Below are 57,671 nucleotides of genomic sequence, written 5' to 3'. Positions count from 1 at the left end.
TGAGGCGAGATAATATTAAACGACCAGCGGCCATCGTCAGTCAGTAGCACTAAGCCTGTGGTATCAGCATCTAGGCGGCCAACGATGTGCAGGTCAAATGCGCGATCTATATCGAGCAGATGAAATAGCGAAGGGTAGGCTCCATCCACATTTGAGCACAAGGTATTAGCAGGTTTGTGCAACATGATATAGCGAGATGGGCGTGGCGTAAGCGGTTTTCCATTAAGGCTGACAGTATTATTTTCATGCACTTGCATTGCGCAGTCTGTCACGATAGCGCCATTGACTGTGATTGAGCCGCCAAGAATGGTGACTCTTGCGGCTTTGCGATCAAGATCTGTGCTTTTACAGAGGAATTTATCGAGGCGCATAGTGAAATCTCAGGAAAAACAGTCAGCACAGGTGTTTAAGTAAGCTGCATTATCGCGACTTAGGGAGGATAAGCAACTGCTCTGTCTGAATGTTAAAACTAAGCGTACTGATTTTTAACATTATGACCTTTGTGGATCATCTTGCTGTTCGTTTTGTGTTGATTTGACCGCAGATGTTTTCTATTTGAGCCACTCGATGAGCATATCGTTCATTAAGTGGCTGCTTATTGAGTTGCAGTGCAATGTATTTTATGGGACTTGTTAAGGCGAGGAAAAACTTGGCTTAGTGTTAATAAGTAATTGAGCAAAAATGTAAATACTGCTCAGAATACAGCATATTCCTAAATAAATGAGTAAGCCGAACTCCGTTTGGCCAAAACTGCTGGCCACTAATGGGCCTATCACTGACCCCACCGAATAGCTCAGTAGCATCACTTGAGTCGCTGAAACAATTTGGCTAGCAGGCAAGTCGTCACAAGCTAAGCTGATTGCAATCGGGTAAAGGGCAAAAGCGCTGGCGCCAAGCAAGAGAAATCCAATAATCAGTGTCATATTTGAATGCTGAGTGAGTAGCAATAATGCTGCGACACCCAGTAGGCAAAAGCTTACTATCAAGCCACTTTTGTTAACTCGAGGAGATAAATAACTGACTAAAGGTTGTACCAGCATGCCACCTACAATGATGAGGGCCATAAATTGTCCTGTTTGCTGATCAAGCCCCATATCCAGTGCCACATAGATGGGAAGTAAACCATAGATAGGGCCAAGCAATAATCCAGAGACTAAACATCCCATAATGGCAGGCTGACTTAGGTTTTTTAGCGCAGACAATGACATTGATTGTTGTTCGCTTACCTGAGGTTGACCGCGTTTTACCAGTAGTGCGGGTAAACTTGCCGCGGCTAATAATCCCATGATCACTAGGTAAGGTAGATTGCCCTTTGTACCTAAATAATCAATGGCTAATTGTCCTAAGGCAGTGCCTCCATAAAGCGCTGTCATATAAAGTCCAAGCCGCTTAGCGCGTTGCTTTTGGGTATCGGCCATTAATAGCCATGATTCAACCACCACAAAAACTCCTGCAACCGCAAATCCCGCTATTAGTCGAGAGGCTAACCAGACTCCACTTTTTGGGATTAATATCATAGCGACAACGCTGCAAAGAAGGATATTCAAAAAAAGGATAAAGGCTTTACTGTGGCCGATACGGGCAACAACAGGAGCAATACAAGGCGCCCCCAGTAATAAACCTAAATAAAAAATACTGGCCAGTAATGGAGCAAGTGAGGTGCTGAGTTCGAAAAAAGTGAGCGACAGTGGGATTAAGCTCATCAAGTAGCCTGATGCCAAAGCAAACAAACTTAACCCTGCTACTGGGACGAAAAGGCTGGGCTTTTGAGCCGACTGAGTTAAGGCAATTTTTTCCACGGGCGGTTCCGAAAACAGACAAATAATATACAGCGGGCGGGGTTGCGGTCGCGACTTTAGGCTGGATCGCTGACAGGGTAAAGTGAGTTAGATTGACTGTGGTGGTGAATAATATTTGTGTTTACGATTCATGTAGATATTGGGTTTTCTATGTTGCCTTGTTGCAATACGTTTGTGTTGGTCGCTTGCTGTTCACTGCGTCGCAGTTTTAGTGCACATTCAACGATATCTAGATTCGATTTAGCGCTACACACATTCAATTTAGTGCCAAATTTGGGGAATAATACCTAATCCTACCAATGATCAGAAGGTATGATTAATTAGTTGATTATCACCTTGGTAGAAAGTGTGGCGTGATCTATATCTCAGTTTTAAACATTAATTAAATTACAACGTGGGCAAGGTTTTGTTCGATCTTTGTCCGTTTGAAATTTTAAAACAAAGGTGTCGATCAGAATTTGGTGATTATTGTCGCTAATCGGCCGTTTGTGCGTGCTAGCTCAGCAATAAATGTTGTTGCCAAGTGATAAAATTACAAAATAAACCGCTTTGCCAAGTGTGATCTATGCCCTAAATTTGCGTCAAAATAAAATGGTATTAAGGTTGTAACCATGTCTTTAACAGATTCAAGTACTGCTCCACCCAATAAAGCTCCCGTCAGCGAGGGGCTCGATAAGAAAAAAATGCTGATCCTAGTGGCTGATATCGTGCTGTTATTTGCACTTTATTACGGTTTACCTTTCGAACAAGGGGTGAATACTGGGCTGGCCATTTTGTTCTTTGCAGCGATTCTTTGGCTGACCGAAGCGATTCATATCAGTATCACTGCGATTCTCGTTCCTATACTCGCCGTATTCTTTGGGGTGTTTGAAACCAAGGAGGCGATGAGTAACTTTGCCAATCCCATCATTTACTTATTCTTTGGTGGTTTCGTATTGGCTGCGGCCTTGCACCATCAAAAGATTGATACCCTCATAGCGCAAAAGCTGCTGCTAGCCTCTAAGGGCAAACTCAGTATCGCCTGTTTGATGCTGTTTGGAGTAACTGCACTGCTATCGATGTGGATCAGCAATACTGCGACCACGGCGATGATGTTGCCATTGGCACTCGGGATTTTGCAGCAGCTCGACCGCGAAAAATACCACAGCACCTATGTATTCCTTCTGCTCGGTATTGCCTATTCGGCCAACATCGGCGGTATCGGTACTTTAGTGGGTAGCCCACCGAATGCGATTGCTGCGGCTCAAGTGGGCTTAAGTTTTAGTGATTGGCTGAAGTTTGGTATTCCAACCGTTATCCTCATGCTACCTATGATGTTGATTGCCTTGTATTGGTATTTTAAGCCTGATCTTTCTGCCAAATTCGATGTGAATGTTGAAGCTCAGAAGCTGACATTTCAGGGGAAATTTACTCTGCTTATCTTCCTGACTACCGTATGTTGCTGGATTTTCAGTGTGCCGTTAGCCAAGGCATTAGGTGGCATCACTCAGTTTGATACCATAGTCGCCTTAGGTGCCGTCGTTTTACTCTCGGGCTTAGGTTTGGTCGGCTGGAAGAAAATTGAATCGACCACAGATTGGGGTGTACTCATATTGTTTGGTGGTGGTTTAACACTGAGCGCAGTACTAAAAACGACTGGCACCAGCGTATTTTTAGCTCACTGGATGACAGATATTTTCGGTAGCACTCACATGTCGTTGTTCGTCTTTGCTGTGATTGCTTTTGTGGTGATGTTGACTGAATTTGCCAGTAACACCGCCAGCGCTGCACTGTTAGTGCCTGTATTTGCTGCGATTGCTGAGGCATTAGGCATATCGCCTGTAATGTTATCTGTACTGATTGGTATTGCAGCTTCTTGCGCTTTTATGCTGCCGGTGGCGACACCGCCCAATGCTATCGTTTATGGGTCTGGCCATATCAAGCAATCGGAAATGGTGCGAGTCGGTATGATCATCAACTTTATCAGTATGATTGTCTTGGGTATTATCGCCCATACCTTCTGGGATATTTAACACTGATATAGTTCATGGCAACTTTGTGTTTCAACGTTGCCGCTAGAATAGTATTCGCCTTATTGAAGAGCATAGGGCGGATACTGATTTTGTTTTTAGCTGAGTCGTACCGAGTTTTTGGGCTTAGTGTTTCGAAGTTTACTCTATGCTTATGTTTTGCACTTAATTTGAGCTTAAGTTGCGACTAAAAGTATTTGCGCTATAAATTGCTTGATGTTGATAACGTAGATAAAAGATTTCTTTTACATTGATGATATCAATCTGTTCAATGTCATTTTTATATAATACGGGAGTGGTATCGCCTTCAGTGACAGTAACGGCTTGTAAAATAATATGCTTATCTGTTATGGCAAAAAACACTTTTGCTTGCTGTAAATTCTCTGAAAGATAAACATAAGCTGTCTGCGGCTCGGCAGAATTATGATCACTGCGAGTAAAGGCTATCCCTTGTTCGAATGGACGAATGCATTGCTGAGTTTCATCGTTCCAAGTCCCTCCCTTGTCGAGACAAGTATCAATTGTGAGATGTTGTTGTAAACCCCATCCTGTCACCACTAGCAAGAGTACTGCGCCCAGTAAGAACATTGCTTTTTTCAATTTTCGTTACCTTTACAAAATTAGCTCGGCTGAGCGTTTGTATCTTAGCTCAATCCTCTTATTTATAGGCATTTAACCATTGGTTAAACGCTGAGGAGGGTAAAGCTCCGGCTTGCTGGGTGAGTATGTGGCCTTGTTTAAAAATCATTAAGGTTGGAATAGATCGAATATTAAATTGAGCCGCGAGGGCTTGCTGTTCTTCAGTATTGATTTTACCGAAGCGAAATTGAGGCTCCCAAGTTTTAGCTGCTGCAGAAAATATTGGCGCAAAACTTTTACAGGGCCCACACCAGCTGGCCCAAAAGTCAACGACAAGGGGAAGCTCTGATTTATTAGCATGGTTGGCAAAGTTTGCGCTATTGAGTTCAATTGGCGCAGCCGTAAAGACACTGAGCTTACATTTACCGCAAGTGGGTTGTTGGTTTAAACGCTCATCGGGAACGCGGTTTAACGTATCGCAATGGGGGCAGGCAATAATCATGGCAAAGCTCCAAAATAAAACGTTTATATGACTTATATATTGGGCTAACCGACAGTAATTTAAAGAGCGAGTGATGATGTTATCGCCCATGATGACCTTATTATTAAGGATAAAGAAGTGAACCGAGCTGCAGAAATGTTTAGATTGCGCCGACAAGCCCGCTCGTCGGTGATAAAATCCCGCGCAAAGTTGAATATCACGCCCTAAGTGCGAACAAGAAAAGAGAATGAAGATATGACTGAATTAGAAGTAATCGAGCTGCAAGTGGGCGAAGGAAAAGAAGCGGTAAAAGGCGCACTGATCACCACCCAATATCGTGGATTTTTGCAGGATGGTACCCAATTCGATTCATCCTATGATCGTGGTCAGGCGTTTCAATGTGTAATTGGTACTGGCCGTGTGATTAAAGGCTGGGATCAAGGTATTATGGGGATGAAAGTCGGTGGCAAACGTAAGTTGTTAGTCCCAGCTCACTTAGCCTATGGCGAGCGTCAAGTGGGTGCTCATATCAAACCAAATTCTGATCTCACCTTTGAGATCGAATTGCTCGAAGTGCTGACTCGCGACTAAGCGTGACAGGACTGCGAGAGTCTGTGTAAGCTCGATTGAGCCAATATGATTCTGGCTCATCTTGCACTCTTCACTATGTTGCTTCGGCATAGGGTGATTTACACTGGACTCAATTTTCCCACTTAATGGAAAGAGATTTGTCGTGGCTTCGGATACTGCAGCAGAGTTAATTGCGCAACTTCAGGCTGAGATCGCTCAGCTAAAAAGTGAAAACGCTCATTTAGCGGCGTTGAATTATCGTGCCGAAGAAAAACTCTTTGCGGCCCTCGATGGTAATGGTTTATGTCTATGGGAACAGCATATTCCAAGCGGAAATTTAACCATATTTAACATGCGCTGGGGTGAAATGCTCGGGTTTAGTCCTGAAGAGTTTGCTGCCCATGTTGATATCTGGAAAAGTAAATTACACCCAGAAGATAAAGAATGGGTGATAAAAGCCTTTGAAGATCATGTGAATGGTCAAGCCGATTACTATCAAGCAGTTCACAGAATGCTACACAAAGATGGCAGCATAACCTGGGTGTCCGATCGTGGGCGTATTGTCGAGCGCTTAGCTGATGGAACACCACTGCGAATGATGGGCAGCCATATCGATATTACTCAAGAAAAGCGCTACGAAATAGATTTAGCCCGCTTAGCCCACAGTGATCCACTCACCAACTTAATGAATCGCCAAGCTATTGCCAAAGTATTCGATGAATCTTCGCAACCAGATATTCGCGGTGCGTTATTTTTTATCGACCTTGATGGTTTTAAAGCGTTAAATGACCGTCACGGCCATAAGTTTGGTGACAGCCTGTTGATGCACGTTGCGCATACTTTAGTATTTCACGCCGGTGAATTCGCGCAGATCGCACGGTTAGGGGGTGACGAGTTTGTGATATTACTGCCGTCATTTGATCGTGAATCATTAGGGGCACTCGCACAATCATTGCTCGATGTTTATCGAGATAAATTCCTGCTAGAAGGTTGTGAAGTGGAGGTAGGCCTGAGTATCGGTATTGATATATTTGGCTATGGTGATAGTTTTGCCGAGAGTTGTGATCGCGCTGATGCCGCCATGTATCGCGTGAAACACCAAGGAAAGCATGGATATTGTTTTTATCAGTTGTCGGAATAATGATCCAAGCTTGCAGATCTTAGTAATACTTCATTTAGATTTGATTACAGTGCCTTATTCGAACAAAAAACCACCTTTAATGGTGGTTTTTTGTTTTTTAGCTTTTTAAGCTTAGTGTCATCAGCTTATGGAGTTACAAAATTAAATGGTTGATGGCAACTGACACAATAGTTTTCAGATTTTTTGTGTACATGGTGGCACTTACTGCAATCAGTTTCGGTGTCGAAGTGGCGATTTTTATGGGGATTGGTTGGTTTTACATCCGCCGTTTTTTCCGCTAATTTCTTAGTGTTGTGGCATTGTACACACTTGAGCATAGGGACGGCTTGTCGTTCTTCTGCACCATGGCAGCTTGCACATTTAAGCCCTTTCGCCATATGAGTTTGATCGAGTAAAGTACTCTCTTTAGCGAACGCGCTGCCAGCGAAAATACCCAAAATAATAGCCAATATAATTGTTAAGTTTTTCATTGTTTGATCCCATTATTCATTTCACAGGATGCCAAAATGTGAGGCATCCATTATTGATGACTATGTGTTCTATAGTTTTGCTACATATTTGCCCGCTAAATAGCCGAAGGTGTAGCAGCGACCTAAAGACAAGCCAAATACCGTTAATGGGTAGTCAACGCCACCATAGAAACCTGCGCCTAGGTTACCAACAATGAATAAACCAGGAATTTCCTTACCATCAGCATCAAGTACTTGGTGGTTGTCGTTAACGAGAATTCCTGAACATAAAGTAGAAATACGCATACGACGGTGAATACCGTAAAACGGTGGTTTGAGCACTGGTACCATTTTGCTTCTAGGTTTACCGAAGTCCTCATCTTTACCTTTTTTACACAGCTCGTTATAACGGTTAACGCTGGCAACAAAGGTTTTTGGATCGCACTCTAACTTCACTGCCAATTCTTCTAATGTGTTAGCTGAATGGGTGTTGATCAAAGAGGGAAATACTCCTGTTTTCTCACCAGGAACTTCAGGCATGTAAACTTTAAGCTCTTCAGGAGAATAGAGGTGGCCAGGCCAATCCTTCGCTTGCGTCATATAGTCAGAATCAAATACTTGTGAGTAATGCCCCGCATTCTGCTCATCTTTCAAGTAGTTATTCATTAGAGACATCTCAACCTTCTCATTCACAAAGCGCTCACCTTTACGGTTTACCGCTAAGAATGGCATGTCACACATGGATGCCGGGCCGGCATCGAAGTCGTGCAACATTTTGGTATGTCCAACAGGTTCAATAACGCCGCCAGCCCAATAGGCCATAGCAAAACCGTCACCGGTACGATCCATTTGTTTACGTTCAAAGTTTTTCAGTTCGGGGATGAAGAAGTCACACATGGCTTTGTTATTTTGATAGTCGCCAGAGGACAGAATTACACCTTTCTTCGCCATGTATTTGTGGTATTTACCATCACGAGTTTGAGCAATGACGCCGATGACTTTTCCTGACTCATCCTGGATTAATTGTTGTGCAGGAGTATTAAAGAAAAACTTAACGCCTGCTTTTTCTGCTGTTTTAGCTAATGCGCGCATAGCATCACCCGTGGTGTAGGGTTTAGGGCCGCAGAAAGAAGTGATAAAATTTAAACGGTCATCAGTATCAGCAATTCCGCGAATACCGTGCTGCACTTTAGTTCCTTGGTCAACAATCTGGCCGCCACCTTGTTTAACTCTATCGATAACCCAAGTGACAGCTTCACCTGAATTGTAAGCCCATTGCTTAAGAAGACCGGGATGTGAACGGTGCGCGTTATCCGCCATTAAACGGCTAACTAAAGCTTCAATTGCTGATTTATCACTGTTTTTCAGGTCAATTCCTGAACCAGTGTTTCCTTGAGAGACAGGGATGGCTTGCTTTTGTAAACACGCAACGGTTGCACCACTTTCTCTGGCTGATAGAGCCGCAGGCACACCAGAAGCTCCAGCACCGACGACGACAACATCAAAGGTTTGGGTTGTTGCAATATCTTTATCAGCAATAGGTTTTGGCTTAGGTAGAAAATTGAGCGTTGCGCCGCCAATTTCGCCATATTCAGTGCCAACTTGAAGTGGTGCCGCACTCGCTGAAGCAATACCAAGACTTGCAAAGGCTAAGCCACCACTTCCCACTGCAGCTCGAGTTAGGAAACTTCTTCGAGATATACCATTCTGAAGCACGCTAGCAGTGTATTGATCGATTTCTTTCGGTTTCTGTGAATGCTCTTTACTCATTTTGATACTCCTTGGGTCCTCATTGCTAAGGTCGATATGACATCGTTAGCAACGACAATGGATCTAGCCATAACCGCATGTGATTTGTTTGCTTTAAAAACTAGAAGTGCAGTTGTGTGAAAGTGATTAAATTCTCATTCATTAACAACATACGTTTAAATGTATGACATATGACAATAAACCAAAAGAGGTATTAATTACATCTTTGCAGTGCTTCACAAAATGCTGGAGTTTTGAGCTGTTAATATGATTATTCTTTTTGAAACAAGCTAATGTAGGACTTTCTTTATTAAATAATGCAGTGAATTTTTTGAGGAAGATAATTTTCTTAAATACAGTGATCAAAATAAAATATGTGTTGTTAAGCTATTTCACTACATATATTTAGTGTTCTAGGTTTACGGGAGTTAATTGTGGTAATGAGGCGTTAGAGTCATCGTTATTTACGCATCCGCTAAATAAGACACATGAAATAGCCATGGCTGGAATAATTAAGAAATTATTTTTTCCATTTTTGATCTCAATAATTAAGTCAACGCATTCACCGCAACGTTTAAATGGAGATGAGAATTTTGCGGTGTAAAAACCGGGTGTATCCAACAAGGCTGATACACCCATATAAGTTTTGGTGCAGGGGAGTTAAAACTGATGAACTATTTACCTAAGGTAAATTTATAAGTGACATATAAACGCAGATCGTCAAGATCTTCAGCTTGATCAAAATCGACCATGGCATAACGCGCCTTAAGGCCTAGGCCCGATAACATGCCTGAAAATTTATAGGCGATTGAAAAGTTTGTTTCATTAAAATCTGACGCAGTCCCCTCTGGCACATCGTACTGCCCATAAAAGGCATAGGCTTCTAATCCACTCGCCCCTAATTTTTCAAAGTCATAGGCCAGCTTTAACGCGTTGACCTCTTCATTCGCCCGTGCAGATTGATATACCTGTTGAATGACCACTTTTTCATCGCCCCATGGGGTCAGCACTGTGTCATCCCCGGTTTTGGCGTACATATAAGTGAGATCTGCCCCCGCCAATTTGGCGCCTAGATGGAAGCCATATTGATAGGTATCGAGTGGGCCGCCGGTTTCATCACCTATTGCCTGTTGAGTTAAATAGGAAGGTGTTAAGTACAAATTCGTTGGACCAACATCAGCGGATAATTTCACTTTGGCATAGGTTTGATTGAAAACATCTTCCATGCTGTAGTGCCAAAGATGGGCTTCAGTTTGGACTGTTTTAAAGGGCAATTGATATTTAGCACCTAGGGCATAAACTGGGTTATCGGCAACATCTGCCACAATACCCGCTCTTGCTAATTCGCTTTGTACCGCCTCTTTTACGGATACGAAGCTATTATCAGACCACCCCATGGAATCTGTAATATAGAGTGCTGATAACGTTAGATTGTCAACACTCTTATTTTCTGCTGAAAAGCCGCGAAAAGTTCGTGGGATCGCACGAATGTCATGGGGATTCATCATTGGTGTGCGCAGTTCTTGTGCACCTAATTTGAATTGAGTATCCCACCAATTACCTTGGACAAAATACTCCTGTAAACGGTTGACGCTGTCATGGTCGCCAGCGGCATCGCGAGCAACTAGGCCGTAGACATCATCTGAATCATTGGTCCAAATGGGATTTGCAGATGCGAAGCTGGTCCCAAAACTGAGGCCATTCACTTTTGCGGTATTGTAATAAAACAGTCCGCCAAATGACGTATCGTGTTTAGTGTTCGTCGTATTATCAAAGTCACGGGTAAAATCGAATAAGCGTAATTCCCCTTTTAACGTACCTTGGCTAAACATTTGATCAATGCTGGTATCTGCTGTAGCAGGAATCGCTAGCGTAGATAGCACAAGCAAAGATAAATAAGATTTTTTCATCATCATCTTCCCTATTATTAGTAAGCCCTGATCAGAATTGTCTGAGCTATTTAAAGAAATTATGTTTAACATTCTTAGGTTAAATGTATGACGTATGACTAATGTCGACAACGAAGTTAGGATGAATATGAGAAACTAGTTACGAAATTCGCACAGATGTTACTTGGATCAACAAATGTGAATGTTTTTTAATCACTAATGTAGGAAAGATGAGAGTACTTTTTCTGCGTTAATGCGGTTTTATGCTAGTATGGCGACACTAAGCATATTTGGGATAATCAAGTGCATATCTTCAAGCCAATTAAGCAGATAAGAGCATCGAGTGAAGTCGGGCAGCAACTGAAAAATGCTATTTTAGATGGCGAATATAAGGCTGGCGATAAATTACCCTCTGAGCGCGAATTAATAGAATTATTTCAAGTTAGTCGCACTGTGGTGAGAGAGGCGATCAAAAGCCTCGAAGCGGGTGGATTAGTGGAGATTCGCCAAGGTGCAACAGGTGGCGCATTTGTTAAGCACTTAACCTTTGAACGTTTAAGTGATGCTTGCCAAGATTTATTTCTAATGGGGAAACTTTCCCTTCCTGAACTGTGTCAAGCACGCATGCTGATTGAACCGCAAGTGGCTAGAATGGCTGCTAAAAATTGCACTCCAGAGCAAGCTAAAGCTTTACAAGAGGCGAATAGTCATGAAAGTGACTCATTGGCTTATCCCGAAACTGTCATATTGCGATCTCAAGTACATTATTTGCTCGCTGAAATGTCTGGAAATCGCTTTTTAGAAGCGATCGTAAAATCCTTGTTGGTTTTATTAAGTAATCAAACGACTAAGTTTCAGCCACCGACTGATGAAATTCATCCTTTAGGCTTGCATGATGTCATTGTCGAAGCGGTTATCGCAAAAGATGGGGCGAAAGCTGAGGCCGAAATGTTTGCACACCTTGAGGATTTTAATCAGCGCCTAATAGAAATTGAGCGTAAATATATGGATAAACGCGCTTAAGGCAAAGAGCCGCAACCCCAAAGTTCAACCGCGGCTGTTTGTTTGTTGGGGACGCCAATCCAATGACTCATGGCTTGGCATTGCACTTTTCCTGAGATTTGAGTGAAGCAAAGTTCAAAATCCCCTGCTTCGGGCGTACGACCTAAGCGCAACACAGGCAAAATGGGCAGCTTGGGCTGATAATGCCAGCTGCCATTTTTAAGATAGGCATCATCTGGGATTTCCATTCCTGCACCCGTACCTTTCACTCTTGCTTCGATCAACACTAATCCTTGTGGGGTGATGTTATAGTCTTCCTCCCAGCGAATTTTTTCTATGCTATGGTTCCATGCCAAGGTGAAGTTGTCTGTGGGCACTTGGGCCCACAGTGTGCCCGCTATGCCTAAACACAGGCCTAGCATCTGTTTACCTTCAAAGACTGATTAACTACCAATAATCTCAAGAGCTTATCCTTGCTCTGCGAGACGTTTGAGTTTGCGTGCTCGCCAGCTGTGTTGCACGATAAATAGCAGCGCGAGCCCAAAGCCAATTTCATCACTCAACGGCGTAGCAAGAATTAAGCTCGCACCCGCAAGGAAGCCGATAACGCGTTCCCACCAGTAGAGTTTTTGTAATAGATATCCGGTAAAGATGACGCCCCAAATACCAATACCCACAGTCGCTTTTAGCAGGACAAACCCAGTGGCTAACCAGCTATCACCTTGAAGCATCAAAGCGGGATCGTAAACCGCCATAAAGGGGATCACAAAACCTGCAATGGCGATACGGATTGCCCAAAGGCTGATCTTAAGACCAGATTCCTTAGCGATTGGTGCTGCGGCAAAACAGGCCAAGGCAACGGGAGGCGTGAGATCGGCCATGATGCCGAAATAAAATACAAACATATGCGACACAATCAGTGGCACACCGAGGTCGAGTAATGCGGGAGCGGCAATCGAGCTAGTAATTATGTAGTTAGGGATCGTGGGGATCCCCATGCCGAGTACTAGGCAAGTGACCATAGTTAACACGAGTGATAAGAACAAGTTATCTTGGCCAACGGCAAGAATATAGCTCGCGAAGGTCGAGGCAATTCCTGTCAGTGACACTATGCCGATAATCACACCGACTAAAGCACAGGCGATACCCACAGGCACGGCATGACGGGCGCCTTCTACCAGTGCATGCAAGCAGATGGTGAGAGTATCTCTGCCACCTTTAATAAACCAACAAATGGCGACTAATAAGGCGATAACCCCAAATACGACGCCGATCCCGAGTTGGAAGAAGCCAGCGCATAGGATGCCAAGGGCAATCCAAAAGGCAATGCGCATTACCATTGAGGAAAGCCGCAGTACTATGGCTGAGCCTAAAATTACTATCGATGTGAGGGCGAGTCCTACCATGCCTGAGAACAGCGGCGTTCTACCCGAAAACAGCAAGTAGACTAAAATAAACAAAGGGATAAGGAGATACCAACGCTCTTTAATTGCCGCCCATGGATTAGGGCACTGATCTTTAGGCAGACCACAGAGATTGGCGCGTTTGGCTTCTAAATGCACCATCCAAAATACGGAGCAGAAATAAAGTAGCGCAGGGATCAATGCCGCTTTGGCTATCTCGATAAAGGGGACGTTAATGGTTTCGGCCATGATAAAGGCCACTGCGCCCATGATCGGCGGCATGATTTGGCTGCCCATACTCGATGTTGCCTCTACCCCGCCGGCGAAGGCTGGGCGATAACCGAATCGTTTCATGAGTGGAATGGTAAATTGGCCCGTTGTGACCACGTTGGCAACACCTGATCCTGTAATCGTCCCCATCAATGCCGATGACACTACCGCAACTTTTGCAGGACCGCCGAGCTTGTGGCCAAATAATCCCATGGCAAAGTCGGTAAATAAACGGATCATTCCGGCTTGTTCTAAAAAGGAGCCGAAGAGAATAAACAGGAATATATACGTCGCCGACACATAGGTTGGTGTGCCGTATAGCCCTTCGGTACCGAAGGCTAATTGATTGATGATCTGATCGAATCCATAGCCGCGGTGCATTAAGTCACCGGGTAAATATTGGCCAAATAAGCCATACATCAAAAAGATGCTACAGATGATAGGTAGTGCCCAGCCCATGACTCGGCGCGCTGCTTCAAACACTAATACGATCAAAGTGATACCTATCACTATATCCGCATCGGTCAGATCGCCTGAACGTTGAATTAAGTCGGCTTCGAAATACCACTGATAAGCCGCTGTGGCCATACCAGCTAGACCGAGTAGCCAAGCGAGTGGCTGCCAAGGCTGAGATTTTCCTTTAGCGGGATAACTTAAAAAAACCACTAACAGTAAAAAGCCCACATGGGTGGCACGCAGTACTTGAGTCGAGACGGGATGAAAAGCGGCAGTGATGATTTGAAAAATAGAAAAAATTAAGGCTGTATAAAATAGAGCCTTGGGCCAATCGCCAGTATTTGCGCTGAGACCTTGTTGGGGATCACTCATATTATGCCTCACAGCATTAGACTACAGAGATGATATAAACGAGATGCCGTTATTCGACGGCATCTCAATTGCTTAGTTTGGAATAGGATGCACAGATATCAGTAAAACTTAGAGTGCACCAACTTCTTTGTAATAACGTTCTGCACCTGGGTGCAGTGGTATTGGCAGATTTTTCGTCGCTTTATCTACGCTGATGGTCTTCGCGGCGGAGTGCGCGTTACCGAGTCGGTCTAAGTGCTCGAACATGAGTTTTGTCATCTGATAGGCTAAATCATCCGATACACCGCTTTGAGTCACCAGTAAATTTTGAATGGCGACGGTAGAAACGTCGGTAGTTTGGCCTTCATAGGTCGATGCTGGGATCACGCCATGTTGATAGGCGGGATTGTTAATCTTAGCGATCACATCTTCTGGAATTTCAACAAAGTTGATTGCCATAGTCGCAGCTAAGTCACGGATAGCAGCCATGCCGAGACCGGAAGATTGTAACGTGGCGTCTAATTGACGATTTTTGATTAGCTCAACGGATTCGGCATAGGGTAAAAACTCGACTTTCCCCATGTCTTCGTAACTTAGTCCCGCAGCCTTGAAAATCGATCTGGCATTGAGTTCTGTCCCTGATTTAGGGGCACCCACTGAGATGCGTTTTCCCTTTAAATCGGCCAAGGTTTTAATGCCAGACTCTTTATTGGCGACGATTTGAATGTAGTTAGGATAAGCCGAGGCAAGTACTCGGATTTTATCCAGCGGCGTTTTAAAGCCTGCATCAATATCACCTTGATATGCTGCTGCGACTGAATCACCTAAAGCGAACGCTAATTCACCACGACCCGCTTGCAATAAATTGAGATTTTCTACTGAGGCTTTAGTTGCTTGAACTGAGGTTTTTGAACCTTCGATTCCTGTGCCGTAGAGTTGCGACAGTGCAACGCCAATAGGGTAATACACACCACTGGTGCCGCCTGTGAGAATGTTGATAAAGGCGGGGGCAGCAGCCATAGCAGCAGCACTGAGTGTGAGGGTCACTGCTGCGCCGACGGCGACAAAACGTTTTTTGATTTTCATTATGAAATATCCTTATTTTTTATAGTGTTATGTAGGGTCTTTCGAGCGGTAAATACCGTAATCAGCTCAATATAACTACATAAAACCTGGAAAAGGTCAATTAGGCTATAGTCGATAGCGGCTACTTTTGTATCACAAAACTGAGATCTGAGACTGTTTTGAGCAAGGTTGTATTGTGAGGTAAAACTTGGTTGGTTCAATGAAGCGGGCAATAAAAAGGGCTAACCTAAGTTAACCCTATTTGTGTTATTAGAGGACAAACCTCCTAATAACAAGACACTATTTAGTGTTATCTAAGAAACCTTTAGTTGCGTTTTTCGCATGTTTTGCTGCTCTTTTCTCTTTAGGAGACATCAGCGGTTGTTTCTTCGATTCTTTACGGTTTTTTTGCTCTTTACTCATATAAAACTCCATGTACTCTTTGGTTATTCATCAGGCTAATCATGTAAGCCGTACTTAATTGAACCTATTCCATGACGTCCTGATTGAAGCGAAATTTTTATCTCGAATTACAACATTTTAAATTACAAACATCTAAAATCATTGATAATTATCTATGAATTTATTTGCCTCAATGAGCGATTACAGCAAAATAATCTTATCACCGAATTCCGTACCATGATCCATCTATCACTTAGAATAATTAATGCTAATGCTAGCGTTAACCTGTATAAGAAATATGCGAACAAGGACACAGTAACTCTATTTTCGTCATTGTTTGTGGTTTTAGTGGGCCCTAATTGGAGGCTTAACTAAGTACCATATGCCTAACGTCGGCTCGATTTACCTAACATGCCACCTAATATACCGCGCAAAATTTGTTTACCTAATTGGCTTCCAACCGTGCGTGCCGCTTGTTTTGACAAGGTTTCAGCTAACCCTTGGCGGCGCTTATTGCCAAAAATGAGTTCACTGAACCAACTTTGTTCTTCGGCTTTTTGGCTCGTTTGAGCATCACTTGCTGTGGTTGTGGTGTCGCTGGTGGCGTTACCAACTCGTCTTTGGTTAAGGCGTTCGTAGGCCGATTCGCGGTTGATTAACTGATCGTATTTACCTCCAATCGGGCTCTGGACACGGACTTGTTGTAACTCCTCACTTGTGGCGGGTCCCATGCGGCAACGTGGCGGTGCGATGAGCGCGCGCTCGACCATAGTTGGCACGCCTTTGTCGGCTAACATAGACACTAAGGCTTCACCTACAGCGAGCTGGGATATGACGTCGCTAACAACCAGTTTGGGGTTAGGCACAAAGGTTTCGGCGGCGGTTTTAACGGCCTTTTGATCCCTTGGCGTGTAAGCTCGCAGGGCATGTTGAATACGATTACCTAATTGTCCGAGAATTTCGCTTGGGACATCATCAGGAAATTGCGAGCAAAAATAAACGCCTACGCCTTTTGAGCGAATTAGGCGCATGATCTGTTCGACGCGTTTTAATAGACTCGGTGGGCAACCCTCAAAGAGTAAATGCGCCTCATCGATAAAAAACACTAACTTAGGTTTTTCGGGATCGCCGACTTCGGGCAGATTCTCAAATAATTCTGAGAGTAGCCAGAGTAAAAAACTTGAATATAAACGGGGTGTTAAAATCAGTTTGTTTGCTGCTAATAAATTGATAATGCCGCGTCCTTGCAAATTAGTGCGCATTAAATCTTCAAGCTGTAACGCGGGTTCACCAAAAAAGTCTTTGCCGCCATCGCGCTCTAATCCTAGTACCGAGCGTTGAATCGCTGCGAGGGATTGGGCGCTGATTAAACCATATTTGGCGGAGATTTCTTTGCGTTCCTCGGCAACTAAGGCCAGCATGGCCCGCAGATCATCTAAGTCGAGCAGTAATAACCCTTGGTCGTCCGCCAGTTGAAAGACTATGTCTAAAATACCGTTCTGGGTGTCATTCAATTCTAAAATTCGGCCGAGTAAGGTCGGGCCCATTTCGCTGATGGTGGTACGCAGCGGGTGGCCTTGAACGCCCGCTAAATCCCATAACACTACAGGATTGGCTTCGTTGTGATAATCCTCAATGCCAATTTGAGTTGCCCTTTGTAACAGCTTTTCACTTGGGGTACCCGCCATCGCTAGACCCGAGATATCGCCTTTAACGTCTGTGATAAAAACCGGCACGCCTTGGCGTGAAAAACCTTCGGCAATACTCATCAGCGACACGGTTTTGCCTGTCCCTGTGGCACCGGCAATTAACCCATGGCGATTGGCATACTTAAGATTTAAGTGAACCTGTTGTTCACCTTTTCCTATTAATAGCGTATTCAAAGGCATTCCTTATGTTAACGGTAGGGCTTATATTGGAATCGTTGCAGCATCCTTATTTAAGCCACTGTGTATCTAATCCACTTTAGTGTCGTCGTTCATGCGTATAAAAATTCATCATTGAGTGTTGGCCTTAGCGTAATTTATGTCAACATGGGGTCTGAATAAGCTTGATATCACTTAGCAAAAATGTGTGATTGGCAATATGGGCGTTACCTATGAATGAGGTGTGTTATTTGGGTCATTCACTGAGGTGTGCTTGATGGTGAAATTCCCTTTGATTATGCAGCTCTTGTTCTTTACTGTGCTGACATCTGCTTGCGCAGAATTAGCGTGTTCTGCCTGAACTGATGTCGATCCCTATGAGCCTATGCGAGATAAACAGCGCTGTGTTGCTGAGGTGGATAAAAACCTTTATTTGTATGAAAAACTAAAAGCAGTCGAAGAAAAGCAACGGCTGAAAATGGCCAAAGAACAAGCCACTCAAAAATCGTTAATGTAGAAAGGATATCTATGAAAGGTGCGGGCGGAACACAGGGCGGGACGGGACAATTTTTTATGGGTCTTGCCATGATGTGTGGCGGATTTTATTTATTGTTCAATGCAATACAGGTGAGCTCTAGTTTTGGACTGGGCTATGGCTTATATCGAGTGAATGCCTTTGGGCAAGGCATGTCGATTACCACAGGCATGGTGATGCTGCCGTTTATTATCGGCATTGTGATGGTGTTTTTTGACGCTAAGAGTAAGTTAGCTTGGCTGTTGAGTCTAGGTTCGCTTACGGCCTTGGTTGTGGGGGTTATCAGCTCGATTCAATTCCACTTTAAATCTATGTCGGCCTTTGAACTTATCGTGATCCTCGTTTTGGCCTTTGGTGGTTTAGGGTTGTTTTTACGCTCACTGAAAGACGCGCCAACAAGCGATACACAAGCGAAATAACCACTAGACTCTTAATCACTAGGCTTTTAACCACTAGTCGCTAGAGTGCAAATACGAAATCAGAGCTGTGCATCTAAGCGGCTCAAATAGCGATTTAACGAACGGTTTAACGAGAGTTTTTAACTACTGAGTGAAGGAATGCGATGCGCTGGCGTGACACTGACAGAAGCTCCAATATCGAAGACAGACGCGGCCAGCAAATGGCATCTGCGGGTGTGCCGAGTGCCTTGTTACTCAGGTTCTTGCCCTTTTTGCTGAGAACTAAACTTGGTCGTGTGGTGTTGCTCATCGGCGGCATTTATATTGCTTTTCAGTATTTTACTGGTGGTCTGTCACTCGACCCAAATACTCAAGCTCATCTTAGCCAATCCCAATCTAGCTCAACAACAGCGGTACAGGATGAAAATGCCCAGTTTGTGGCGGCCATTTTAGGCACCACAGAAACCGTTTGGGGCCAGTTGCTCAAAGGGCAATATCGAGAGCCTAAGTTAGTGCTTTATCGCAATATGACCTCCACTGGCTGCGGTATGGGACAGGCGCAGTCTGGGCCTTTCTATTGCCCTGCCGATAGCAAAGTATATATCGATCTTAGCTTTCTTGATGAGCTTAAAACCTTAGGCGCGCCCGGTGATTTTGCCTTTGCCTATGTGATTGCCCACGAGGTGGGTCACCATGTGCAAAACCTGCTGGGCACGAGCACTAAGGTGCGCCAAGCCCAGCAATCTGGCAGTAAAGTGCAGGCGAATCAATTGAGTGTCGCACTTGAATTGCAGGCTGATTGCTACGCAGGGATTTGGGGGCATTATGTCAATCAACAACTTAACTTACTTGAAGCGGGCGATTTAGCGGAAGGCATTGCCGCCGCCAGTGCAGTGGGTGACGATCGTCTGCAAAAGATGGCGGGTCGCGCCGTACAGCCCGATGCTTTTACCCACGGCAGTTCGGCGCAGCGGGTGAAATGGTTTAAGACAGGGTTTGATTCGGGTAATCTCGCCAGCTGTAATACCTTTGCGGCTAAGTGATTTAGTCTGATATCTCAAATACGTACCGAACAGAAATGCAAGGATAACTGAGTGGCCTTTAACGATACCTTTAGATTGAGCAGCCACGCGGTTATCACTAATGCGCAGGGACAAGTGCTGTTGCTTAAGGCCAATTATGGTAATTTTGCTTGGGGTTTGCCCGGTGGCGCACTTGAGCCCGGTGAAACGATTCACGAGGCCTTAGTGCGCGAATGCCAAGAGGAATTAGGCTTAAGTGTGCAGGTTAACTATTTGAGCGGCGTGTATTATCACAGCGCCTATCAATCCCAAGCCTTTATTTTTCGTTGTGAACTGCTATTGCCTGATGGGCCTGATGTGGCAAAAAATGTGGCAGAAGACGAGTCTCTGCCAATCCACTTAAGCCACGAACATTCAGAGTTTGCCTTCCACGATATCGACACCCTTAGCGCAGTTCAGCAGCAAAGAATTAAAGATTGCCTCAATTTCAATGGGGTTGTCATGAGCGCAAAGTTTTAATGCTTTACTGGCAAACCGCCGGCCGTTAATCGGCTTGGGTTTGCGCGAGTAAGGTTTCTAAGCAGTGTTCCTTGATACCGTAATAGGCTTTAATGTCAGCTATTTGCGCGAGGATTGCGGCGCTGTCTTTCTGATTGTGTTGTGGCTTTTTAACGGCCAAAATCATCTTATTTTTATTGGTATGTTCTAGGCTGATAAACTCAAACACCTTAGTCGCATAACCATTGGCTTCCAAAAATAGCGCACGTAATGAATCCGTTACCATTTCAGCCTGTTGGCCCATGTGCACCCCATATTGCAGCATAGGTTTGAACAACTCTGGGCTGTGCATCTGCGGGCGAATTTGTTTATGGCAGCAAGGCGAACACATGATGATGTCGGCATTGGCGCGAATACCATAATGAATCGCATAGTCAGTGGCAATATCGCAGGCGTGCAGCGCGATCATCACATCGGTTTGTTTAGGTGCGTGGGTTCTCACATCGCCGCAGACAAACGACAATCCTTGATGATCCAGCGTTGCCGCCGTTTCATTACATAAATCGGCCAAGGCTTGGCGTAATTCCACCCCAGTCACTTGCGCATCGTTGTGAAGGCTGTGGCGCAGGTAATCATGGATTGCAAAGGTGAGATAACCTTTACCTGAACCAAAATCGACCACATTGATCGGTTGGTCATTCTTGTGGGGTGAGGCTTCGAGTGCTTGGCTGAAAACCTCAATAAATTTATTGATTTGCTTCCATTTACGCGACATCGCAGGGATAAGATTATGTTGGCTGTCCGTCACCCCTAGCTTGGTCAGGAAAGGCCGTTCGATATCCACAAAACGCTTTTTCTCACGGTCATGTTCTAACGGCGCAGCTACGGTTTGTTTAACATTATGTGTACTGATTTGGACTTTGCCTTTTTTGCTGATCTCAAGCTGAACCTCTGCCTGCGCCGTGGCTAAGTGGGCGCTCTTAAAATCGCTACCGAGTAGCTGTTTTATGCTGGCTAAGCCTTCGTCATAACTCAGATTTTTAGTGATGTGATTCGTGTGATGCTGATACACAAACGACAGCATAGGCTCATTTTGCAAACTAATCGGCCGAATCGTAATGCGCTGCAGGCTTTTATCTGCCCCTCGGTACTTACTCAACAATAGTTTGATCAGACCATTCTTCGCCAAGCTGTCAGCCAAAAGCTGGTAAAAATCATCAAAAGAATTAAGCGCTGAATGGGACATGATTGTTTCCGAAAAAGTAACCAAGAAAAACAGGGTGAGTATTCTAACCGCGATCCGCCGCTACCTAAAGTTATTCTCATCGAGAAGGGGTTTGGGGCAGAGCTCCGCTGCTGATCTATCTGTTGAAATTCGTAATCTCGTGTAGGTTTTTGGCAAGCGGGATGTTGTCCCAACTCTTGTTTGAATTATTTAATCAAAGTCAACGTCGTGGGGCTTCACCCCCTGATGTTTTAATCAAAAGTCGACCAAGGAGGACTGCTCGTCCTATCCTTCTTGGATGCTCCATGACGCACCCAACGGAGTTGAAAGCCCCTTGTGCTCATTGCCAAATTTGCTATCGCTCCGAAGTCCTAGCTTTACATGCCGAGACTCACGCATTTTTTATTAAATCAAAAGGGTTTATTTGCTCTAAGCGGATATTTATTGTTGCTCATTGTAACAATGGCTCTCTAAAAAATGGCCTCCAGCCTAAATCGCGTTAACTCAAATCCAGAGAGCATTATGTTATTTTAGCTTGCGTGGCTCGATTTATTATTTTTCATGACTTTGCTGCTTTTATTAATTTTCCTATTTTCTCCATGCCGTCAAATGTTGATGGTAGGCTGCCATCATCAGTGACTATTCCAGAGAATATAATGCTCTCGAACTTTTCTAATGAGCCTGCATCCTTTTTCTTAATATCGCTCGAATACTCCGAGTAGTTTTGAATAAATCGGCAAAGTGTTTTCCTAAGATCTATCTGTAAAAGCTGTGATTTTACTGACTTGTAATTAAACAAAAGAACTCGAAAGTAGTAAATGGAAATTGCTACCAAGGATACCGTCGGAAAAATTGAAGCCAAAATCCCATCCTTAACAGCGGCAATGTTATCTAGGTGCAAATAAACAAAGATTAATTCTGCAATTATTGGGGATACTATTAAAACTGATAAGACCCGAAGCCAAAGTAGCAATCCATCCCGCTCTTGTTTCTTTTCAACCGAAAGTTCATCAAATCCTTGATGTAGACCAACAAAGTTGAAAGCATTTTCATATTTTGATAAGGATTTATTAAGTGAGTCAACTCTGGCTTCTCTGGCTGCTAAGTCTAAATTCCACTCGTCTTTTTGTTTTTCTGCTTTAGTAGAAATTGCATTGAAATTTTTCAAGCTATCTATAGCGTCACTATTAGCTATAGCTTTGAAAATGTTGATTGGCATATCTCTAATGGCATATTCGATTTGTTCTTTAGCGGTGTTCTCAAATGAATCGACGTTATTAAAGACAAATCGTCTTGCTGTTTCAAATTCAATTGCCAAATCGTTCTTTATAGAAAGATACAGCTCGAACAAAAATCGAAAACACATTGAACAAATATTATCCAGCCTTTCCTTGGATAGTTCTTTTTCTTCATCAGCTAATCGATTAATAAATTGATCGCCAATCCATTGAATATTAATTTGGCAAAAATCATCCCATTGTTCGGGTTTATTTTCCATCGAACTAATGACTAGGCGAATTAGGCTGTTTCGTTGTTGTTCAAAATCGTCGGCAGGAACCAAACCATCAATTTTATGTTTAAATTTAGCGAGAATCGTTTTACTCTGATTCGTATGAAAGAGTTCTGCCATGTGGCTCCTTATTTATGCTGTATGTAGCGTCTTAGTATTTATGCGAGGGCATAAATCGCTTATGGACTTGGTCGCTGCCACATCCATGTCAATTGGTATAAATGATGCTATAGGAATCTGCTATTTTGCGGTAGCGGTTTTTTATACAGTTTGATGGGTAATTACTTGATATCGTTTTAGCTTTATCATCCTTTGCTGGCTAGCAGAGATACGCAAAGGTTAATAGGATTAAGCACTGTCATGGAAGTGACCGTTGACGGCATGGATGCCGTCGTCGAGCCCTCATGGATGAGTTAATGGCGTGTCACTGGAATGACAGTGCGTAATCGTTGAAACAGAATGATGAACACCCTCTCTATGAGCAATTAATACAGCCTTGTATTTGTTCAATTCCTACCCTAAAAACAAAGATCTGTTACCGAAACGCTGGATTCCCGCCCACAAGCATTACGGGAATGACAGTGCTTAATCAATGTCGTCATTACAACACCAGTGCAAAGCAAGATGCGGCAACATATCATTCGTCTAGTGGCTCTTGTATTGTGGATCAAGCGCGCAGGCGGGTTTTCTTCTGTTATAATGCCTCCTCGATTTTTTGGAGGCGAGAATGGACGTATCTTCTTTACTAGACGGCCTGAATGATAAGCAGCGCGAGGCTGTCGCGGCACCGCAATCTAGCATGTTAGTGTTGGCGGGCGCGGGCAGTGGTAAAACTCGGGTGTTGACCCACCGCATTGCGTGGCTGATGCAGGTTGAACAGCAGAGTCCTTACTCGATTCTTGCGGTGACGTTTACCAATAAAGCTGCGGCTGAGATGCGCGAGCGAGTTGAAAAAGTCGCTGGCACCAATATGGGCCGCATGTGGATTGGGACTTTCCACGGCTTGGCGCATCGCTTGTTACGCACTCACTTCCAAGATGCGGGTTTACCGCAAAGCTTCCAAATCCTCGATTCAGACGATCAAGTACGTTTGATCAAACGTATTCTTAACAGCCTGAATTTGGATGAGAAACAATATCCTCCACGCCAAGCTCAGGGTTATATCAATGGTAAAAAAGACCAAGGATTACGTCCTAAACATATCGATGCGGGCGGTTTTCCGCTTGAGCAAAATCTGTTAAAAATCTATCAGGTTTACCAAGAGTCCTGTGACCGCGCGGGTTTAGTCGATTTTGCCGAAATCCTATTACGTGCCCATGAGTTATGGCTCAATAAACCGCACTTGTTGGCCCATTATCAAGACAGATTTAAGCATATTTTGGTGGACGAGTTCCAAGATACCAACGCGATCCAATATGCGTGGATCCGTGTGCTTGCTGGTCAAACTGCCAATGTGATGATAGTCGGTGATGACGACCAATCGATTTACGGTTGGCGTGGTGCTCAGGTTGAAAACCTACATAGATTCTTAAAAGATTTTCCGACGGCGACCACGATTCGCCTCGAACAAAACTATCGCTCTAAGGGCAATATTCTTAAAGCGTCCAACGCCTTAATCGCCAATAACCCAGAACGTATGGGCAAAGAGTTGTGGACGGATGAAGCCGATGGCGATCCGATTTCGCTCTATTGCGCCTTTAATGAAATGGACGAGGCGCGCTTTATCGTCGGTCGAATTAATGATTGGCACGAAAAGGGCGGCAACCTCAGTGATTGTGCGATTTTATATCGTTCTAACGCTCAATCGCGGGTATTGGAAGAAGCCTTATTACACAAAGGTTTAGCCTATCGTATCTACGGCGGTTTACGCTTCTTCGAACGCCAAGAAATTAAAGATGCCATGGGTTACCTGCGGCTGATCAATAACAAAGACGACGATGCGGCGTTTGAGCGCGTGGTGAATACGCCGCCCCGTGGCATTGGCGATCGCACTTTAGATATTTTGCGCTCCACGGCGCGCCAGCATGAGTTAACCCTGTGGCAGGCGAGTGTGCGTTTACTCGATGAGAAAGTGCTTGCGGGTCGCGCAGCAAATTCTGTGCGTGGTTTCATGGACTTAATCATGACGATGCGTGAAGACACCCAAGATATGGTGCTGTATCGCATGGCCGATACTGTGATCCAAGCGTCGGGTCTTAAGGCCATGTATGAAGCTGAAAAGGGCGAAAAAGCCCACGCTAGAATCGAAAACTTAGAAGAACTCGTCACGGCGGCGCGTACTTTTGAGCTGCCAGAAGAGCTGGAGGACATGGGCGAACTTAACGGTTTCCTATCCCACGCGGCGCTCGAAGCGGGCGAAGGCCAAGCCGATGCCTTTACCGATGCGGTGCAGCTAATGACGCTGCATTCTGCCAAAGGGCTAGAGTTCACTATGGTGTTCATGGCGGGTGTCGAAGAAGGGATCTTCCCGAGTAAAATGGCGCTCGAAGAGGGCGATAGACTCGATGAAGAACGCCGTCTCTGCTATGTGGGCATGACCCGTGCCATGGAAAAACTCTACATAACCTATGCGGAATCGCGGCGCATTTATGGCCGCGAAGATTACGCTCGGCCGTCGCGTTTTATCAAAGAGATCCCGCCGCAATATGTGGATGAAATCCGTCTTAAGGCGCAGGTTTCAACGCCGATGGCGAATAATCGTTTTAGCGCCCCAAAATCGGCTGCGACAAACGATACAGGCTTTAACGTCGGCCAACGAGTCAATCACCCTAAATTTGGTGAAGGTAAAGTGACCAACTTTGAGGGCAGCGGTGCCCAAGGGCGAGTACAAGTGAGCTTTACTGACTTTGGCAGCAAGTGGTTAGTGGTGGCTTACGCTCGGTTAGAGGCGCTTTAATACCAGCCCTGAACGCGATGAATGTCAGCTTTTTATGACACGCTTTCAGGGCGTAAATTCGCATCGGGAGAAGCATGGGTATATGATGCTAATCCTGAAACCGAGTGGAAACTTGAGGGTATTGGGAGTACCTAGTTAATGAATTTAAAGCAGAAGTGGGATGTGTATTCCCGTCTTACTCGAATCGACCGTCCCATAGGTACGCTATTGCTGATGTGGCCATGCTTGATGGCGCTGATGTTAGCGGCGGGTGGTATGCCCGATCTTAAGGTATTGATCATCTTTATTATTGGCGTGGTAATCATGCGTGCCTGTGGCTGCATTATTAACGACTATGCCGATCGCGATCTCGACTCTTTTGTGGAACGCACTAAATCTCGGCCGCTGGCCAGTGGCGAAATCAGCACTAAAGAAGCCTTGATACTGTTCGTCATTTTAGGTTTATCTGCTTTTGGTTTGGTCTTATTACTCAATGGATTAGTGGTTAAATTATCCGTTGTTGGTATTATCCTCACTATCATTTATCCCTTCACTAAACGCATCACCAATATGCCGCAGATGTTTCTAGGCGTGGTGTGGAGTTGGTCTATCCCTATGGCTTACGCCGCGCAGACGGGTGAAGTACCCATCGAGGCTTGGTGGTTATTTGCGGCCAATTGGTTTTGGACTGTCGCCTACGATACCATGTATGCCATGGTCGATAGGGATGATGATTTAAAGGTGGGCATTAAATCTACTGCAATTTTGTTCGGTAAATATGACCGCCAAATCATAGGTTTATTTCAGCTTGCTGCGCTGGCTTGTTTTATCGCCGCCGGTTGGAGCGCCGATCGTGGTTTACTCTATGGCCTAGGTTTACTGACTTTTGTCGGTTTTAGTACTTACCAGCAAATGCTGATCTTTGATCGCGAACGAGCCCCTTGTTTTAAAGCGTTTCTCAATAACAATTGGGCAGGACTCGCATTATTTGTTGGGCTGGGCGCCGATTATTTAGTTTAGTGAACATCATTTTGGCTGAGGAAGATCCTGATGGATCATCCACTGATTCTGTGGCGCTAATATTTGTTCTAAATCAATCTGGTGGATGTTGTCTTGGGAGATGACCTTGATAACTGGGCTCACTCTGTGGGGATAAGGCGCACCTTCGAGTGCGCGTATTGCGAGATCGATGGCAATTCGAGCCTGCAATACTGGCGAGTCGCTGACCGTCGCGAGTAACTGTTTTTTCTGCACTAATTCTATGGTCTGTGCATTCGAGTAGAATGCGATGATTTTTCCCGTTTTATTCCTACGTCCGTCTAAATAGCGCGCCGCGAAAGTGGCGGCAACTGCATTGGCGATCACATAATCTACACTTTGTTTAGTAAGCACTTTTCGCACTAAATCAGCTTGAATAAATAACTCCGTAGTGCCAAACCCTCCTTCAATTGTGTCGAACTCTTGTTTGGTTGCCGCCCGCCTAAATCCTTGTTCCGCCGCCATAACCCAAGAAGCGTCCTTAGGCCCTGGAAACCAAGCAACTTTAAGTTTCGCAGGCGCTTTATCGACAGGGTCTCGTTGCTGCGATGCAATATACTCAATCGCTGCCGCAGACATATCTTCAAAGCTGACTAAGGAGCGACTCGTGAGTTTGTCGGTCGCGATACCATTCACTAAATCAATAACAGGAATGCCCGCAGCAGAGAGTTGTTCGATATCCGCAATCAGTCCATCAGCCGTATTCGCAGCAATAATATAGGCTTGAGCTTTGAGGGCTTGGCAATCATAGAGTTGTTGTTTTTGTTGCTCAATATTGTCATATCCTCCAGCATCATAAATGCCGAGAGTTACACCTTGGCGTTCGGATTCCTGCGATAACCCAAAGGCGACGCCCCACCAATATTGGTCTTTACCATGGGGAAGTAAGGCACAGATCCGCCATGGTTTATTGGCTTGAGTAAGTGGTGTGTATGCCGTTTTTTTGCCATCAGCAATCACATCGGCGGGATACCAAGTTGCCTGCACTGCAAAGGCGAAAATATAGAGGATTAAGGTGAGGCAAATCCTGAGGGAGTAAGCGAAGAATGCAGTAAAGTGCATAGGATCATCATGTTAAGTTAACAATAGATTAAGCATAGATGAATGATCCATAGTTGCTAAGTCGATGCTAAATAAAGCTGATTTATTCTTAATAACCAGTGCCATGAAGTGTTATGGCACTTTTATGATGGGCTGCAGAGTGGTTGAAATTGTAGGGGCGTATTACATTAGCAGGCTTTACGCTTTGACTTGTTCACTGAATGCTTAAGTTTACATTTCACGCTTAAGGCTTAATTGCCACAGCTGGTTTTTGCCATAGTGCTTAGTCTATAGTCATTGGCTTATAGTGGTTTTTTAGGATCAATTTCATGCTTAGGTAACAAGGAATCGTTATGTTTATTCCGTCAGGATTTGCACGGGTTAGTCCGTATATGATGATCGCTGATGCCGATAGTTTAGTGGTTTTTTTACAGCAAGCCTTTGATGCTAAAGCGCTACATATTTCCCGTCGGGCTGATGGCAAAATAGCTAATGCACAGATGCAAATCGGCGACTGTTTATTTATGTTGAGTGAGGCGAGTGAAGCTTTTACGCCTATGCCCGCATCCTATTATTTATATGTGGAAAATGCCGATAAAACGGTGGCTCAGGCACTCGCCGCTGCGGGTGAGTTAGTGATGGAAGTGGCGAATATGCCCTATGGCGATCGCCAAGGTGGAGTGCGGGATCCCGTGGGCAATCTGTGGTGGATCTCCCAGCGTTTAGCCGCAGGGCCATATCAGGATTGAGCATCAAGTGATAACAAGTCAAAGGAGGTGATGTATGCCGTGCCAGTTAACCCGATTATTTGGAATCGAATTACCAATTATTCAAGCGCCGATGGCGGGTGTTCAGGGCAGTGCCTTAGCGATAGCTGTGTCGCAAGTGGGGGCGTTGGGATCTTTGCCCTGCGCCATGTTATCCCTCGAAGCCTTAGATACCGCCTTGACACATATTCGCACCCAGACGACTAAGCCCATCAATGTAAACTTCTTTTGTTATCACGAACCTGAACCGCAAGCAGCGAAACAAGCCGCATGGCTTAATCAACTCGCGCCTTATTTTTCTGAGTTGGGTGTCAATCCTGATAGCCAAACCGTGGGGGCACAACGCGCGCCATATACCAGCACCCAGGCTGCAGTGTTAGCTAAATTTAAACCTGAGGTGGTGAGTTTTCATTTTGGCTTACCGAATGAAGATTTGTTGCTGGAGATAAAGTCTTGGGGTTCAAAAATCATTTCGACAGCGACAACTGTAGAAGAAGCCCTATGGCTTGAAGCGCGTGGTGCGGATGCCATTATTGCGCAGGGTTTAGAGGCCGGAGGTCACAGGGGGCATTTTTTATCCGATGATTTAACCAAGCAGTTAGGCACTTTTAGTCTATTGCCGCAAATCATTGCCGCCGTTGATATTCCTGTTATTGCAGCGGGTGGCATAGTCGATGCAAAGACAGTGCGCTCTGCTATGGCGATGGGCGCTTCGGCGGTGCAAGTGGGGACTGCATACTTACTCTGTCCCGAATGTACCACCAGTGATATTCACCGTGCCGCCCTGCAAAGTGAGGCCGCGCAGCATACGGCTCTGACTAACTTATTCACTGGTCGACCCGCCCGTGGAATTATGAATCGTTTTATGGCAGAGCTTGGCCCCATCAATAATACCGCACCGGATTTTCCGCTCGCCTCAAGCGCCGTCGCAGTATTGCGAAGCGCCGCTGAACAACAAGGATTTGGTGATTTTAGCCCACTTTGGTGCGGCCAAAATGCAACAGGTTGTCAGGCTATTCCCGCCGCAGAGCTGACGAGGCAATTGGCGTTAGGTTTGATGGTCTAAGATATTGTTGGATAGGTTATTAATACTCATTGTTATGCTCACCAAGGCTTACATTTAATATGGCTAAATTAGCGGCTTGTTAGTTTATACTCGTCGTTTAAAGGTTGGTTTGTCGTTAGACTGCCGCTTCTTTTAAATTATGTTTTTCTGTACAAATGGCTGCAAATCACTGGCCCTATAGCTGTGGGTGCGAGTGATCTATAAATTTAAGGAAAACAATATGTTGTTACGTAAAATCATTGTTATGTGCTTTGCCGTTATGAGTTTTGCTACGTTTGCGGGCAATAAAGCCTATCAAGATATCGCACTTAAAACCTATCCAGATCAGCAGCAAGTGACTTTAGCCAGTGTTGCGGGTGACAAGCCGATATACCTAAAGTTTTGGGCGACCTGGTGCCAACCTTGTATGGAACAAATGCCGCATTTTGAAGTCCTGCAGAAGAAATATCAGGACAAGATTAATATCATCGCGGTGAACATCAATATTAATGAAGAGCAGCCTAAGATTGCTGATGTTATCGCACGTTTCGGGCTCACTATGCCCGTGTGGTTGGATAATGAAGGCGAGCTGGGTGTGGCTTTAGGTTTGGTCGGCACACCCTATAGTGTATTAATCAATCGTGCTGGTGATGTGGTTTACACTAGCCATGAGTCTGATGCCAATTTAGATAAATTTATCGATATGTTGGCGAATGGCCAAGAGTTGACTGCGCAGACAACGGAGGCACCCAGTGCTGAACAAACAGCTAAGTTACTGAAACCTTGGGAACAAGGTGAGCATTTACTTTTTTTCACCGCAACATGGTGTGATTGGTATTTGGCTGATAGCCGCCCAGAAATGTCTAAAGAGTGTATTGCCGTTCAAAAAGGTTTAAATAATCTCGCGCAAAAAGTGCCTAATAAATCGTGGCACGGTGTGGTCAATCACTTGTGGACAGACAATAAAGCGCTCGAAGATTTTAAGCAGCTTTATCAAACTCAAGTCGATTTTAGTATCGATGAATTAGGTGTGTTATTTAATCATTTTAAAATCCGCAATATTCCTACTTTACTGTGGGTTAAGGATGGTAAAGTTATTCAGCGTATTACCGATTTTAGCCAGCCAGAGAAAGTAGTTGAGCAGCTTTCGGCTCAATAAGCTCATTCCAAATGTTAGGCCTTTGATAGATATCCAAAGGCTTTTTGTCTTCAAAGATTGAATAGATACACAGCTCAATATTCGGTGTTAAAGTCATTGCCCATGGGAAGCACTGCGCAATAAACTGATTCGTAGAACGAGTTGGTTAAGCGTTAACCTTGTTTGGTGTAATGCAGAGTGTTTTCCATTTTATCGTTGAATTTTATTGTGGGGGGTTTTAGCACTATGACGCCGATTTTCAGTAATGCCGCTATTGGTCGTAGTTTGTTGGTTTTGCTCTTGTGTGCTGGCGTATTCTTTTTTATCGATTTTTTAGTGCCCGCCTTAGCTGCATTGATTGTGTGTTTTTCAAGTTGGCCTCTCTATCAAAAACTATTGGCAAAATGTGGTGGTCGCTCGGCGTTGGCGGCAACCATTGCCCTATGTTGTATTGTGCTCGGGCTGATTATTCCGCTGGTGTTTGTATTTTCCTATGCGTTACAAGAGATTAGGACTTGGGTTGATTGGTTGGTGTTTACTAACCAACATGGTTCGCCCGTGCCCTTGTGGATCAAAGACTTGCCTTGGATGGGCGAATGGTTAACCCTGCAATGGCAGCAGTTTATTGGTGAACCCCATGAATTAGGCCAAATTATCAGTGCCATTAGTGGCCAGAATTTGAGTGGCATTTCCCGTTGGGTGCTGCAATTGGGTTGGAATACTTTAGGGTTGTTGTTGACCTTACTTTTTATGCTGATCACTTTGTTTTTCCTCTATAAAGATGGTCCGCAAGTGGCTAAACAGTTGGATATCGTGGGTGAGCGAGTGTTGCCTGCTCGCTGGCATAGTTTTTCCCGTGTGGTGCCTGCAACAGTCAGTTCTACCGTGATAGGTATGACGCTTATCGCAATTGGTGAGGGCATAGTGCTGGGGATTGCCTATTGGATTGCGGGAGTACCTTCGGCCGTGGCTTTTGGGGTGTTAACCGCCTTTATGGCCTTGGTTCCCGGCGGCGCGCCAACCATGTTTACCTTGATTTCACTCTACCTTGTCGGCACTGGCGATATGACGGCGGGGGTCGGCTTGTTTCTTTGGGGCAGCATAGAGTTGTTTATTGTTGATAAAACCCTGCGGCCCAATCTTGTCGGTGGGCCGATTAAATTGCCTTTCTTACCGACTTTTTTCGGTTTGATCGGCGGCGTAAAAACCATGGGTTTTGTCGGTTTATTTGTTGGTCCAGTATTGATGGCCCTGCTGGTGGCCATTTGGCGTGAGTGGTTAAGGGAAGAGCCCGAAACGATAATGGATAAACAGGAGGATAAATAGTCGCTAAAGCTTCATTTCTCTAAGGTATTTTTGCGCTCATCGGTGTAAAACCACCAAGGTTTAGGATCTTCACCTGCCATAAAACGGGTGATGGAGATAAACACATCGAGCATACAGGGGTCGTGTCTCTGGCCCGTTTTGTCACACAGCGTTTGATACAGCTCGTAGGGGTTTCTATCTAACAGCTGCTCAGGCTTATCTATGCCAAGCAAACGTAAATCCGCCGCACAGGCTTTGCCAATATTGGGTAAATCAGTCAATTGCTTAACCTCGGCACGCACGACTTTTGCTGGATTCATTTTTATCTCTTGGGGTGTAGTCATACTTGATAGATTAGTCTATTGGCCCACAGTTAACCTGTTAAGATATTTCGCCTTCCTTGGCAAAATTGGTGTAGCACTTCTAACGCTTTATTAAGGTTACAGTTTTTCTATATCAACATTTAAGCTATTAAGATGTTCAAGCAAAGCTGGATTGACATTATTATCCACTTTTCCGCCTAAGTACTTACCAAAGAAATGTTCAGTCGCAATTATCGAGGCGAGCTTGTTCGCACGTTTGATAAATCCATGACCTTCATCTTTGGCGAGTAAGTATTCAAGGGGTAACGATTTTTGGTACATCTTTTTCGCAATATTATCTGATTCAACTTGAGTCACTCGCGGATCATTCGCTCCTTGGATAAGCATCAGCGGTGCTTTTATGTTATCGACAAAATTAATTGGGGAGCGGTTCTCCATATCTTGTTTTTGTTCAGGAATTAACGGGTCTCCCACTGATTCAAACCATTGACCTAAATAGGGGCGCCAGTAATCGGGGAACGACGCCATTAGCGTGACTAAGCTTGACGGCCCCACATAGGCGATCACTGCTTGGTAAAGATCTGGGGTAAAAGTCGCGCCGGATAAAGCCGCATAACCACCGTAAGATGCGCCAAAGATCCCCAAGCGATTTTTATCCGCAATCCCTTGTTCGACCAAGTAATTTGCACCATCAGTCAGGTCATCTTGCATACTGCCAGTGCCCCAATTGTTATTGCCTAAGTTGAGGAAGTGTTTGCCAAATCCTGTCGATGCGCGAAAGTTTGGCTGTAATACGGCATAACCACGGTTGGCATAGAACTGAGCAATCGCATGGAAGTAACCAGAGTCTAGCGCCCAGTAGTCCCGAGCCCAAGGGCCGCCATGGGGCAGAATGATGGTGGGTAAATTGTGCTGGTTTCCCTTTGGTAATGTCAAATAAGCCTGAATTTTTACACCATCCCTTGCGGTATAGACTAGGGATTGTCTGGGTGATAACAGTTCTGGTTGTATGCTTGGAGGAATATCCGCGAGTAAGTGGATATCACCATTAATGGCATTGTATTGGTAATCTAAGCTCGATGCCCTATCGCTCGCGACGTTGATCTGCCAGAGATTATTTTTCTCGTTACGTTCGGTAATGGTTATTTCAACATCTTGATTAAAATGCCTATTGATCACATCCCAGTGCTTAGCAAACTCAGTATCAAGTGGATAGGTTCTTAAGCGACCGCCGTAATAGGAAATGGCTAAAGGTTCACCAGCATCGTTAAACAATACCTGATAAACATCCGCTTTATCCTTAGGATCTTTATGTAAGGTTTCATATTTTCCCGTCATAAGATCAACTTTGAGCAGTTGTTGTTTATCCCGCTCACCGATGTTGGCACTGATATAGGCGAGTTTTTTCGCATCGTTTACTTTTAAGATATCAATGCTTTCACCCTTAGCTGTGTGGATTATTTTACGCCAAGTGCCATCAATGAGTGTGTAGAGGCTATAGCTGTTATCTAGATTAGTGCTACTGCCAATAACGGGATGCCCTTGTTTGTTAAACTTCATTTGCACCAAGTTTAAGTTGTTTTCAAAAATAGGCGTTAGCTTGCCATCATGGGTGTTGAGCCAATAGATATCCATCCGACTCGATTCATCGTGGTTCGCCATCACAACCAGCTGCTCAGGGTTATCCTTGGGCTGTTCCATGACGCTGTATTTCACCTTGTCATTGTGCGTCAGTTGCTGCTCTTTTGGCTCTATTTTGCCTTGGGGAGTTTCAAAGCTGAGTTTAAAAATTTGGGTGTTTTCATTTCCCCCTTTATCTTTCATAAAAAAGAGTTCGTTACTGTTTGATGACCATTCAAATTCTTTAATGGGTTCAATGGACTGCGTTAAGAGTGTCGCACTTGCAAGATCGCTTTTATCCGCCATTACATAAATATTGCTCGCACCTTGGTATTCCTTTGTGAAGGCTAACCATTTACCGTCGGCGGACATTTTTAAATGGTGAATATTTTGCTCATTGAAAAAATCTTCGATGGGAATGAGTGGCACTTGGGCTTGCTGGCTGTTAAGCCTATTCGTGTTGGCTTTTTGCTCAGTGGTTGAGGTTGAACAGCTTGCGAGTAGCATAGCGGCAATAGCAGCACTGCATAACTGGCTTGTGAAGGAGGATAATCGCATTGTTGTAACCTTGAGTTGTTAGAAGTGACATCATGTTAATACGAAAATTAATTATCGTAAAACAATAAAATTATATTTTTTTGCAATATATTTTACCGAACGAGTATACTCGCCAAGGTTAAAGAGCACTGGGATTGGATTAAATTTAGGATTGAGTGATGAATAAAAACATAGAAAAGTTAATAAAAATCAGTGCATTTTTCCGGTGGGTGATTTTGTTGGCCGCTACGATTGTGGTGGTGTATCTGGGTTATAGCTACTTAGTCCATGATGAGATACGTTTTGGATCGAATAATGGATTGTTACAAGCGCTATGGGTATCGCCTGATGCGAGTCAAACCCTGTTGCTGTTAATGTTAAGTCCATTGTTTATCACGTTTTTACTGGGTGTTTATTGGCTGCAAAAATTATTAGCCTACTATCAAGACGGCTTGTTTTTTAGCGACGAAAGTATGCATTGTTATCTGTGGTTGGTTTGGCTTAAGGTTGCCGCCTTAGTGATAGAGATACTGCAAACCTTAGGCGTAGGTTACTATCACAAGTCGCTTTTTGAGGATACCCGTATCGATTTGGCGCTCGATTTTGGCAATATCACCACGATTTTATTGATGTTGCTGATTGTTTATTTGCTTAAAGCTGCCCGAGATTTTGAGGCAGAAAACAAAGAGTTTGTGTAATTTTGGACATTATCGTTAATTTAGACGTCATGATGGCGATACGGAAGGTGAGTTCTAAGGAGCTTGCCAAAGCGGTTGGCATTACCGAAGCTAATTTATCCCTGCTAAAACGTGGCAAGGTGAAAGGCGTGCGTTTTGAAACACTGGCGAGTATTTGTGAGTACCTGTCGTGCCAGCCTGGGGATATTTTAGAATATCGTAAGAGTGATACATCGGACTGAGTTCTGCCGTTTTAGCCTTGTTCAACACATCCTAGGACGCACTTAGTTAAGTGCCATCCTAGGCCTGCCGTGGTTAGACTTTAACCAGTGTTGTCAGATCCGCTGGGCGGTAGTAAACCGATTTTAGTACCTTACCTTGGCGAACCACTTTACCTGCCATTTCCACATCTTTAGCGCATTTGGCTATGATGAAATCACCTTGCTGACTACCGACAATTTCAACACCTTGCTTGGCATAGAAGGCAATGGTCTCGGCTAGTTCTTGCTCGTTACGGCACACTTTACTCATATTGCTCGAATGCACTTCATCCCAGCAGGCGATAAAGTCGATTTCACGGTTTTTAGCCACGCATAGCAACAAGTCAATCAGGTAACTGATTTCGAGTCTGTCGGTCATGGCTTGTGCGCCTAAATGCACTAAACGGCCCATTAACACGTATACAGAATCGACTATGGCATCGGCTTGCTCTATACGGCTATCTGCTTCGGCTAGTTCAGTTAACTCTTCAATAATCAATGAAGTATGTAAGGTATCGGCCTTATCATCTAAAGAATCAATATCATTAACGGGCAAGTCGAAGGTGCTACGAAACTCACTGATATCACGATATAAGTGGTCATAAATAGGTTGAGTTAAGCGGGTGAGTTTCATCTGATTTGCCTTGAAATAAAGAGTTTGGCGGCAATTTTAAAGAAATGCGTCGCAGAATACAAAGATGGGGCAGAGATAAAAATACCCGCAGCCAAATAGGCGGCAGCGGGTTTCGGTAAATTTTGGCGGATGACCGAATGGAGAAATATATTGTGAGCCTGTGTTACTTGGTGATTATTGGCCGTATTTTGCAATCAGTTGATCAAGATAAGGGCCAACGTCTTTGTCAGCCCAATCGAGATATCCCCGCACAAAACCGATAAGATTACCTTTAGCATCAAAAATATAACTGGCGGGTACGACATTCGCGGGAATGATTTGTTCTATGTTTTGCTCCGGGTCAAGCCAAGTGGCATAGCCGCTAAAGCCATGTTGGTTAAGAAAAGGGCGTACATCTTTAGATTCTTCATCGATAGAGATTGGAATGATGGCGATATTCTTCCCTTGATACTGCTGCTTAAGCTTTTGGAGTTCTGGAATTTCCCTTAAACAGGGGGCGCACCAGGTTGCCCAAAGATTAACTAAAACCAATTTTCCTTGGTGCTGTTTTAGGGTTTGGGTTTGTCCTGATTCATCAATAAAGGGAACTTCTGGTACGCCGCGTGCGTGCTGCATTTCTATAAAACCAGTCATCACAAGGGGCTTAGGGAGGGGCTCTCCCGTACTGTAGAGTTTATTGTCTAGTGAGTGGGCTGAGCTGCTATTAGAAAACAGACCCAAACACACGAGTAGAACAAAGGGAAAATAGTGTAATTTCATCTGGTTATCCTTTACTTTTAAATAGTCGTTTGTGTTTTTCTACGGGTTACCAATGCGAGACACAACCCAACACCAAGCACTAATAACAGCAGTGGCCCAAACCAAAGTGCGAAGGTGGAGGCTTTAAATTCAGGTTGATAACGGATTTTTTGACCATAGCGTTGCACCATAAAATCGATAATCTCATCTTGGTTTTGCCCCTGTTCCAGCATCGAGAATATTTGTGCTTTGAGCTCGTGGGCGATTGGCGCCTGTGATTCAAATAGGCTTTGATTCGTCGCCATAGGGCAACGCAGCACTTTACTGATATCTATTGCCTGTTGCTGGTAGGAAAGGCTTGATATGGGCTGAGCTTGCGCAACGGATAAGCATGGGATCCCTATTCCACATAAGGTGATAGGGAGCAGTAAGACTAAAAAGCGCAATATTGGATTCATTAGGCAAGTGTCTCCTGTGGTTTGTGATGGGATAGGTTACCTAAGGTTGTTAAATCAGCTTGGTAGCTAAAATGGCGAGTAGGCCAAGCGGCAATCGCCCCACCTAGCATCATTAATAGCGCACCAAGCCAGATCCAACTCGCAAGGGGTTTATAGCTGATGCGGATAAGGTATTCGCTGTCACTTAATTGCAGCCCCATAGACACATAAATATCCCGCCAGAATCCATGATCGATACCCGCGTGGGACATTTCCATCCCATTGCTTTTAAAGGTTTGCCGTTGTGGTGTGATATAGCCTAAAACCCGTTCATCATTCGCACCATCGCGGATACTGATATTGGCCTGAATGGCGGTAAAGCTACTCGTTTCAACATTCTCAGTGCTTTCATACACTAAGATATAACTCGCCAAAGGCTTACCTTGACCAGGCCCCATTCGTAGCAGGGCTTCCTGCTCAAAAAAGGAGACGGATGTTGCACCAATAATAGTGATAGCCACCCCAAAGTGGGCGAATAGCATGGCGACAAACCCTTGTTTTGATGACTTAACGGGAGGATTTAAGCCGTGCTCACTGCGGGTTTGGGTTAATTGACGGGCATATACTCGTCTACCCAATCCCGAGGCTACCAATATCGTGAGCAATAAACACACCAGCAACCAAAGTGCCGCGGCAGTGCCAAGGAGTAAAAATAAGCTACTGCCCGAGGCGGCTTGTAAGCTTACCCAGCCTGCGACGGCTAATATCACTAGGCTAGGAATGAGCAGGGAAGTAATACGAGTCTTTGAGGCATTTTGCCATTGCGCTATTTGCCATTGCACTAAGGGCGCAATGCCCATTAACAGGACAAGCAAGAAAGTGAGGGGGACAAATATAGCGTTGAAATATGGGGCCCCCACTGAAAGTGTGCCTAAATCCAGTAGCTCATAGATCAAAGGGTAAAATGTGCCGAGTAACACGGAAAACGCGGCAACGACTAAGATAACGATCCCGAGCAGTAACAGCGTTTCCTTGCTAAAAAGCGCGAAAGTCACATCCTGTTTTAAATGGTGAGCTTTGAGCGCAAAAATCAGTAACGCAGCCCCAACAAAAATCACTAATAAGCAGAGGATTGACATGCCACGGGTAGGATCGGCGGCAAAGGCATGTACCGATTGCACTATGCCGGAGCGCACCAAAAAGCTGCCGAGTAAACTGAGTGAAAATGCCAATAAGCACAGCAGTAAAGTCGTCAGTTTAAAGCCATGAGTACGTTGAGTGAGAATGAGGGAATGCACTAATGCTGTTGCCACAAGCCAAGGAATAAAGGAGGCGTTTTCTACCGGATCCCAAAACCACCAACCACCCCAACCCAGTTCGTTATAGGCCCACCAAGATCCAAAGGCATTGCCGCCCGTTAGAAACACCCACGCTAATAATACCCAAGGTCGTAAATAGCTAATTTGGCGAGTATTAAAACCACCACCGAGCAGTGATGCTAACGCTGCGGCAAAGCAAACCGTAAGGCCTACATAGCCAAGAAAGAGCATGGGGGGGTGCAGTATGAGTCCTATGTCTTGCAAAATGGGGTTAAGATCTCGCCCTTCAATCGGAATGTTAGGTAATAAGCGGGCAAAGGGATTAGAGGTAAAGAGTAAAAATAAGTTAAAACCAAGGATCACTAATGCTAAAATGGCCAACAGCCTCGCAAAATACAGGGCGTCTTGGTACTTATCGCTGGCCTTATCCTGAGTGCAATCCGCCATCTTTATGCGATAACTGATGATCGCCCCCCAAAGGGCAATCGCAAATATCCAAAACAGCATTGACCCTTCGTGGCTGCCCCAAACTGCGGCCACTTTATAACCCAAGGCTAATTGGCTATTCGAGTGGTTTGCGACATAAGCAACAGAAAAATCATCAGTCATAAAGCAATAAATTAAGCAAAGAAGTGAAACAAATACTGAGGTAAATATGGCTCTAAAGAGTATCGGGCTTAATCCCACCAGATAGGCATTATTCTGCTTAACACCGATTAAGGTCAGTGCTGCAGAAAATAATGCCAATACGCTACTGATGATCAGTAATATATGTCCAATTTCTGGAAGCATAGTTGTCATTTATTATGCCTTAGAATAATGTGGTCGCGGTAATATAGTGTTTACAGTTGGCTATTTTACCAGTGTTATTTTCGCATGCTGATTTTTATTCAATTCGCTCATAAACTTGAGTTGTTTTCTTGTGATTTTAAATTTACATATAAGACCTTATTGGAAAAAGTCAGTTTAATCACAAGGTTTAATCACTGTTGATTTTAAGATTAGTCGAGTTTTGTATTTAATAATGTGATCTTATCCGTTATTAAATCATTCCTTTTTACGCTTGATGTTTTTTGAAAAGTAAAACGCATTTTTAGTTTTTTTTATAACTGAAATGTGCTTTTTAACTTCTAAAAAATAAATGACATTAATTTTGTAAGTTATTGTATTTAATTTGTTTTAATTGATTTTATTCATCTTGATTTATCAGCGGGAATTTAGTGTGCTCTAGCTCTGATTTTTAATGGTTTTTTGCCTCCACCATGCTGTAACTGGTCAATTGTTTATGTCGTTCAGTGAGCAGTTAGGTTCAGTAGAAAATAAAAAACTAATGATAATTAGGAGTGAATGATGAAACGATGGAAATCCAAAATAGCACTCAGCGTGCTGTTTTGTTTAGGTACTATCGTCAGTGTGGCCGGAATAGCATCCGATGCTAAACCGGGCGAGGTAAAGCCTGGCTATGGTAATAAACAACAGAGTGCGGAAGCTCAGGGAATTATGGCTAATCCCGATCTAACACTAGAATCCCGTGGTGTAAGAACACTGCAGGATTATATTGTTCAGGAAAAAGAGTTGTTTGATTTTCTTTTTGAAAATCATCCGGTATTTAAATATGCCGAGCAAGGTCGTTTAAAAGGAACCTATAAGGTCAGTGACCGTGGTGAAGAATACTTACACGGTGGTGATAGCCAAAAATATAGCCAACATCAAGAGGGCAATCGCCCTATGGCATTGCAATATCGCCTCGGTGCCAAGTCGATTTTGGATTTCCCAAATAAGTTTGTTGGTCCTGAAAAATGTGGTGAGTGCCACGGCCCACAATATGAAAAGTGGAAACGTTCACGCCATTCAAAAACCTTACGTTTTCCGGGGAGTCATCCCGAAGTCGATAACGATTTAAATAAAACCATGTATGGCACTAAGGATACTTCTATCCTGCCAGACGGCATTACCCCTGATGCAATTTATGCGACGGTGGGAACACCAAGAACCAAATACGGCTTTATCGATAGCTACTTAGTACGCGGTACCTTCCATGTGAAAGACGGTTTACTCAAAGATGGTACTGGCACTATGGTCGCCGGTGGTAACCAATTCTCCCGTGGTTGGGCTGAATGGTTAACCCCTGAAATGGCGAAGAAAATTCAGAAAGTTATTCCTGAATTTCCAACTAAAATGGAAGATTTTGGCGCGAGTGGTTCACACCAATGGGGTATGAGCTCCTATGGTGCTAAATACGAGAAGGAATTCTTATTCCAACCTGCGAGTTCCTATTGCGAAATGTGCCACACCTTTAAGTTTGATTTTAAAACTAAAGATGAGTTTTTTGCAGCCCTTGGTAATCCTAAAGAGCTCCAAAAACATACAGTGTCACTCGGTATTACCTGTGAAGAGTGTCATGGCGCAGGTGGTCATTTAGACGGCGGTATCGGTGGTGGTATGCCTTCTAACTGTGAGCGTTGTCACCAGCGTTTTAACTTCGTAGAAGAACTTGCGCAAACCCCACAGGGTAAAGAAAAACTGGAATATGCCTTTAACGTGAAGATGAAATCTTCGTGCCCATCTTGTGGTACAGAAGGTTCGCAAATGTTTGCCTCGTCTCACTACGATAAGGGTATGCGTTGTTCTACCTGTCATGATCCACACGAAGTGACTGATGGTGATTGGAAATCCGGTATTACTAAACCAAAACTCATCAAAGAATGTACCGATTGCCATACGGCACAGGCTGAAATTGCGAGTAATACCAAAACCCACAGTAAACAAACTTGTCAAAGCTGTCATATGCCAAACATGGGTAGTTGTGAAAACTTCACCGCGATCCAGTTCCCTGATATGGCCGGTTTCGACAACGTTCGTAAGTCGCACATGTGGAAAATCGATGTCGATCCATTGCGTAAGACACTTAACCCACCTGAAGGTAAGTCTCGCGACTCATCCACTAAGGGCTGGACTGTGGCGAAGGACGAAAATGGCCATAACTACCTCGATCTCATGTGGACCTGTGCTCGTACTTCCGCTTCTGATCACGATGTAGTGGATAACAAAGGTTGCCATAGCCAATTCCAATCTAAGTTGGGTGAGGGTCTGCACTTTAAAGATCAACAGCAAATCTACGGCAAAGTTCAGAAGTGGCAAAAACCAGTGAAAGAAACCTATGCCAAAGTAGAAAAAGCCCTTATTAGCATCGATAAGTCGCCCAATATGGCGAAGTTATCGGTAGAAGATAAGACACAAGTGCTGTTGTTGACCGATAAAGCTCAAGATGTCCTCAAGCTGATTAAAGCCGATGGTTCATGGGGTGTTCATGGTGCGCGTTACTCACAAAAACGCTTAGATGCCGCCTTGACCTATGTGACCCAAGCCCAAGCCATTATTGATGGTAATGCGCTGAGTGCGAAGAAAATATAGTTTAACTTGAGTCCTAGTTATCCCCGACACCTTTGGGTGTCGGGGAATATGAGAGCCTAATTATGCATAACATGCTTCGTCAAAGTGTAAGCCGAATATTGATGGTGTTGGCCTTAGGCGTGACTGCGATGCCAGTCATCGCCGGTGGTGGCTCAGAAATGTCTGAAGTGCCCTATAACGAAATCCAATTAAATCCTATTTCGATGATGGAAGCGGAAACCTTAGTCGGCAAGCAAGGCGTTTATTTTTTCGACGTAAATACACTGGAGATATGGGCAGAAGGTTTTATCCCCGGAGCAGTTTTTTTCAATGTTCAGAATTGGAGAGAGTTACTTCCAAAGAATAAAGATGCAGTCATGGTGTTTTACTGCGCTAACCGCCTTTGCACTAGCAGCAATATGGCGGCGAGAGAAACCATGAAGCTAGGTTACACAGGTGTGCGTCATATGGCCGATGGTATTTATGGCTGGCGTATGTCAGGTCGAGTAACAGAAAAACCTTAGTAACACACAGGACCGATGTTTTATCGGTTTGGTTTGCAGGGCCAAAAGGCGAAACCCACAGGGTTAACATTGTAGAGAACATAAAATGAAAACACGTATGCCAACTTCTTTTATCCCCAAAAGCATCACAGTGGCGACCTGCGCCGCATTATTTGTTTCAGTAGCCAGTTTTGCTGGCACAAGTTTGAAAACCGATGCAGATAAAACCTCTTACAGCATTGGCGCTTCCATTGGTAATTACATTTCTGGTCAAGTCTACAACCAAGTTGAATTGGGTTCAGAGGTGAATGTCGACTTAGTCGTGCAAGGTTTTGTGGATGCGCTTAAAGATAAACAGCAATTAACCGACGAAGAAGTGCTGACCTACCTGAACCAAAGAGCAGAACAACTCAATGCCGCAAGAACTGTCGTTGCTGAAAAACAAATGGCAGAAACTAAAAAGGCAAGTGCGGCATATCTTGCTGAAAATCAAAAAAAGTCTGGCGTTAAAGTTACCGCCTCTGGTCTTCAATACGAAGTCTTAACCCAAGGTAAAGGTCATAAACCCAATCCAGAAGATGTGGTCACAGTGGAATATGTTGGCACTCTTATCGATGGGACTGAGTTTGAAAATACGGTTGGACGTAAAGAGCCCACTCGGTTTGCATTAATGTCGGTGATCCCCGCTTGGGAAGAGGGATTAAAGTTGATGCCTGTGGGGTCTAAATACCGTTTTGTGGTACCAGCAAGCCTTGCCTATGGCACTGAAGCTGTAGGTATTATTCCTCCTGAGTCAGCACTTATCTTTGAAATTGAACTGAAAAATATTGAGAAACCCAGCGAAATTAAAGAGATGAAAAATAAAAAGATGATGCCTGCACACGGTTAATCAAGCTCCTAAAACGAGTTGTTTGGAGAGTGAAATGGAGACTGGAATGGTGAGCTTAGGACTAGGCATTGGCATCAGTTTACTGTTGTTTGTTGCTTACATTTATTGGCAGCACATGCGTCTAAACCTAGTAATGGGAATCGCACAGTTGCCAAACATGTCGAGCAAAGTGCCCTTTGCGATGGGAATCGTCCTAGTGCTGCTGACCCTTGCTATCTACAGTCAAACAGGCCGTTTTAGGGATTGGGATCAAGGTCGGCTTGATGAAAATATTGATTATTTAATGGCGGCCGAGATCACCAAAGCCAGTCGTTGGGCTCAGAGTGAGCCGCAAAATACCTTGGCACTTATGTCATTAGCTCAGGCTTACAATGCGGGAGGTTTGTACTCAGATGCGGTGCTGACCTTAGATAAATTACTCGAAATAGGGGGAGAAGATGCCGAAGTGTTAGGGGCAAAAGCTAACGCGCTTTATTACCGTGAGCTTCGGCAAATGACACCTGAAACCCAAGAGGTGATTGCCAAAGCATTAGCACTCTCTCCCTTTGAGCCTCAAACCCATATGTTACTCGCGGCAGACGCTTACTTGCATGCTCGTAACCAAGAGGCCATTGACCATTGGCAGCTCCTGCTCAAACACAATGGGGACAGTATCAACCGTGAAGCAATCGATAATGCGATTGCAAAAGCACAAAGCAAAATGAATGAAAGATGAAACCCGTTTCTATCAACCCTCGCCGTAAAGATCTGTCCCTGCAAGGAATCTGGCGAGGCGTTGATATTTTAATAAAAGGATAAATAGGATGAAGAAATACTATGTATTGTTGCTGTTAGTGCCCTTGCTATTTGGCTGTAATAAAAGCGAGGCCACAGACCATGTTCATAAAGCAGAGATGATCCACGAGCATGACCGTTGTCATTTATGCGGCATGGTGATCACTAAATATCCCGGACCTAAAGGGCAAGTGCACCTCAAGGCTGAGAAAACGGTACCTAAGTTTTGTTCTAGCCGCGATATGTTTAACTTTGCATTACAGCCTGAAAATAAAAGACAAATTGATTACATGATGGTGCATGACGCGGGCACGACCGATTGGGATCAGCCAGACGATGGCGCCTTTATTGATGCTCAAAATGCCTTCTATGTTTACGGTACGACCAAGAAAGCCGTGATGGGACCTGCCGTTGCCCCTTTTAGCACTAAAGCTGCCGCCGAAGCCTTTGCTAAGGAATACGGTGGCCGAGTACTGAGATTTGATGACATCACCTTAGAACTGCTCGCGGGTGATAAATAAGGTTGTGATGATGAAGCTGCGTCTCGTCCTTATTTGGCTGCTGTGCTTTACCTCTTTCGGTACTTGGGCAGCACTCATTCGGGTAACCGATACAGATTCACTCACCCTTGCCCTTAACAAAGCTCAATCAGGTGACACCTTAGTGCTAGCCACTGGGATGTATGAAGGCTCCTTTAAGGTGACGCAATCCATTTCGCTAAAGGGGGAAATTGGCGCGACATTAGATGCACTGCGCCAAGGCAGTGCATTGGTCATTGAGGCACCTCAGGTAAGTATTGAAGGGCTAAATATCCGCCACTGGGGACGGGATCTGTATTACCGTGATGCCGCCATTTTACTCAAAAAAGGGGCGGATCATGTGCAGATTAAGGGAAACCGCTTGGTGGGTGATGGTTTTGGTATTTATGGCGAACAGCTAAACTCACCCACCATCACGGACAATAGCATTAGTGGTAACGGTGCCATTCATGTGCTTGATCGGGGTGATGGCATTTATCTCAAGCATGTTAATTCGCCACAAATTGACCGAAATCAGCTGATTTTTGTCCGTGATGGTGTGTATTTAGAGTCCGTTACCCACAGCCGCATTTATGAAAATCAATTCACTAAGCTGCAATATGGTATTCACTACATGTATACCCAAGCCGACGAAGCGTGGCAAAACCAAGCGATTGCCGTCGATGGCGGTTATGCCCTAATGAATTCAACCCATATTTACCTGCATCACAACCGTGTGACTCAGGCGCGGGACTTTGGCATTTTGCTCAACATTACGGAGGCATCCCATGTGCAAGCCAATGTTGCGAGTCAAATCCATAACCCTAAGGGCACTGTGGAGCTTGGCAATGAAGGGAAAGGTATTTTTATTTACGCCGCTCAACATAACCGTATTCAAGATAACGAGTTTAGCCACAGCGATACTGGGATCAGTATGGCCATGGGCGGAGAGGAAAATCGCCTTTGGCATAATCGTATTATGGCCAATCAAACCCAAGTTAAATATGTCGGTGAAAGCCAACTTGAATGGAGTTATCAGGGGCAGGGGAATTACTGGTCGGAATATCAAGGCTGGGATCTGAATGGCGATGGATTAGGGGATATTGTCCATAGGCCGAATGACAGTTTAGATAAACTGTTTTGGCTTTATCCTGAAGCCAAACTGTTGATGGAAAGCCCCGTTGTGTTGTTACTGCGCTGGGTGGAACGCCAATTTAAGCCCCAAGTGACGAGCGGTATAAGTGATAGTTTTCCCCTAATGCAAAGTGGCGCGCACGTACTGATTGATGGAGGTTCGCGATGAATCATCAAACTATGACCTGCTCAGCGAATAAGCCTGTAACGAGTGCAGATGTGGTTGTTAAAGCGACAAATATCAGTAAATGCTATGGCAAGTTTAAGGCACTGGATGATGTGAGTTTTGAGGTGCTAGCGGGTCAAGTGATCGCACTCCTTGGGCATAATGGTGCGGGTAAATCTACGTTACTCAAGCTTATTTTGGGATTACTTACCCCCACAAGTGGCTTGCTCCAAGTTCAAGGTCATAGTGTCGGAAGTATGAATGCCAGACAGAGTTTGTCCTTAGGCTATTTGCCTGAAAATGTGAGTTTTTATGACAATATGACCGCCAATGAGCTGCTGCGATATTTCGCTAAGCTTAAGGGCGTTGCCTTGCCTAAAGTGCATGAATTACTTGCTGAATTTGGTTTAGAGGCCGCTAAAGATAAGCGTTTGAGTACTTTTTCTAAGGGGATGCGGCAACGTCTTGGGCTCGCGCAGGCGATATTGGCTGAGCCTAAGGTACTGTTACTCGATGAACCGACAGTTGGCTTAGATCCCTTGGCATCGGCTTTCCTGTATCAAAAAATCGCTCAGCTCAGGGCGCAGGGCTGCGCCATTATTATCAGTACCCATGAGTTGGGATTAGTGCAAGATCAGATGGATCGCGCTTTGATCTTAGGTCGAGGGCGAATGTTGGCTTCGGGCAGCTTAACCTCCCTGAGGGCGGCGACTCAGTTGCCAAATCATATCTTGTTGCATTTTCTATCTAATACTCAAAGGCAAGCATTGCTAGCGGATCCCATTTTAGCGGCATGTGTTAAGGCAAATGCGGGGCAGGGACTCACACTAGCCGTGCCACAGGAGCAAAAGTCAGCCGTGTTAAATCACTTATTACAAAAAGTGCTCGCTGGGGATTTTTCTATTGAACCTCCTAGTTTGCAGAGTGTGTTTCATCATTACATGGAAAGTCTTTGCCCTCTTCAGTCGCCAACAATGCCCACAAAGACTATTAACATAACAGATATAAATCAGGCGATTAATTTGGAATCAGTCCTATGAACCGTTCCGAGGTTTTGCACCATCGTTTAAGTGCCATGAGCATAGTGAGTACCATAGCCGCCAAAGAGTTTAAGGATAATTTGCGTAATCGTTGGTTATGGATGATGGCGGGAATCTTGTTGCTGCTATCTCTGTGTGTGAGTTTTATGGGCAGCGCTGTGTCCGGCAACTTAGTGGTATTTGAGCCTGCCCAGATCCTTTCTGGGTTAGTCACTTTATCGGTATTTATGCTCCCTTTAGGTGCGATTTTATTGAGTTATGACAGCTTTGTTGGTGAAAAAGAATCCGGCACTCTGCTGTTACTGCTGACCTATCCACTAGCACGTTGGCATCTGGTGTGCGGCAAGTTTTTAGGCCATGCCTGCGTGATGACCATTGCCTGCATTTTGGGCTTTGGTTTAACAGGATTAATACTGATATCACTGGGCGATACTCAGGCCCAGTTATCCATAGCGATCGGGTTTACCCATTTGATTATGAGCAGTATTTTACTGTCATTAGTGTTCGTGCTCTTGGGTTATTGGGTTAGCTTGTGTGTGCGAGAAAAAGCTAAGGCACTGGGGATATTACTCATTTTATGGTTTGTGCTTGTGCTGGTTTATGATCTGATTTTACTCAGTGCTGTGGTTGGAATGAGTGAGATGTTTAATCGTACTGTATTCAATCTACTGATTTTGTTGAACCCCACTGATCTGTTCCGTGCTTTAAATTTACTCGCGACTCCCTCGGATACACTCGCGGCTAAAAGTAGTCTCACTCTGCTTGCTCAAACTGGGCTGGGCTTACCCTTAATGTATGGTTTGCTGGGTGGCTGGATTGGTGCATTACTTTTGTGTTGTTCTTGGATCTTTAAATACCAAGAAATCTAGTTTAGCGACCTCTGTATTAGTCTAACTTTGTACTTATTAAACAATGACTAAACTGAGTATAGAGTCACACTCTTATATGTTGTTAAAAGGTAAAATAAACCATCTTGACTTGGTGATTGCATATCATCGTTTTCTTGGAAAGAAACAATGTCACATGATGATTGCATGTTGTTAGTGTAATCAAACTTTATCAGTATTGGCTGATCTTTCAGGCGTTTAACATGCATAAAATCACATCTTATTTAATGTTAGATGAACAGGCTAAGGAATTAGTCGATCATGTGAATGGGACAACCATCAGCCTGACTTTTTCCGAAACGGCCTTATTAGTGCTGCTGTTATCATCCACGAATGCCATTTTTACTAAGGAAGAATTGCTGCAGGTCGGCTGGCCTGAAAGGGTGGTTGCTCCTACCTCTTTAACGCAATGCATCAGTACCTTACGTAAAAAGCTCGAACCCTATACCGAAGTGCAGCTTAAAACCGTGGCACGCCGCGGGTATCAATTGCATATCTCTGAACAATCCCATGTAAAGATGCTGGCGATCAATGATGCGAATGCAATTCGTGATGCCTTAGTGGGGGTGTCGGTTTGGACTAAAGTTGCTGGTATTGCCCTCTTGTGCGCTATCTTGGCAATCGTTTGGTATGTGAGCGACCACCATGCGGTGGTTAAACAGGTGGCTAAATGGCATGCCGATAAATATATCAGCCTCAATATTGGTGGCACGCTGGGGACGGCGCGAACCTTTTATATTGGTGATGAGGATCGTTTACATCCTTCATGGTGGCAAAAACATTTAGCGCCAGAGGGAAATCACATCAATAACCTTAATTACTTCAGTGCATTTACCTCAACTGATGGCAAAAATTATTCGATGGCGATTTGCCCTGAGCTGGACGCCGATGCCTGCAGTGGTCACGGCATCATCAATATCACGGCGATAGATGCAAAACCCGCAGGATTAAATATGGCGGAGTTTATTCCGCTGAGCCAAATAATGGAGCAGCGCATTCGCTATAACCGTATTGTCCTCCCTGCGGATGATAAAGGAATGGGGGAGTTACTTGAGCATAATTACCATGCGGATATTTATTTTCCCGTCGCGGGCGAACTCTTAGTTCGTAACGATCTCAGTATGTCTCTGGTCTATGAAGGGCAAAATAAGGGTAAGTTTTATTCAACCTCCTGTATTACAGATCAAGATTGTTTAACGACGCCGATTAAATATACTATCCGCGGTGAGTTTGAGCAGTACCAGACCACAATTGATGACCTTAAAGTCGATGTTTTTCACGTTAAAGTGTTACAAAAAGAACTGACAAAACCGGATGAAGTCAGCCATTCTGCTATGCAGTTCTACCGTGAAATTCGTAAGCATGATATCCGTGATGAAGATTTATTTTATTATCGTGTTTATCAAAATGAGCACACGGCAGTATGGATCATTCCTCAGATGGGACAAGTGCTTGCGTGGACTCAGTACACTCAGATCAAATTATAAAGTAGTCGTTAGCAAACTTGATTAAGCCGACATAGTGTCGGCTTTTTTGTGCCTGCAGTTGAGCGCGGTCGTGATGATACTAAGCTGCGTGTTTAAGCGTCTGGCTCAAATTGTTTGCATTAACTTTCTATCATAAAAATTGGCTTTGTTTTACTTCTTCATTCAGTGCCAGTTACACTGCCAAACTTAGCAATCACACTATAAATACAATAATAAAAAAGAGAGGAGTCATTCATGTCGGACCGTCTTATTCCCGTGCTGTTACTGTCAACTTCAGTACTGGCTGGGCTCACTGCTTGCAGTGATAACACCACAGAAAACACCGTAAAAACCAGTGAAAACGCGCCAAAAAGTCAAGACGTTGCGGCTCAAATGCCGATTGGTATTAATGTCGCGGCTATGACGCCAACGGTAAAACCAGGGGATGATTTTTATACCTACGCCAATGGCGAATGGATGAAAACGACGATGATCCCTGCCGATCGCTCCAGCACTGGCGCTTTCCTCGTAGCCTTTGAAGCAACCGAAAAGCATAAAACCAGTTTGATTGCCGAGCTGGTGAAAGCGCAACATGCGGCGGGGAGCGACGAAGCGCGTATCGCCGATTTCTACAAGGCTTACACAGATACCGCCGCTATTGATGCCGCAGGAATGAAGCCTGCCGAGGCGGATATTGCCCGTTATGAGGCCATTGCGAGCAAGCAGGATTTATCTGCGGCGTTAGGCGGAAATCTGCGCGCCGATGTCGATCCTCTCAACGCGACCGATTTTTATACCGAAAACCTATTTGGGATCTTCGTCACCCAAGGTTTAGCCACGCCGGGCGAAGTCTTACCTTACTTTTTACAGGGCGGTTTAGGCTTACCTGAGCGCGAATATTACCTGTCTGCCGATCCTAAAATGGTCGACATTCGCACCGCTTACCGCGCTTACATTGAAACCTTGCTTAAAGATGCGGGTGTGAGCGATGCCGCTGTCCGTGCCGATCGTATTTTCGCCCTTGAAAACAAGATTGCCGCAGCCCACACCAGCCGTGAAGCAAGCGAGGATTTTACTCAGTCTTCGGGGGTATGGAGCCGTGCTGACTTTGATGCTAAAGCACCGGGCATCGATTGGACTGCCTTTCTAGCGGCGGCGCAACTGGGCAATCAGCCTAAATTTGCGGCCTACCATGCAACGGCGATTACGGGACTTTCTGCGCTTGTGGCCTCTGAGCCTTTAGATGCATGGAAAGATTGGCTCGTGTTCCACCATATCAACAGCCATGCTGATGTGTTGCCATCGGCTATCGACAACGCTTCGTTTGCCTTTAATGGCACTAAGCTTTCTGGCACGCCAGAGCAGCGCAGCCGCGATAAACGTGCCTTAGCAGCACTCGACCAATATTTAGGTGATGCCGTAGGCCATGCCTATGCCGAGCAATATTTCCCCGCTTCGGCCAAAGCAGAAGTCAGCACTATGGTGGATAACATAGTGACCGCCTTCGGTCAGCGAGTGGAAAAACTCGATTGGATGGACCCTTCAACCAAGAAAGAAGCCCTAGCAAAAGTGGCCACTATGGCGGTGGGCGTGGGTTATCCCGATAAATGGCGCAATTACGACAGCTATGCAGTGACTGCGACCAATGCCTACGCCAATGCCATCAATGGCGAAAAAGTAGAGTACAGCCACCAGTTAGCCAAGATTGGCAAACCAATGGATAAAGGCGAGTGGTGGATGACGCCGCAAGTGGTGAATGCGGTGAATTTGCCCGTGCAGAATGCGCTTAACTTCCCCGCGGGTATTTTGCAACCGCCATTCTTCGATGCTAAGGCCGATGCCGCTTACAACTATGGCGCGATTGGCGCTGTGATTGGTCATGAAATCAGCCATAGTTTTGATAACAATGGCGCGGCATTCGACTCGACTGGCGCTATGCGTAACTGGTGGACGCCCGCTGACTTTGCTCAATTTGATAAGCAAGGCGATGCGTTAGCGCAGCAGTTTGATGCTTATGCGCCTTTCCCTGATTTACACGTGAATGGCAAGTTGACCTTAGGTGAAAACATTGCCGACGTAGCAGGTTTAGCCGCCGCTTATGATGCTTATCACGCCTCGCTTAAAGGCAAAGATGCCCCAGTGATTGGAGGCTTTACGGGTGATCAACGCTTCTTTATCGGCTTTGCGCAAACCTGGGCCACTAAGATGCGTGACGAAGCCCTGCGTGCTCGGGTGGCAACCGATGGACATGCCCCCGGCATGTACCGCGCGCTGACCGTGCGTAACTTAGATGCTTGGTATACTGCATTCGATGTTAAGCCTGGCGATAAGCTGTATTTAGCCCCTGAAGATCGCGTTAAGATCTGGTAAGTTTACTGCGTTGATTTGAAAGGAAGGGGAACACTAACGTTCCCCTTTTTATTAACGATTTTGCAGTCGGTTGTAATCCAGCCACCCACTTTCTATCGGGTGATTGTCGAAAAAGATCTGATTGAGTTTGTCACTAAAGGCCCAAAACTTCGGATCGGTACGGCGTACACCCACCATATCTAACAGTGCTTCATAGTCTTTTTCAGTTTGCATTTTCTCTACTGTCGCCACGACGTTAGGCAAGTCCTGTTCTTTCACTTGCCAAAATGCCTCAGGATAACTGCCCAATAAGCCATGCACTAAAGTGACGTCATCTTTAGCGGGTTCGCGGTTACTCGCCTCATTAAACAGGCTCGAAATATTCCGATGGGCGCTATTGCGAACTAAGGTAAATATCTCAGCTTTACCCGCTTTTTCAGGTTCCACCATGATCATGGTTAGTTCAGGTAACAGGGTCGCTTGTGTGCCTTTTAATCGATCTAATGTGTGTAAAAGTGCTTTGCTATGTATTTGCAAGCTGCTGTTTTCTATGTGATATCGATTGGGTTGAACCTTAGCAACCTTCTGTCCGAGTTTTTGATACAGCTCGCCCTTTAGATCGTCACTAAAGTAGAGTACGCCCGTAGGCTGATGAAAGGTGTTGATATCCCCTGCGATAAAGGCCGTGAGCTGAGTACCAGCCCCTTGATACCAATCACTCAACTGTTTGCGCCTTTCCTCCTGTGGCAACAGGGTCAGGAAGTTCGATTCCCCCTCCATGCGTAAAAAATCCATGTATAAGCGAGTTAATAGCTGATGGCCGTAGTTACCATAAACATCGAAACCCGCGACCAATAAATAGTGGATACGCTCCAGTAAGGCATAATCGATAATCCAAGCCGTTTTGGGCGGTTCGCCGACTAAGCCTTTGACCACAGTGGCATTGTCGAAGTGGCGCAGCACTGTCAGGCTGGCATTATCATTGGTGTCGTCGCCATCCCAGAGCCCGTCGATAGTGAGGTGCTGGCCGTTTTTGAATTTCTCGTTCAAGAACTGATTACGCGCCCGCATATATTTGCCTTGCTTGGCGGCATATTTCACCCAAGTTACTGCTAATGCAGTGCTTTCTTCCTCTGCAGGCATACGTAGATTTTCAAGTTGGGAATGGTAAAAGGCGCTAAAGTCAGTGTCGTCCATATAATCTGGAGTCACAAAGTACACCCAGAATCTGTCGTTAATGACATTGAGCGCCACCTGACCACGGCACACTGGGCCTTTGATAAAGCCCATAATGGTATCTTGGGCGCGGGTCAGCATAAATCGATAGCGCGCACTGGCAGGAATTTGAATAAAGGCTTCAAAGGGATTGGCCGCAACGCTCGGCTTGTAGCTCGGCAGTTGAGTGACTGAGTAATCCGCATCGATAAACCATTGTTGCCAGTTATTGAGCAAGCCGGTATTTAAAACGTAGGGGATGTGGGTTTTATCGACTATGGTTGCCCGATAAGGCCGAAAGCGGTAATAGACTCGCTCCACCTTAGGATCGTCGAAGGGACGACGGGAGGCGATAATATCCAGCGCTTGCCCCGGCGGCGTCCGAGAACGCACTAACTCGAAGAATAAAGGCTGGGTGTTCGGCTGATTCAAAGACTCAAAATATAAATGGAAGGCAAACAAATGCTCGTAGATGTAGCGTGCACTTAATTGGCTTTTTAAACTGTCGCCGTTTAAAAACTCCTCCCAGTGGGTTATTTCTGCAATAAATTCAGGTGTAAGCGCCTGTGCAAACGGCAGTGGCGCACCTTGCTCGAGCCAGTGCATCAACACTTGATGCTCATTAGCATTCAGTGCTGGCAAGCCATAAGGCATACCTGCAAGGGGCTGGCTTTGCTCGTATTTGTCCATTTCCTCTAAGCTGGCGCATTGCTGAACTCTGTCTAGGCTGAAATCAAAACGCTTATCTAAAATCTTGTCTTCGGGCAGGGGATGCATTTGCTTAAGCGTGAGCATTCTGGCTAATACCGAGGCTTGGGTATTGGCTTCTGGGGTTTGATCGCGCTCGTTTAGCATGGGGTAAAATCCGCGTTGACGCCAAGCTTCTGGGGTAAAGGCATCGACAAATAAGCGATTAGGTGTGGCAGCGACTAAGCGTGTGCCTTGGTAAACCTTTTCCTTACTTGCCCCACGCTCTATACCTTCGCTCGAGGTCATTTTTAACTGACAGGGGGCATCGTAACAGGCATGACATACCACGCAGCGGCTATTGAGAATAGGCTCAACTTGTGTGTGCACAAACTCGGCCTGTTGAATAAATTGGTCGTTCAGCTGTGCATTTTCGACGCGTTTTTGCGGTGAGCTAGTGCCAAACAGAGCATTGAAATCGATTTGCGCTACGCTGGCACAACCCGTCGCCAACAGCACTGCGACCAACAACAACCTCTTCCATCCCCCTTTTATCGCGCCCATTCACCGCTCCTTCATTTGCCGCATGCTATTTAGCAGAGTTAGGCTTTTTAGCCCACTGATAAGTATCACTTTAGCAGAAGAGTGTGTTGGATTTGAAATTTGCAGCCAGATGTTGTTCAAGGAGCTGACTTAAATTGCCCTACAGACTTTTGGTCGCTGCTCGAAACTTGGGTAAGATAGCGGCTATAAAAGCGTACCTGTGACGGCTGTATTAATTGCACCAGTATTGTTGTGGCAATAACAAAAGGATGAAGTATGACTGCTGATAACCGCTATTTTTACGAACCGAGCAAAGGCCATGGCCTTGCACACGATCCTTTAAATGCGATTGTGGGGCCTCGACCGATCGGCTGGATTTCATCACGCAATGCCGAGGGGCAACGTAATCTCGCACCTTACAGCTTTTTTAATTGTTTCAACTACAAACCGCCCATCATCGGCTTTGCCAGCACAGGCTGGAAAGACAGTGTCGCCAATATTGTCGAAACAGGGGAATTTGTGTGGAACCTCACCACTCGCGGCTTAGCCGAGCAGATGAATCAAACCTCCGCCATGCTGCCACGCGGTCAAGATGAGTTTAGTTTTGCCGGACTCACGGCTAAAGCTGGCACCATTGTTAAGGCCGATTTAGTGGCTGAAAGCCCAGTAAACTTCGAATGCAAATTGTCCCAATGCATCCAGTTAACAGCCGCTAATGGCGACAAGATCGATACTTGGTTAGTGTTAGGTGAAGTGGTTGCCGTGCATATTGCTAAGCATTTACTCAATGCCGAGGGGATTTATCAAACTGCCCTTGCCGAGCCCGTATTACGTGCCGGCGGTCCATCAGCCTATTATGGGATCTGTGAAGATCTGCGTTTCGATCTACATAGACCACAAGTGTAGCGGGCTGCTCATTCGCCGCAGGGCTGGGTGTTTAACCCTGAGTTGGTTTATGGTTGTGGTGTTAAAGGTTTATACATTAGTAATTAAAAGCTAAATCAAAGTCGTGGGGCTTCACCCCACACCCGACCAAGAGGGGATCAACAGCAATTCCCTCTTGGATCTCCCTTGCCGCCCCTAGCGAAGTTACATGCATTGGTTAGTGGTCTCATACTCCAATAAAAATTGCCTAACGGCTCAGATGGGACATCCTTGTCCCCCCCGAGCCTGCGCCATCATCCATGATGTCGCCACGGCATTTTTATCTGCGTATTTCGACAACTTCGCAGGGGAAGGTGAACTTCTGATGCTGAGGTGTTCGTTGTGAATTTCAAAAGATTTTTGCCTGCCCTATCATTTTCCTGTGTCTCCAATTGCAGCGCAAACTTCCCCGCGAACTACTAATCCAGCAGTACACCACTGACTGGGGGAGTCTGCCTGTGATTAGATGTTGAAGGGCATCAGGCATTTTCTGTTAGATCTTCTTGTCCCATCCAATCTAGAGGGGATGCCAATTCGACAAAGTCCTTATATTCATCCATATCGATCTCTTTAAACTGATTTCTAATATAGAGAAAATTAGCCCACAGAATAGCTGAGGTTTGGAATAGGTTATCATCGTGGTTAGAATTACGCTGTTTCTCGATAAGAGCCTTGCAAGTTTCCTGTAAAGGAGTGTCTTCTCTTTCCGAATGTCGGGACATGTCAAATATAAAATAAACTGAAGAATGACCAAAGTGAGAAGAGAAAATCTCTTTCAGATATTCAAGTAAGTTAAAAAAATATGTGCCTGAGGTATAAGGTATACTCATCGGCCGAAGATATGGACCGAATGTAAACTCTCTATCCGCATATTGCTGTGGGTCGAAGTTCATTTCAATAAGGCGGTTATGAGTACTTGTTGGTATGTAACTTTCTATCCACTCCGCTAAATAGATAGTTTTAGTTCCATCACCTTTCTGGATAACTCGTTCAAACTTACCATTTACTATTTCTTCAAAAAGATGATTATCCTTATCTTTAATACAAAGCAAAGCCGCCAACATCAATATATCGAGCTTGGAACCTCTGGGCATGTTTGAAATGGTCGCCAGTATTCTATCGGTAATTTGAATTGCGGTGCGCGCAGAGACTTTAAAGGCCTCAAGAACAATTGATATATTTTTAAGTGTTATTTTAGCATCACTATTCGGAGGGAATACTTCAATGTTGACTCTCTTTAAATAATCCTCTGAAAGCTTGCTGGCATCGCTGTGCACATCTAAAAAGTTTTCTAAATTAGGTGACTTGAGGCTATAACGACTATTGAAAAAGCGGCCGAGGTAAATTTTGGCGTCAAATCCCTCGCCGTATACCGCTTTAACGGCATGCTGCAGCTGCTCTGTGTCTGTTGCAACCACAAATACAACCCCATCAATATCAAAAATATGTTTAATGGTTTCCAGCATTTCAACAGCATAGCTAGGCCTGCAACGGTCTAGTTCATCAATAAAAATGAAAGCAGGATAGCTATTTTTTTTATGACCAACAACAGCTCCAACCCATTCAGACACACTTTTTTTTAGGCTATCAATCGCTTTGGATTTTGCATCATGTTCATCAATAAGATACTTAACCGCTTCTGAAGCGGCAAAGCTCATATCAATTGGGCTACCATCTGTATCTAGTAGATCTTGGCCATCTTCCCCCTTGATGTGACCGATATTTTCATTGTCGTCATCTGCATTCATAATTTCGACAGGATCTATGCCGACATATCGCTTAAATAATCCTCGACCAATACCAGGGGCCGCTGCCTTTAATAAGCCGATCAGCGTACGAGGAGCTTTGAATACCGGAGAATTTTTATCTTTTCCTGCTTGCTTTCTTAATTGGTCAATGATGGATGAAATGACAGTCATCAAAGGGTCATCTGAGTAGTCCTTTTTCCACGCATCTACATATACGACAGGGTAATGCTCTTTTAGGTCTTCGGACCAGCGCTTAAGAAAGTAGGTTTTGCCTGCTCCCCACTCAGCATTGAGATTAAGCACATAATTCCGTTTTTTGTCACCATCAGTTCTCTGGTCATCATAACCTTGAGAGGCTAGAAGTTTAGTTAGAAAAGTAGCGTACTTTTCTCTTCCTAGCTTATCTTCTGGAAAAAATTCATCATTAATATTTTTTCCTTGAGACCAATTCAAGACAACTTGCTTAACCATTTAATTATCCGAGCGTTATTATTTAATAATTTCAGAGTGTACGACTATTTATAACAGGCTGCAAAAGATGTTATTGGCAGCAGTTTGATACTCATTGCTGTTAAATCTCCCGCATATATTAAAACGGTTTCGTTCATGTGAATCTAAGAGAAAGCTAAATTACTAAAATGGAGGTTATCTAGGAACAGAAATATTTTACTACTAGTAACTGCGTTGCTATCGTCATTTTTTCCAGTTTATTCGATAGCATTTATTGATACATCCATTGCTAACTTTTGCAATGCTGATGGCTATTTGTAGTGGTCAAGTAAAATTGGCCACGGTTTTAGAGTCATTCCAATATAAACGTTCTGACTCATTTGGCGTTAACCCACCATTATATTGATGGGGTCTGGTCTCACTGTAATATCCAGTGATGTAATTTGTGATCTCTTTATTTGCTTCTGTAAAATTCCCATAACCACTGGCGGGTATCCACTCAGATTTCAAACTTCTAAAGAAACGCTCCATTGGTGCGTTATCCCAACAATTCCCGCGGCGAC

The 57,671-nt window shown here is 44.7% G+C and carries 50 protein-coding genes and 1 pseudogene (1 of these 51 running past the window's edge); 27 read left to right on the top strand and 24 right to left on the bottom strand.

Annotated features, from left to right (window positions below; all coding sequences use genetic code 11):
• Both L5L91_RS21760 and L5L91_RS21755 read right to left on the bottom strand, forming a co-directional pair.
• Window positions 1-371, bottom strand: partial view of a pseudouridine synthase gene (locus L5L91_RS21760; protein WP_263171888.1) — the 5' portion only. The gene continues 331 nt to the left of window position 1, outside the view; 371 of the gene's 702 nt are visible here — the first part of the coding sequence; the start codon lies at window positions 369-371; its stop codon lies beyond the left edge, outside the window.
• 261 nt (window positions 372-632) lie between these two features.
• Window positions 633-1,799 (bottom strand): MFS transporter, encoded by a 1,167-nt coding sequence (locus tag L5L91_RS21755; protein WP_263148594.1) that lies wholly within the window; start codon window positions 1,797-1,799, stop codon window positions 633-635.
• A 611-nt stretch (window positions 1,800-2,410) separates the two neighbouring features.
• Here L5L91_RS21755 and L5L91_RS21750 point away from each other — a divergent pair.
• A complete protein-coding gene (locus L5L91_RS21750; protein ID WP_168827785.1) occupies window positions 2,411-3,811 on the top strand; it encodes a DASS family sodium-coupled anion symporter in 1,401 nt (466 codons plus the stop codon).
• Window positions 3,812-3,973: 162 nt separating this feature from the next.
• Here the strand turns inward: L5L91_RS21750 and L5L91_RS21745 are convergent, their stop codons facing one another.
• A complete protein-coding gene (locus L5L91_RS21745; protein WP_263183375.1) occupies window positions 3,974-4,408 on the bottom strand; it encodes a hypothetical protein in 435 nt (144 codons plus the stop codon).
• A 58-nt stretch (window positions 4,409-4,466) separates the two neighbouring features.
• Window positions 4,467-4,889 carry a thioredoxin TrxC gene (gene trxC, locus L5L91_RS21740; protein ID WP_212599577.1) on the bottom strand — a complete coding sequence of 141 codons (423 nt, stop codon included), beginning with the start codon at window positions 4,887-4,889 and terminating at the stop codon, window positions 4,467-4,469.
• Window positions 4,890-5,123: 234 nt separating this feature from the next.
• Here trxC and L5L91_RS21735 point away from each other — a divergent pair, with 234 nt between their 5' ends.
• Window positions 5,124-5,459: an FKBP-type peptidyl-prolyl cis-trans isomerase gene (locus tag L5L91_RS21735; protein ID WP_263143341.1), complete on the top strand. Its 336-nt coding sequence runs from the start codon at window positions 5,124-5,126 to the stop codon at window positions 5,457-5,459.
• Window positions 5,460-5,601: 142 nt separating this feature from the next.
• Entirely contained in the window at window positions 5,602-6,579 is a 978-nt protein-coding gene (locus L5L91_RS21730; RefSeq protein ID WP_263237729.1) for a diguanylate cyclase domain-containing protein, read from the top strand.
• A gap of 125 nt (window positions 6,580-6,704) precedes the next feature.
• On the opposite strand, the gene L5L91_RS21725 is transcribed toward L5L91_RS21730, so the two are convergent.
• The 3 genes from L5L91_RS21725 to L5L91_RS21715 form a co-directional block, all read right to left on the bottom strand.
• Window positions 6,705-7,049, bottom strand: a complete 345-nt coding sequence (locus L5L91_RS21725) for a cytochrome c3 family protein (protein WP_105250378.1) — start codon at window positions 7,047-7,049, stop codon at window positions 6,705-6,707.
• A 69-nt stretch (window positions 7,050-7,118) separates the two neighbouring features.
• A complete protein-coding gene (locus tag L5L91_RS21720; protein WP_219253133.1) occupies window positions 7,119-8,798 on the bottom strand; it encodes an FAD-binding protein in 1,680 nt (559 codons plus the stop codon).
• A gap of 653 nt (window positions 8,799-9,451) precedes the next feature.
• Window positions 9,452-10,690: an OprD family porin gene (locus tag L5L91_RS21715; protein ID WP_263237727.1), complete on the bottom strand. Its 1,239-nt coding sequence runs from the start codon at window positions 10,688-10,690 to the stop codon at window positions 9,452-9,454.
• A 279-nt stretch (window positions 10,691-10,969) separates the two neighbouring features.
• On the opposite strand from L5L91_RS21715, the gene L5L91_RS21710 reads away from it, so the two are divergent.
• Complete coding sequence (locus L5L91_RS21710; RefSeq protein WP_131524214.1) at window positions 10,970-11,689, top strand: FadR/GntR family transcriptional regulator; 720 nt, start codon at window positions 10,970-10,972, stop codon at window positions 11,687-11,689.
• On the opposite strand, the gene L5L91_RS21705 is transcribed toward L5L91_RS21710, so the two are convergent.
• The 5 genes from L5L91_RS21705 to L5L91_RS21685 all read right to left on the bottom strand — a co-directional run bounded on the left by L5L91_RS21705 (window position 11,686) and on the right by L5L91_RS21685 (window position 17,498).
• The gene (locus L5L91_RS21705) at window positions 11,686-12,090 is read right to left on the bottom strand and encodes a DUF1850 domain-containing protein (protein WP_263237726.1); all 405 of its coding nucleotides are present in this window, start codon (window positions 12,088-12,090) and stop codon (window positions 11,686-11,688) included. The two genes, L5L91_RS21710 and L5L91_RS21705, sit on opposite strands and share 4 nt — an antisense overlap.
• A 45-nt stretch (window positions 12,091-12,135) precedes the next feature.
• The gene (locus tag L5L91_RS21700; RefSeq protein ID WP_263237725.1) at window positions 12,136-14,169 is read right to left on the bottom strand and encodes a TRAP transporter permease; all 2,034 of its coding nucleotides are present in this window, start codon (window positions 14,167-14,169) and stop codon (window positions 12,136-12,138) included.
• A gap of 108 nt (window positions 14,170-14,277) precedes the next feature.
• Window positions 14,278-15,234: a TAXI family TRAP transporter solute-binding subunit gene (locus tag L5L91_RS21695; RefSeq protein ID WP_105250372.1), complete on the bottom strand. Its 957-nt coding sequence runs from the start codon at window positions 15,232-15,234 to the stop codon at window positions 14,278-14,280.
• Window positions 15,235-15,513: 279 nt separating this feature from the next.
• Window positions 15,514-15,636 carry a hypothetical protein gene (locus tag L5L91_RS21690; RefSeq protein WP_105250371.1) on the bottom strand — a complete coding sequence of 41 codons (123 nt, stop codon included), beginning with the start codon at window positions 15,634-15,636 and terminating at the stop codon, window positions 15,514-15,516.
• A gap of 365 nt (window positions 15,637-16,001) precedes the next feature.
• Window positions 16,002-17,498 (bottom strand): DUF853 domain-containing protein, encoded by a 1,497-nt coding sequence (locus tag L5L91_RS21685; protein ID WP_263237723.1) that lies wholly within the window; start codon window positions 17,496-17,498, stop codon window positions 16,002-16,004.
• 259 nt (window positions 17,499-17,757) lie between these two features.
• On the opposite strand from L5L91_RS21685, the pseudogene L5L91_RS22710 reads away from it, so the two are divergent.
• The 4 genes and pseudogenes from L5L91_RS22710 (at window position 17,758) to L5L91_RS21670 (ending at window position 19,954) form a co-directional block, all read left to right on the top strand.
• Window positions 17,758-17,997: pseudogene (locus L5L91_RS22710) on the top strand (hypothetical protein).
• A gap of 11 nt (window positions 17,998-18,008) precedes the next feature.
• The gene (locus L5L91_RS21680; protein ID WP_107949438.1) at window positions 18,009-18,434 is read left to right on the top strand and encodes a hypothetical protein; all 426 of its coding nucleotides are present in this window, start codon (window positions 18,009-18,011) and stop codon (window positions 18,432-18,434) included.
• Window positions 18,435-18,577: 143 nt separating this feature from the next.
• Window positions 18,578-19,456 (top strand): neutral zinc metallopeptidase, encoded by an 879-nt coding sequence (locus L5L91_RS21675; RefSeq protein ID WP_131524218.1) that lies wholly within the window; start codon window positions 18,578-18,580, stop codon window positions 19,454-19,456.
• 51 nt (window positions 19,457-19,507) lie between these two features.
• Window positions 19,508-19,954: an NUDIX hydrolase gene (locus L5L91_RS21670; protein ID WP_263171875.1), complete on the top strand. Its 447-nt coding sequence runs from the start codon at window positions 19,508-19,510 to the stop codon at window positions 19,952-19,954.
• Window positions 19,955-19,979: 25 nt separating this feature from the next.
• Here the strand turns inward: L5L91_RS21670 and L5L91_RS21665 are convergent, their stop codons facing one another.
• Both L5L91_RS21665 and L5L91_RS21660 read right to left on the bottom strand, forming a co-directional pair.
• A complete protein-coding gene (locus L5L91_RS21665; RefSeq protein WP_263237722.1) occupies window positions 19,980-21,179 on the bottom strand; it encodes a class I SAM-dependent methyltransferase in 1,200 nt (399 codons plus the stop codon).
• A 538-nt stretch (window positions 21,180-21,717) separates the two neighbouring features.
• The gene (locus tag L5L91_RS21660) at window positions 21,718-22,788 is read right to left on the bottom strand and encodes a hypothetical protein (protein ID WP_263237721.1); all 1,071 of its coding nucleotides are present in this window, start codon (window positions 22,786-22,788) and stop codon (window positions 21,718-21,720) included.
• Window positions 22,789-23,395: 607 nt separating this feature from the next.
• Here L5L91_RS21660 and uvrD point away from each other — a divergent pair.
• Together uvrD and ubiA are read left to right on the top strand one after the other, a co-directional pair.
• Complete coding sequence (gene uvrD, locus L5L91_RS21655; RefSeq protein ID WP_263237719.1) at window positions 23,396-25,564, top strand: DNA helicase II; 2,169 nt, start codon at window positions 23,396-23,398, stop codon at window positions 25,562-25,564.
• Between the two features lie 138 nt (window positions 25,565-25,702).
• Window positions 25,703-26,563 carry a 4-hydroxybenzoate octaprenyltransferase gene (gene ubiA / locus L5L91_RS21650; RefSeq protein WP_105250362.1) on the top strand — a complete coding sequence of 287 codons (861 nt, stop codon included), beginning with the start codon at window positions 25,703-25,705 and terminating at the stop codon, window positions 26,561-26,563.
• Between the two features lie 6 nt (window positions 26,564-26,569).
• Here the strand turns inward: ubiA and torT are convergent, their stop codons facing one another.
• Entirely contained in the window at window positions 26,570-27,643 is a 1,074-nt protein-coding gene (gene torT / locus L5L91_RS21645) for a TMAO reductase system periplasmic protein TorT (protein ID WP_131524223.1), read from the bottom strand.
• Between the two features lie 332 nt (window positions 27,644-27,975).
• Between torT and L5L91_RS21640 the strand changes: the two genes are divergently transcribed.
• From L5L91_RS21640 to L5L91_RS21625, 4 genes are all read left to right on the top strand, one after another.
• Complete coding sequence (locus L5L91_RS21640; protein ID WP_131524224.1) at window positions 27,976-28,371, top strand: VOC family protein; 396 nt, start codon at window positions 27,976-27,978, stop codon at window positions 28,369-28,371.
• Between the two features lie 34 nt (window positions 28,372-28,405).
• Window positions 28,406-29,455: an NAD(P)H-dependent flavin oxidoreductase gene (locus L5L91_RS21635; RefSeq protein WP_131524225.1), complete on the top strand. Its 1,050-nt coding sequence runs from the start codon at window positions 28,406-28,408 to the stop codon at window positions 29,453-29,455.
• A 220-nt stretch (window positions 29,456-29,675) separates the two neighbouring features.
• A complete protein-coding gene (locus tag L5L91_RS21630) occupies window positions 29,676-30,593 on the top strand; it encodes a redoxin family protein (RefSeq protein WP_263237716.1) in 918 nt (305 codons plus the stop codon).
• Window positions 30,594-30,818: 225 nt separating this feature from the next.
• Window positions 30,819-31,898 carry an AI-2E family transporter gene (locus tag L5L91_RS21625; RefSeq protein ID WP_131524227.1) on the top strand — a complete coding sequence of 360 codons (1,080 nt, stop codon included), beginning with the start codon at window positions 30,819-30,821 and terminating at the stop codon, window positions 31,896-31,898.
• Between the two features lie 11 nt (window positions 31,899-31,909).
• Here L5L91_RS21625 and L5L91_RS21620 read toward each other — a convergent pair whose 3' ends face one another.
• On the bottom strand, window positions 31,910-32,197 hold the full coding sequence (locus tag L5L91_RS21620; RefSeq protein ID WP_168827746.1) for a helix-hairpin-helix domain-containing protein: 288 nt from the start codon (window positions 32,195-32,197) through the stop codon (window positions 31,910-31,912).
• Window positions 32,198-32,317: 120 nt separating this feature from the next.
• The gene (locus tag L5L91_RS21615; protein WP_263237713.1) at window positions 32,318-34,378 is read right to left on the bottom strand and encodes a S9 family peptidase; all 2,061 of its coding nucleotides are present in this window, start codon (window positions 34,376-34,378) and stop codon (window positions 32,318-32,320) included.
• Window positions 34,379-34,536: 158 nt separating this feature from the next.
• Between L5L91_RS21615 and L5L91_RS21610 the strand changes: the two genes are divergently transcribed.
• Entirely contained in the window at window positions 34,537-35,055 is a 519-nt protein-coding gene (locus L5L91_RS21610) for a DUF2975 domain-containing protein (protein WP_173247795.1), read from the top strand.
• Between the two features lie 2 nt (window positions 35,056-35,057).
• Window positions 35,058-35,276 (top strand): helix-turn-helix domain-containing protein, encoded by a 219-nt coding sequence (locus tag L5L91_RS21605; protein ID WP_063883682.1) that lies wholly within the window; start codon window positions 35,058-35,060, stop codon window positions 35,274-35,276.
• A 73-nt stretch (window positions 35,277-35,349) separates the two neighbouring features.
• Here L5L91_RS21605 and L5L91_RS21600 read toward each other — a convergent pair whose 3' ends face one another.
• The 4 genes from L5L91_RS21600 to L5L91_RS21585 all read right to left on the bottom strand — a co-directional run bounded on the left by L5L91_RS21600 (window position 35,350) and on the right by L5L91_RS21585 (window position 39,223).
• Window positions 35,350-35,928, bottom strand: a complete 579-nt coding sequence (locus L5L91_RS21600; protein ID WP_263237712.1) for a nucleoside triphosphate pyrophosphohydrolase family protein — start codon at window positions 35,926-35,928, stop codon at window positions 35,350-35,352.
• Between the two features lie 174 nt (window positions 35,929-36,102).
• Window positions 36,103-36,687 carry a TlpA family protein disulfide reductase gene (locus L5L91_RS21595; protein WP_263237711.1) on the bottom strand — a complete coding sequence of 195 codons (585 nt, stop codon included), beginning with the start codon at window positions 36,685-36,687 and terminating at the stop codon, window positions 36,103-36,105.
• Window positions 36,688-36,704: 17 nt separating this feature from the next.
• Window positions 36,705-37,124, bottom strand: coding sequence for a cytochrome c-type biogenesis protein CcmH (locus tag L5L91_RS21590; RefSeq protein ID WP_028761784.1), 420 nt, complete (start codon window positions 37,122-37,124; stop codon window positions 36,705-36,707).
• Window positions 37,124-39,223 (bottom strand): heme lyase CcmF/NrfE family subunit, encoded by a 2,100-nt coding sequence (locus tag L5L91_RS21585; RefSeq protein ID WP_263237709.1) that lies wholly within the window; start codon window positions 39,221-39,223, stop codon window positions 37,124-37,126. The genes L5L91_RS21590 and L5L91_RS21585 overlap by 1 nt, the downstream gene beginning before the upstream one ends.
• 549 nt (window positions 39,224-39,772) lie before the next feature.
• Here L5L91_RS21585 and sirA point away from each other — a divergent pair.
• The 10 genes from sirA to L5L91_RS21535 all read left to right on the top strand — a co-directional run bounded on the left by sirA (window position 39,773) and on the right by L5L91_RS21535 (window position 51,562).
• Window positions 39,773-41,836, top strand: coding sequence for a dissimilatory sulfite reductase SirA (sirA, locus tag L5L91_RS21580; RefSeq protein WP_105250351.1), 2,064 nt, complete (start codon window positions 39,773-39,775; stop codon window positions 41,834-41,836).
• A gap of 62 nt (window positions 41,837-41,898) precedes the next feature.
• On the top strand, window positions 41,899-42,339 hold the full coding sequence (locus tag L5L91_RS21575) for a rhodanese-like domain-containing protein (protein ID WP_028761786.1): 441 nt from the start codon (window positions 41,899-41,901) through the stop codon (window positions 42,337-42,339).
• A gap of 85 nt (window positions 42,340-42,424) precedes the next feature.
• Window positions 42,425-43,207 (top strand): FKBP-type peptidyl-prolyl cis-trans isomerase, encoded by a 783-nt coding sequence (locus L5L91_RS21570; RefSeq protein WP_263171857.1) that lies wholly within the window; start codon window positions 42,425-42,427, stop codon window positions 43,205-43,207.
• Between the two features lie 34 nt (window positions 43,208-43,241).
• On the top strand, window positions 43,242-43,922 hold the full coding sequence (locus L5L91_RS21565; RefSeq protein WP_263237708.1) for a nitrite reductase: 681 nt from the start codon (window positions 43,242-43,244) through the stop codon (window positions 43,920-43,922).
• A gap of 88 nt (window positions 43,923-44,010) precedes the next feature.
• A complete protein-coding gene (locus tag L5L91_RS21560; protein WP_219234775.1) occupies window positions 44,011-44,502 on the top strand; it encodes a nitrous oxide reductase accessory protein NosL in 492 nt (163 codons plus the stop codon).
• Window positions 44,503-44,512: 10 nt separating this feature from the next.
• On the top strand, window positions 44,513-45,802 hold the full coding sequence (gene nosD, locus L5L91_RS21555; RefSeq protein WP_263237707.1) for a nitrous oxide reductase family maturation protein NosD: 1,290 nt from the start codon (window positions 44,513-44,515) through the stop codon (window positions 45,800-45,802).
• Window positions 45,799-46,839: an ABC transporter ATP-binding protein gene (locus tag L5L91_RS21550; RefSeq protein WP_263237706.1), complete on the top strand. Its 1,041-nt coding sequence runs from the start codon at window positions 45,799-45,801 to the stop codon at window positions 46,837-46,839. Before nosD ends, L5L91_RS21550 begins: the two co-directional genes overlap by 4 nt.
• Window positions 46,836-47,708, top strand: coding sequence for an ABC transporter permease (locus L5L91_RS21545; RefSeq protein WP_263237705.1), 873 nt, complete (start codon window positions 46,836-46,838; stop codon window positions 47,706-47,708). The genes L5L91_RS21550 and L5L91_RS21545 overlap by 4 nt, the downstream gene beginning before the upstream one ends.
• Window positions 47,709-47,929: 221 nt before the next feature.
• Window positions 47,930-49,213, top strand: a complete 1,284-nt coding sequence (locus L5L91_RS21540; protein ID WP_173496241.1) for a transcriptional regulator — start codon at window positions 47,930-47,932, stop codon at window positions 49,211-49,213.
• A gap of 234 nt (window positions 49,214-49,447) precedes the next feature.
• The gene (locus tag L5L91_RS21535; protein WP_263237704.1) at window positions 49,448-51,562 is read left to right on the top strand and encodes a M13 family metallopeptidase; all 2,115 of its coding nucleotides are present in this window, start codon (window positions 49,448-49,450) and stop codon (window positions 51,560-51,562) included.
• A 51-nt stretch (window positions 51,563-51,613) separates the two neighbouring features.
• Here L5L91_RS21535 and L5L91_RS21530 read toward each other — a convergent pair whose 3' ends face one another.
• Entirely contained in the window at window positions 51,614-54,007 is a 2,394-nt protein-coding gene (locus L5L91_RS21530; RefSeq protein WP_263237703.1) for a fatty acid cis/trans isomerase, read from the bottom strand.
• A gap of 255 nt (window positions 54,008-54,262) precedes the next feature.
• On the opposite strand from L5L91_RS21530, the gene L5L91_RS21525 reads away from it, so the two are divergent.
• Window positions 54,263-54,892, top strand: coding sequence for a flavin reductase family protein (locus L5L91_RS21525; RefSeq protein WP_012588671.1), 630 nt, complete (start codon window positions 54,263-54,265; stop codon window positions 54,890-54,892).
• Window positions 54,893-55,389: 497 nt separating this feature from the next.
• Here L5L91_RS21525 and L5L91_RS21520 read toward each other — a convergent pair whose 3' ends face one another.
• Entirely contained in the window at window positions 55,390-57,129 is a 1,740-nt protein-coding gene (locus L5L91_RS21520) for a KAP family NTPase (protein WP_263237701.1), read from the bottom strand.
• Window positions 57,130-57,432: 303 nt separating this feature from the next.
• A partial coding sequence (locus tag L5L91_RS21515) for an integrase core domain-containing protein (protein WP_263236003.1) occupies window positions 57,433-57,671 on the bottom strand: 239 nt, incomplete at its 5' end.

Origin of the sequence: Shewanella sp. SM55, from assembly GCF_025654025.1 — a bacterium.
In the GTDB taxonomy this organism is placed as follows: domain Bacteria; phylum Pseudomonadota; class Gammaproteobacteria; order Enterobacterales; family Shewanellaceae; genus Shewanella; species Shewanella oncorhynchi.
The sequence above is the reverse complement of the archived record's forward strand: the minus strand, read 5'-3'. Positions and strand labels throughout refer to the sequence as shown.

Bases quoted from the DNA above. Each gene is read 5' to 3' on its own strand.
- L5L91_RS21525 (WP_012588671.1), top strand. From the start codon at position 54,263: ATGACTGCTGATAACCGCTATTTTTACGAACCGAGCAAAGGCCATGGC.
- L5L91_RS21665 (WP_263237722.1), bottom strand. From the start codon at position 21,179: ATGTCCCATTCAGCGCTTAATTCTTTTGATGATTTTTACCAGCTTTTG.
- L5L91_RS21550 (WP_263237706.1), top strand. From the start codon at position 45,799: ATGAATCATCAAACTATGACCTGCTCAGCGAATAAGCCTGTAACGAGT.
- L5L91_RS21610 (WP_173247795.1), top strand. From the start codon at position 34,537: ATGAATAAAAACATAGAAAAGTTAATAAAAATCAGTGCATTTTTCCGG.
- L5L91_RS21640 (WP_131524224.1), top strand. From the start codon at position 27,976: ATGTTTATTCCGTCAGGATTTGCACGGGTTAGTCCGTATATGATGATC.
- L5L91_RS21625 (WP_131524227.1), top strand. From the start codon at position 30,819: ATGACGCCGATTTTCAGTAATGCCGCTATTGGTCGTAGTTTGTTGGTT.
- torT (WP_131524223.1), bottom strand. From the start codon at position 27,643: ATGCACTTTACTGCATTCTTCGCTTACTCCCTCAGGATTTGCCTCACC.
- L5L91_RS21590 (WP_028761784.1), bottom strand. From the start codon at position 37,124: ATGAATCCAATATTGCGCTTTTTAGTCTTACTGCTCCCTATCACCTTA.
- L5L91_RS21600 (WP_263237712.1), bottom strand. From the start codon at position 35,928: ATGAAACTCACCCGCTTAACTCAACCTATTTATGACCACTTATATCGT.
- L5L91_RS21630 (WP_263237716.1), top strand. From the start codon at position 29,676: ATGTTGTTACGTAAAATCATTGTTATGTGCTTTGCCGTTATGAGTTTT.
- L5L91_RS21635 (WP_131524225.1), top strand. From the start codon at position 28,406: ATGCCGTGCCAGTTAACCCGATTATTTGGAATCGAATTACCAATTATT.
- L5L91_RS21680 (WP_107949438.1), top strand. From the start codon at position 18,009: ATGAAAGGTGCGGGCGGAACACAGGGCGGGACGGGACAATTTTTTATG.
- ubiA (WP_105250362.1), top strand. From the start codon at position 25,703: ATGAATTTAAAGCAGAAGTGGGATGTGTATTCCCGTCTTACTCGAATC.
- L5L91_RS21700 (WP_263237725.1), bottom strand. From the start codon at position 14,169: ATGAGTGATCCCCAACAAGGTCTCAGCGCAAATACTGGCGATTGGCCC.
- L5L91_RS21595 (WP_263237711.1), bottom strand. From the start codon at position 36,687: ATGAAATTACACTATTTTCCCTTTGTTCTACTCGTGTGTTTGGGTCTG.
- L5L91_RS21585 (WP_263237709.1), bottom strand. From the start codon at position 39,223: ATGACAACTATGCTTCCAGAAATTGGACATATATTACTGATCATCAGT.
- L5L91_RS21615 (WP_263237713.1), bottom strand. From the start codon at position 34,378: ATGCGATTATCCTCCTTCACAAGCCAGTTATGCAGTGCTGCTATTGCC.
- L5L91_RS21565 (WP_263237708.1), top strand. From the start codon at position 43,242: ATGGAGACTGGAATGGTGAGCTTAGGACTAGGCATTGGCATCAGTTTA.
- nosD (WP_263237707.1), top strand. From the start codon at position 44,513: ATGAAGCTGCGTCTCGTCCTTATTTGGCTGCTGTGCTTTACCTCTTTC.
- uvrD (WP_263237719.1), top strand. From the start codon at position 23,396: ATGGACGTATCTTCTTTACTAGACGGCCTGAATGATAAGCAGCGCGAG.
- sirA (WP_105250351.1), top strand. From the start codon at position 39,773: ATGAAACGATGGAAATCCAAAATAGCACTCAGCGTGCTGTTTTGTTTA.
- L5L91_RS21540 (WP_173496241.1), top strand. From the start codon at position 47,930: ATGCATAAAATCACATCTTATTTAATGTTAGATGAACAGGCTAAGGAA.
- L5L91_RS21750 (WP_168827785.1), top strand. From the start codon at position 2,411: ATGTCTTTAACAGATTCAAGTACTGCTCCACCCAATAAAGCTCCCGTC.
- L5L91_RS21705 (WP_263237726.1), bottom strand. From the start codon at position 12,090: ATGCTAGGCCTGTGTTTAGGCATAGCGGGCACACTGTGGGCCCAAGTG.
- L5L91_RS21520 (WP_263237701.1), bottom strand. From the start codon at position 57,129: ATGGTTAAGCAAGTTGTCTTGAATTGGTCTCAAGGAAAAAATATTAAT.
- L5L91_RS21720 (WP_219253133.1), bottom strand. From the start codon at position 8,798: ATGAGTAAAGAGCATTCACAGAAACCGAAAGAAATCGATCAATACACT.
- L5L91_RS21660 (WP_263237721.1), bottom strand. From the start codon at position 22,788: ATGGCAGAACTCTTTCATACGAATCAGAGTAAAACGATTCTCGCTAAA.
- trxC (WP_212599577.1), bottom strand. From the start codon at position 4,889: ATGATTATTGCCTGCCCCCATTGCGATACGTTAAACCGCGTTCCCGAT.
- L5L91_RS21530 (WP_263237703.1), bottom strand. From the start codon at position 54,007: ATGGGCGCGATAAAAGGGGGATGGAAGAGGTTGTTGTTGGTCGCAGTG.
- L5L91_RS21620 (WP_168827746.1), bottom strand. From the start codon at position 32,197: ATGAATCCAGCAAAAGTCGTGCGTGCCGAGGTTAAGCAATTGACTGAT.
- L5L91_RS21690 (WP_105250371.1), bottom strand. From the start codon at position 15,636: ATGAGTAAAGAGCAAAAAAACCGTAAAGAATCGAAGAAACAACCGCTG.
- L5L91_RS21715 (WP_263237727.1), bottom strand. From the start codon at position 10,690: ATGATGAAAAAATCTTATTTATCTTTGCTTGTGCTATCTACGCTAGCG.
- L5L91_RS21575 (WP_028761786.1), top strand. From the start codon at position 41,899: ATGCATAACATGCTTCGTCAAAGTGTAAGCCGAATATTGATGGTGTTG.
- L5L91_RS21570 (WP_263171857.1), top strand. From the start codon at position 42,425: ATGAAAACACGTATGCCAACTTCTTTTATCCCCAAAAGCATCACAGTG.
- L5L91_RS21545 (WP_263237705.1), top strand. From the start codon at position 46,836: ATGAACCGTTCCGAGGTTTTGCACCATCGTTTAAGTGCCATGAGCATA.
- L5L91_RS21560 (WP_219234775.1), top strand. From the start codon at position 44,011: ATGAAGAAATACTATGTATTGTTGCTGTTAGTGCCCTTGCTATTTGGC.
- L5L91_RS21725 (WP_105250378.1), bottom strand. From the start codon at position 7,049: ATGAAAAACTTAACAATTATATTGGCTATTATTTTGGGTATTTTCGCT.
- L5L91_RS21695 (WP_105250372.1), bottom strand. From the start codon at position 15,234: ATGAAAATCAAAAAACGTTTTGTCGCCGTCGGCGCAGCAGTGACCCTC.
- L5L91_RS21675 (WP_131524218.1), top strand. From the start codon at position 18,578: ATGCGCTGGCGTGACACTGACAGAAGCTCCAATATCGAAGACAGACGC.
- L5L91_RS21735 (WP_263143341.1), top strand. From the start codon at position 5,124: ATGACTGAATTAGAAGTAATCGAGCTGCAAGTGGGCGAAGGAAAAGAA.
- L5L91_RS21535 (WP_263237704.1), top strand. From the start codon at position 49,448: ATGTCGGACCGTCTTATTCCCGTGCTGTTACTGTCAACTTCAGTACTG.